Genomic DNA, 57671 nt, shown 5'->3' with positions numbered 1-57671 from the left:
TCCGGCCAGATGCTGCCTCGCGCCACGACGCATCACGCGTGTCTTCCTTAGATTGACCGCGAACCCTTCCTCAATAGCAATCGCCGCCACGCGAATCTCAAGCCGTTCCGCCATCCGCGCGAGATCGTCCCCACCGGAAAACGCCAGATCATCGGCATAGCGCGTGTACGTCGCACCGAGAGACCGCGCGAGTCCAGCCAACCGAAGATCAAGCCGAAAAGCACACAGATTCGCCAGCGCCGGCGAAGTGGGTGCACCCTGCGGCAAATGCCGGTTCCGATACCGCTGCCGTTCCAGCCAATCGATCCTGTCGCGCACATCTGCCGCCAGCAATCTGCCGCTCGGCACGCGATTGGTACACAGCGCGGTCATCGCCCGCGTAGTTTCCATCGGATAACCCAAAGCACGTATCGCGGAGTAAACGCGTCCCGCATGCACAGACGCAAAAAAATCCGTCAGATCGAAGCGAATCACAACAGCCTTACCCGCGTGAGGGGCCGCGAACGTGACCGCATTCCGCCCACGTCGAAAGCCATGCACAGCATCATGAGCAGGAACCCGATCGAGTAAGCCATGAAGCATTTTTCTCTGCAAAGCCCGCAAGCGCGATTTCGGCACTTCGATAATCCGACACCGACCGTCGCGTTTTTCAATCACCTTGTACGAATAGTGATGAAGCGGTGTGCCCGCACTCTGCGCCGGCACACGCCAGCGATCAGCAAACCAGTCCAGTTCGTCCGGCTCGATTTCCAGCCAGGCGGCCAGATCGCCAAGCGTTGGCAACTGCGGTAGCGCCACATCATGCAACCAAGGCGGAGGCAGTCGCTGCAAAGGAGGGCGAGGCAACACACGGACAACCTTCGGTCGGCTCTCGCCCCTCCAAGCCGAGACAAATCCCGTGGTCTCAGCGATAACTTTCGACAATTCTTTACTTTCGACGCTATCCCACCGCGAGCCAAATCGCTTCGCAACCCTGCGCGCCAATCCATTCATCCAATCCGCGCATTCACCCAAAACAAGCGTCATCCGCTCGACCATCGTAGCGGCCTCGGGTGACCCTGCCAGCATGGCATCGGCGATCGTACAGGTGACGAATTGCAGAGAAGATAACGGCATAGAGCAGAGGGGCAGGACGGCCAGTCAACGCGTCTTGTGCTGCGTGAGCTCATTTGCGCAACGCGCAAGTACGGCTCACGCGACGAACTGCGGAGGTCATTCTGATCCACGGGGTAGCCCCGTAGCGCCCGGAACGTATGCTTCCCGTACCTTGGCAAGCTTGACCAGCCGTCCCGCGTGCCGAAGATAAGCGACGGGCCTACGTGCTGTCAACGCAATGGCAGTGCGAATTAAATTTGCGCAAAGGGGTTGCCGAAGCGCCTGCTTGATGCGGAATGGCGCAGTAATTTGCCGTCGACGGTGCACCTCAACTGAATCTGCCATTGGCGAGGATACTACCTACGATCGGGAAGACGATATCCGATAAGCACGACGACGAATTCTGATTTGACTTTGCCGGACCTATTAGCTGTTTTGCAGCACGGCCTTAGGCCGCCCGAAGCTGATCTTCTCCTGCTCCGGTCGCTGATTTCTTGCACAGACGGTTATCGGGCAGATCGTCGGCTTCCGATGTTTCAGCATTCAGTCACCCAGCCAGTCAAAAAATCAGTCGCAGCGAGCACTCGACAGCCGCGAGCGGCGAGCGGCGAATAGCACACCTATTCACCGCAAAATTCGCGGAGAATAATTTGCCTTTGCGGTGAAAATGCCCCATAATCTCCGCATGAATCGCGGAGATTATCTATACATCTGGGAGTCCCCCGAATGGCCCGCATGGCGCTATGACTTGTCACGCCTCGCGGCTCCGCTAGCGGAGGTATCCCGAGTTCAAGGGGTATTGCTCGGGCGTCTTGCCGATGTGGGCCTGACGCTACGCAGCGAGGCCAGTCTTGTCGCGCTTACCGAAGACGTCGTCAAAACCAGCGAGATAGAAGGCGAACAGCTCAATGTCGCTTCGGTGCGTTCGTCGATAGCGCGCAGGCTAGGTGTCGATATTGGTGCGCTCGCGCCAGTCGACCGTCACGTCGAAGGCGTAGTAGAGATGGTGCTGGACGCCACCCTGAATTGCTCGGCCGAGGTCTCGAAAGAGCGCCTATTTGGATGGCACGCTGCACTTTTCCCGACCGGGTTCAGCGGTATGTCCCGGATCAGCGTCGCCAACTGGCGCGACGACGCCAAAGGGCCGATGCAAGTTGTTTCTGGTCCGATTGGGCGTCAGAAAGTCCACTTCGAGGCGCCTCCTGCAGCACGGCTGGAGATGGAGGCGGATCGGTTTCTAGCCTGGCTGAATAGCGATTCGGCCGATCCACCGCTGCTCAAGGCCGGGCTCGCTCACCTCTGGTTCGTTACGCTGCATCCCTTCGACGACGGCAACGGCCGCATCGCACGGGCCATTGGCGATCTGCTTCTGGCGCGCGCTGACGGCAGCCCGGAGCGCTTCTACAGTTTGTCGGCACAGATCCAGCGTGAGCGGAACGACTATTACGACGTTCTCGAGCGCACACAAAAGGGCTCGCTCGATATCACCGAGTGGCTGGCATGGTTCCTCGATGCTTTGCATCGCGCAGTCGATCACGCACAACTCACGCTGAACGTCGTGCTGTCCAAGGCGCGCTTCTGGCAGCGCTGGGCGAGCACGGCGTTCAACGAGCGGCAAGTCAAATTGCTGAGTCGTCTGCTCGACGGCTTTGACGGTAAGTTGACCAGCAGCAAGTGGGCAGCCATTGCCAAGTGTTCACCGGATACCGCGTTGCGCGACATCAGCGAACTCGTCGCATTCGGCGTGTTGAAAAAATCAGCGGCAGGTGGCCGCAGCACGTCGTACGAGTTAGCGGACGAGCGCTAGATAAGTCACTCGACTTATCCACAGCCCCCTCTGGACAACTTTTGTACAAGCCACCTGACTCGTTGTGGGCGAAACTTTGATAAATCCGCGATCCCGCCAGGTCGATCAAAAGTTTTCCCTGGCTCCTCCTCCCTGTTCGCCTACGCTCCGCAGGGTTATCGATTCCGCAGTCCCTTGATCCGCAAACGAAGTTTTAAGTTATCCACAGCCAGGTGCGATGCTTGTTAACTATTACTACGTATACATATACAAAGACTATAAAAACCAGAGAGGCATCCGGAAAGCACGCTGCGTAAACATGCACAACCGCAGCACACGCCCCGAAAAGCCATCAAACCAACGGCAAACAAATCTCGGTTAGAAGATCAGAAGGTGCAGTCTCCTTCGGGCTATTCAGATACTCCTCGAACACCGGCGCGTCCGCCGCTTCACGCCCGGACTGCACGAGCCACGTCCCATACAACCACTCATAAGCCGCGCGCATATCGCTGTACGGTCCCTTGTGCCGCAACACCGCGTACTCACCGCCTTTCACATGCGTCACCGAAACCGGCGGACTCACCGTCACCGAAGCCTGCACCGGATGCGGCAACAGCACCCCAGCCTTCGACCGCAACGCGTTCTCTTCCACCACTCCAGGATCGTCGTAGTAAATCCCAATCATGCGCATCTGCCCAGCCAGTAAATTATGTTTCGCCAACCAGCCGAATAACCCATCGAACGCCTTGCCGATCTGCATATACGGCCCCACGTGATCCACCGACAAAACCTCGATCGGCTCAACGTGACGAATCACCACTTCACGCATCGTCATTTGATCGTCTCCTGAAAGCGCCGGACGAAACCGGCTATGAGTGCCTTGCTTGCGATACTGCGCCGGCGGAATGCCGAACGCCACGCGAAAGGTGCGAGAGAAAGACTGCAAACTGCTATAGCCCGAGCGCTCGGCAATCTCCGCGATCGGCATCGAACCATTCGCCAGATAGCCCGCCGCACGATGCAACCGCAAGCGCCGCACGGTTGTCGCTACGGTCTCACCGTACATCGCCTGATAGATGCGATGCCAGTGATACGGCGACATGCAGGCGATTTCTGCTAAGCGATTGATATCCAGTGGTTCGTCGAGATGATCGTAAATATGGTCCAGCACGCGGCCCAGCCGAGTTTCGTAGCGCGCCCGATTGTCCGATTGGTTCATGAGCAAGTAGCCGAGCAGAAAATTGCCGAAGGAATGCGAACAAAAGTACCACGTCGCCATTTACCAAATCCTGCGAATTTCGCCTGAACACGCGTGAACGGAGTTAAGCATCCACTGACACAACCACCTCCGAACTTTGCCGAATTTTGATAACGCCTCGAATATTGGCTCACTACCATCGGCTGAAGCCTGTCCGCTCATGCACCGCAAAGCCTTGCGGCGTCGAGCAAGCGGCCACATCAGGAGCGCCCGATGAAATCAGAGTCCAAAAGTCAGCACGTCGGTAAAGTCACGCATCACGAGTTGAAGCAGACGCTCGGCACGTGGCAACTGTGGGGAATCGCGGTTGGTCTGGTTATTTCAGGCGAGTATTTCGGCTGGAGCTACGGTTGGGCGAGCGCCGGCACGCTGGGCTTCGTCATCACGGCGGTCTTTATTGCCGCGATGTACACCACCTTCATTTTTAGCTTCACTGAACTCACCACGTCGATTCCGCATGCGGGCGGCCCGTTCGCCTACGCGCGTCACGCGTTCGGCCCGACCGGCGGTTATCTGGCGGGCGCGGCGACCTTAGTCGAATTCGTCTTTGCGCCGCCCGCCATTGCGCTCGCGATCGGCGCCTATTTGCACGTGCAGTTTCCGGGTCTTGAACCCAAACACGCGGCGATGGGCGCGTATCTCGTCTTCATGGCGCTGAATATCGTCGGCGTGCAAATCGCCGCGACCTTCGAGCTATGCGTGACGCTGCTCGCGATCTTCGAGTTGCTGGTATTCATGGGTGTCGTGTCGCCAGGCTTCCAGTGGTCGAACTTCACCAAGGGCGGCTGGTCCGGCGCGGATACCTTCAGCATGGGCTCGTTCCACGGCATGTTCGCCGCGATTCCGTTCGCGATCTGGTTTTTCCTCGCGATCGAAGGCGTCGCCATGGCCGCCGAAGAAGCGAAGAACCCGAAGCGTTCGATTCCGATCGCCTACATCACCGGTATTCTGACGTTGGTCGTGCTCGCAATCGGCGTGATGGTGTTCGCAGGTGCCGCTGGCGACTGGACCAAGCTGTCGAACATCAACGATCCGCTGCCGCAAGCGATGAAGTACATCGTCGGCGAACATAGCGGCTGGATGCATATGCTCGTGTGGCTGGGCCTGTTTGGATTGGTCGCGTCGTTTCACGGCATCATCCTCGGATACTCACGGCAAATCTTCGCGCTGGCTCGCGCGGGTTATCTGCCGGAGTGGCTTTCGAAAGTGCATCCGCGCTTCAAGACACCGCATCGCGCGATCATCGCCGGCGGTGTGGTCGGCATCGCCGCGATCTATAGCGACGAGCTGATCCAGTTCGGCGGTCAGACGCTGACGGCGAACATCGTGACGATGTCCGTATTTGGCGCTATCGTGATGTATATCATCAGCATGTTGTCGCTGTTCAAGCTGCGCCGCTCGGACCCGAACATGGAGCGCCCGTTCCGTGCGCCGCTGTTTCCGTTCTTTCCGGCGTTCGCGCTGGGGGCCGCGGTGATTTGTCTGGGCACGATGGTGTACTTCAATTTTCTGGTGGCGATCGTGTTCGCGATCTTCCTCGCGCTGGGCTACGTCTACTTCCTGTTGACGCGCCGTCAACGCGAAGTGGCGCCGTCGGACACTTTGCTCGAAGAATGATGGATCGAGCCGCTGCGCAGGCAGGGGCGATGGAGTCGTAGAGATGAGCTTTACCGAGACAATCGGCAGCCGCACTTATCGCTTCGCCGATCTGAAGACGTTGATGGCCAAAGCGAGTCCGCAGCGTTCGGGCGACCAGCTCGCGGGTGTCGCGGCGGCGAGCGAAGAGGAGCGCGTTGCGGCCAAGATGGCGTTGGCGCAGGTGCCGTTGCGCACCTTTCTCAACGAGGCATTGATCCCGTACGAAAGCGACGAGGTCACGCGCCTCGTGATCGACGATCACTCGCCACAAGCGTTCGCTGAGATATCGCATCTCACGGTGGGCGATTTCCGCAACTGGCTGTTGAGCACCACGACCGATGCCGACGCGCTCACGCGTATCACCGCCGGCCTCACGCCGGAGATGGTGGCGGCGGTCTCGAAGCTGATGCGCAATCAGGATCTGATCTTGGCGGCGCGCAAGCGTCCGGTGATTACGCGGTTTCGCAATACGGTCGGCTTGCCGGGGCACATGTCGGTGCGTCTGCAACCGAATCATCCAACCGATGATGTCAAAGGCATCGCCGCATCGATGCTCGACGGCCTGATGTACGGCTGTGGCGACGCGATGATCGGCATCAACCCCGCCAGCGACAATCTTGCCGCGATCACCAAGCTGTTGCTGATGATCGACGACTTCCGCCAGCGCTATCAGGTGCCGACGCAATCGTGCGTACTGACTCACGTCACCAACACAATCGCCGCGATTGAAAAAGGCGCGCCGGTCGATCTGGTGTTTCAGTCGATTGCCGGAACGGAGAAAGCGAACGCGGGTTTCGGCATTTCGCTTGCGCTGTTGCAGGAGGCGTATGAAGCGGGGTTGTCGCTGAAACGCGGCACCGTCGGCAATAACCTGATGTATTTCGAAACCGGCCAGGGCAGTGCATTGTCAGCCGATGCACATTTCGGTGTCGATCAACAGACCTGTGAAGTGCGCGCCTACGCAGTCGCACGCAAGTTCAATCCGTTTCTGGTGAACACGGTGGTCGGCTTCATCGGACCGGAGTATCTCTACGACGGCAAGCAGATCACACGCGCGGGCCTTGAGGACCACTTCTGCGGCAAACTGCTCGGCGTGCCGATGGGTTGCGATATCTGCTACACGAATCACGCCGAAGCCGATCAGGACGATATGGATAACCTGCTCACGCTACTTGGCGTCGCGGGCATCAACTTCATCATGGGCATCCCGGGCGCGGACGATGTGATGCTCAACTACCAAAGCACCTCATTCCATGACGCGTTGTATGTGCGCGACGTGCTCGGCCTGCGCCGCGCACCGGAATTCGAAGAATGGCTGGAGTCGATGCAGATTACCGACTCTCGCGGCGCGTTGCTGAGTGCATCGACACATCAACCGCTGCTGGAAGGCGCACACGACTGGATGGGCATCGAATGAGCGACTTCCTCGAAAAGAATCCATGGAACGCGCTGCGGCAGTTCACCAACGCGCGCATCGCGTTGGGCCGTGCGGGCAACAGTTTGCCGACCGCACCGTTGCTTGCGTTCAACCTGTCGCATGCGCAAGCGCGCGATGCCGTGCATCATCCGCTCGATACGGACGTGCTGCACGAACAGCTTCGCGCACAAAGTTTCAATACGCTGGATGTGCATAGTGCAGCGCCCGATCGCGAGCATTATTTGCGGCGTCCGGATCTCGGCAGGCGGTTAAGCGATGAGAGCCGCGCAGCGCTCAAGCAACTGAAGGTTGATTCACCAGAGGTCGTTTTCGTCATCGCCGACGGCCTCTCTGCATTCGCTGCATCGAAGCAATCGATTCCGCTGCTGCAAGCCGTTTGCGCAAAACTCACGGACTGGAAGATCGGCCCGGTCGTAGTCGCGCGTCAGGCACGCGTCGCGCTCGGTGACGAGATCGGTGAACTGCTCAATGCCAAACTGGTTGTGATGTTGATTGGCGAGCGTCCAGGTTTGAGTTCGCCGGATAGCCTCGGCATCTATCTGACGTACGCGCCTAAGGTCGGCTGTAGCGATGCGCAACGTAACTGCATTTCCAACGTGCGCCCTGAAGGTCTTAACTACGAATCCGCCGCACATAAGTTGCACTATCTGCTGACGCACGCAAGGCGCTTGGGTCTCACGGGCGTTGGTTTGAAAGACGATAGCGACGCGCTGCTAGCGGGTACACCGACAGCACCCGCGGTCGGCGACGATTCAAATTAGACGCGCGCGGCTGGCGAGAGAGCGCGCCGGGAACGCCAGCAGTCGGCAGCGATTCAAATTGCCGACTCGTGGCTAACGAGCACACCCGCAGTCAGCAACAATTCGAACTCAGGCGCGACGTAGAAACGCTATTTAAGCGTCCGCCCGTTCCACTGGATGCGCTTCGAGCCAAGCGTTTTCATCGTCGGCGAACAGTCGCGAGCGCGTGAGAAAACGCAACCCGCTGGGCCGTTCCAAAGAAAACATCCCTCCATTACCCGGCACCACATCGATAATCAACTGCGTGTGCTGCCAGTACTCGAACTGCGATTCGCTCATGTAGAACGGCACGCCGGCAATCGTGCCGAGTTTCACATCGGACGAGCCGACCATGAACTCGCTCTGAGGGAACATCATCGGCGCACTGCCGTCGCAGCATCCGCCGGATTGGTGAAACAGCACAGCTCCGTGTTCGGCGCTTAGCTTATCGATCAAATCGACCGCAGCAGGCGTGGCGATCACGCGGGCTACTTGCTTCTCGTCAGCCATCACATGCCCTCGCTGAAAAAAGAGCGAGCCGCGCAATGCGGCCCGCTCGAACAGGTTCGTTAGGCTCAGAAGAAGCCGAGCGGCTTATCGCTATAGCTCACGAGCAGGTTCTTGGTCTGCTGATAGTGGTCGAGCATCATCTTGTGATTTTCGCGGCCAATGCCCGATTGCTTGTAGCCACCAAACGCAGCATGTGCCGGATACGCGTGATAGCAGTTGGTCCACACGCGGCCCGCCTGGATTTGCCGGCCGAAGCGATAGGCGCGCGTACCGTCGCGTGTCCAGACACCGGCGCCGAGACCGTAGAGCGTATCGTTGGCGATCTCGAGTGCTTCGTCTTCGTTCTTGAACGTCGTCACGGAAACAACCGGTCCGAAGATTTCTTCCTGGAAGATGCGCATCTTGTTGTGGCCGCGGAACACGGTCGGCTTCACGTAGTAGCCCTTGTTCAGTTCGCCTTCGAGCATGTTGCGCTCACCGCCGATGAGGCACTCGGCGCCTTCCTGCTTGCCGAGGTCCACATACGAGAGGATTTTTTCCAGCTGTTCCTGCGAGGCCTGCGCACCGATCATCGTCTTCGTATCGAGCGGATGGCCTTGCGTGATCGCAGCCACACGCTTCAACGCGCGCTCCATGAAGCGGTCGTAAATCTTCTCGTCGATCAGCACACGCGACGGACACGTGCACACTTCGCCCTGATTCAGCGCGAACATCGTGAAGCCTTCGAGCGCCTTGTCGAAGTAGCTGTCGTCTTCGTTCATCACGTCGGCGAAGAAAATGTTCGGGCTCTTGCCGCCGAGTTCGAGCGTCACGGGAATGATGTTCTGGCTCGCGTACTGCATGATCAAACGGCCCGTGGTCGTCTCGCCGGTGAAAGCGATCTTCGCGATGCGCTTGCTCGATGCGAGCGGTTTGCCCGCTTCGAGGCCGAAACCGTTCACCACGTTTAGCACGCCCGGCGGCAGCAAATCGTGGATCAGTTCGAGCAGCACGAGAATCGACGCAGGCGTTTGCTCGGCCGGCTTCAGCACGACGCAATTGCCGGCAGCCAATGCAGGCGCGAGCTTCCACACCGCCATCAGGATCGGGAAATTCCACGGAATGATCTGGCCGACCACGCCGAGTGGTTCGTGAAAGTGATAGGCGACGGTGTCGTGATCGATCTCGGAGAGCGAGCCTTCCTGCGCGCGTACGGCGCCGGCGAAATAGCGGAAATGATCGATGGCCAGCGGGATGTCGGCGGCCATTGTTTCGCGCAGCGGCTTGCCGTTGTCGATTGTTTCGGCTACGGCGATGCGTTGCAGATTCGCTTCCATCCGGTCGGCGATGCGGTTCAGGATATTCGCGCGATCGGTGGTCGACGTCTTGCCCCACGCTGCTTTCGCACGATGCGCGGCGTCGAGCGCGAGTTCGATATCGGCTTCGCGCGAGCGCGGGATCGACGTGAACGGCTCACCGGTGATCGGCGACACGTTGTCGAAATACTCGCCACCCACAGGCTTCACCCATTCGCCGCCGATAAAATTTCCATATTGCTTTTTGTACGGGAATTCGGTGGTCAGAAACTGCATTTCTGCGTGATTCATCTGTCTGCTCCTCACATGTTTTGAATGGGCTATATTCGGCGCGATATTTCGCTTGGCCGCGAAAGGCTACAGCCAGAACTGTGCCAATGCACCGCGCTGGTGAGCCATGCACGTGTAGCAGGCACGTCTGCAAAAGCAGGGCGCACCGCGGTGTTTAATCAGTCGAGAGATGAACGCAGCATTTTTGATCAGTGTGCGCAGTGCCGTTCAGGAATTGAACAAGACGTGTGCACTCGGCGTCGCAGTCCAACCAAAAAGGCAAGTGGCGGATCCGTTCGGCATGGGAATTGCCTTCCTTTGCACTTCAATACTTCATTCGCGGATCGGTATGACGATTGAATCCTGCAGCGACACCCAGACAGCACCGACGCCACCGACACATGCGCAACAGCCGAGCTTTTGCGTGCAGACCCGCGTCGCCTACGACGCCGACGAGCAGGCGCGCAACCTTCACGGATGGAATCAGACCTACGATCAATTGACCGCAGGCCGCTTCGTCGGCGGTTTGACGGAGTTGTGTCTCGATCATATGCAGGTGTTCGTCGAAACGACCAGCCACACGCTGCGGCAAACCTGCGAGGTGCAGGAGGACGCCTACTGGTTCGGCATTCCGACTTGCCCCGAGGGTTCCGGTCGTATCGACGCACAGGTGATCGCGGCCGATGCGCTCGCATTCCGTCCGGGTGGGATCGAATTCGAATTGCTGACTTCGGCGCGCTACGAGATTTTCGGCGTGGTGGTGAAGGGTGAAGTGCTGCGGCGGTATGCGGCCGAAGTGGAGCGAGTTGGTCTTGCCGACCATCTGCCGAACACGCAAGTCGTGTCGATCGGCACGGCTCGCAAGGCGCGTTTGTGCGCCTCGCTGCGCCAGCTTCTCGATGACGGCGCGGCGAGCGGCGAGCCTTTGTCCTCGTTCGCACGCAACAATTTGCAGGCGTCGGTGTTGGCGTCGCTATTCGATGTCGGCGCGTTGCCGGCCGACGGGCAAGTTGACATGCCCGCGCGTCCCCGGCGTCAGTCGATCGTGTCGGAGGCGCGCGAGTATGTGCTGGCTAACCGCGACCGCGCGATCAATGTGCCGGAGTTGTGCGAGCGCTTGCATGTGAGCCGTCGCACGTTGCAATACTGCTTTCAGGACGTGCTCGGTATGGCGCCCGCCACATATCTGCGCGCGATCCGGCTGAACGGCGCGCGACGCGATCTGTGCAATGCGTCGCGTGAGACGCGCTCGGTTCAGGACGTCGCGGCCGCGTGGGGCTTCTGGCATCTGAGCCAGTTTGCGACCGATTACCGGAAGTTGTTCGGCATGAGGCCTTCGGATACTTTAAAGGCCGCAGTCGGCACTCGCCAGGCGACGGGGAATCGTTCGTTCGCGCACTAGGATCACGCTGCGCGCTGCGGATAAATCGCACGCGGTTGGCAGCGCGATGCGACCATGCTTAGCAGGCAGCAGGCAGCAGGCAGCAGGCAGCAGGCAGCAGGCAGCAGGCAGCAGGCAGCAGGCAGCAGGCAACAGGCAACAGGCTCCGCGAATGCATGACATAACGCGGATCGGTGCACACTTATTTGCGCAACAGCCGCAAGCCATTCCCCACCACCAGCAGGCTCGCGCCCACATCCGCGAACACGGCCATCCACATCGTGCCCAGGCCCATCACCGTGAGCACAAGGAAGACGCTCTTGATGCCCAGCGCCAACGTGATGTTCTGCACCAACACCGAATGGGTCGCCTTCGACAGACGAATGAATAGCGGAATCTTGCGCAGATCGTCATCCATCAAGGCGACGTCGGCGGTTTCGATCGCGGTATCGGTGCCCATCGCGCCCATCGCGAAGCCGATGTCCGCGCGCGCCAAGGCGGGGGCGTCGTTGATGCCGTCGCCGACCATGCCGACGGTCGCGCCTTCCTGCGACCACTGCGCCACCGCGTTCAGCTTGTCTTCGGGCAACTGATTGCCGCGTGCTTCATCGATGCCGACTTGCTGCGCGATGGCGGCGGCCGTGTGCGGGTTGTCGCCGGTGAGCATGGCGGCACGCACACCGAGACGCTGCAATTCGGCGATGGCGGCGCGGCTCGTGTCCTTCACCGTATCGGCGACGGCGAACAGCGCGAGCACGCGTTCGGCATCCACCAGCATTACGACGGTTTTGCCTTGCCGTTCGAGCGCATCCAGCCGCGTTTCGAGCGACGCTGAACAGCGCCCGAGCTCCTCGACCAGCCGATGATTGCCCAGCCAATACGGCACGCCGTCGATTTCGCCGCGCACGCCGCGGCCTGCCAGGGCCTCGAACGCATCGACTGAGGCACTGGCAACGCCTGCGCTTTTCGCCGCAGCCGCAATCGCCATCGACACCGGATGATCCGAGCGACCCGCAAGGCTCGCCGCCAGTGTCCGGCAACGAACGACATTGACATCGACATCGACCTCGGCCAGCATCTCGAACTCGGTTTGCACTGGCTTGCCGTGCGTGATCGTGCCGGTCTTGTCGAGCGCGAGCCAGCTGAGCTCGCGACCCTGCTCGAGATAGGCGCCGCCTTTAATCAGGATGCCCTTGCGGGCGGCGGCAGCGAGGCCGCTGACGATCGTCACCGGCGTCGAGATCACCAGCGCGCAAGGACAGGCGATCACGAGCATCACCAGCGCCTTATAGACCCATTCGTGCCACTGTCCGCCGAACAGCAACGGCGGCAACACCGCGACGGCGAGTGCGGCAGCGAACACGATCGGCGTGTAGACGCGCGCGAACTGATCGACGAAGCGCTGAGTCGGCGCTTTGGTGCCTTGCGCTTCCTCGACCGCGTGAATGATGCGCGCGAGCGTCGTGTTGCTGGCTGCGGCCGTGACGCGATAGTCGAACGAACCGGCCTGGTTGATCGTGCCGGCGAACACCGCGTCGCCCACGGTCTTGTCGACCGGCAGGCTTTCGCCGGTGATCGGCGCCTGATCGACGCTCGAGCGGCCCGCGACGATTTCTCCGTCGAGCGCGATCCGCTCGCCCGGCTTCACGCGCACCACTGCGCCGAGCGCGATCGCCTTGAGATCCATGGGCCGCCAGCTGCCGTCGGTTTGCTGCACGCTGGCTTGTTCGGGCGTGAGTTGCATCAGCCCTTGAATGGCATTGCGGGCGCGGTCGAGCGACTTCGCTTCGATCAGTTCGGCGATCGTGAAGAGCACCATCACCATCGCGGCTTCGGGCCACTGCTGCAGGATCAGCGCGCCGGTCACCGCGATGCTCATCAGCGCGTTGATGTTCAGGTTGCCGTTGCGGATCGCGAGCCAGCCCTTCTTGTACGTCGTGAGGCCGCAGGAGGCGATCGCGAGAATCGCCAGACCCGCCGCCAGCCAGACCGGGGCGCCAAGCCAGCTGGCGGCCTCTGAGGCCGCCGCGGCGATGCCTGCGAGCGCCAGCGGCCACCACGGCTTGGGCGGCGCGCTGGGTGCGCGCGTGGACGTCGCGCCGCTGACGGCGTCCGCCAGCTCAGGCGTGAAGTCGAGCGAACGGATCGCGGCGAGGATTGAGTCGAGCGCGTCCGGTGCGTGCACGACGGTCAACACGCGCTGCATCAGGTTGAAGTCCATGCTGCGCACGTAGGGCATGCGGCTGAATTTTTTGCGGATCAGCGCTTCTTCAGTTGGGCAATCCATCTGCATGATGCGGATCGCGGTGCGCACGTCGCTGCCGACGACTTCGGATTGCGGGAGCTTGATCGGCCTGGGCGTGATGGGCGTCGTCGCGCAGCAGTCCGTGTCGGCGTGGCTGTGGCTGTGGCCGTGGGCGCAACTGTCGCCGCGAGCATGCGAATGTGCGCGAGCCGGTTCCTTGGCGTGCACCTGGTGGCCATGGTTGCAGCTTTCGCCGTGCTCATGAGCGTGTCCGTGGTCCCGTTCCTGAGCATGCGCTGCATGGCCGGGGCCCCCGGATTTGCTCTGGCCGTGGCACTCTGCGTCATCCTCCGCATGCTCATGAGTATGCCCTTCGTGCCCGTGGGCACAGGCTTTGGCCTGTTCCGGGCGGTCTGTTTCGGCGTGGTTCGCATGAGGCATGGGTGGCTTCCTGGTTCGATTTGTGGTCTAGTAAACACCTTGAAGCCACTACAAGGTCAAGGCCGCAATCCGGAGGGTCCATGAAAATCGGCGAACTGGCGAAAATCGCCCATTGCACGACCGAAACCATCCGTTTCTACGAAAAAGAGGGCCTGTTGCCCGAAGCGGAGCGCACCGAGGCCAATTACCGCAGCTATACGGCGAGGCACGTCGAACGCCTGCGCTTCATCCGCAACTGCCGTGCGCTGGATATGACCCACGACGAGATCCGTGAGTTGCTGCGTCTCACAGACGCACCGGCGGACGGCTGCGGCGGCATCAATGCCTTGATTGACGAGCACATTGCGCACGTCGACGCACGCATCGAAGAATTGAAGCAACTGAAAGTGCAACTGACCACGCTGCGCGAGCAATGCCATGGCGAACAGGCCGTTGAAGACTGCGGCATCGTCCAGGGCCTTACCGAAATGGACGTGAGCGCAACGCGCGCGCGCCATACGCATCTGGGCTGAGCGCTTCGCCGTACTGACGGCGGCAATGACGGCGGCACCGACGGTGGCAATGACCGCGGTAACGATCGCGGCACCGGTCGCGTCAATAACAGCATTCACGGCTGTGCCCTTCATCCGGCCAGCCCAATAAACAATCGAATCCAGTTGGAGAATCAACGTGTTTACCTGTAGAAACCAGCCCTGCGGCGAGCAGTGGGAATTGTCGGATGTCGTCATCAAGAATGAAGGGCAGGGGCTGCTGTTCCGTTGTCCGATGTGCGGTGCGCGCAATTACGTCGAACGTTTCGACGGGGAAGATGGCTCGGTGCTGTACGAGCAGATCGAAGGCCGTCCCGCCACCGGCCCCGTGGCCGAATAATAACTAGCCTTCAGCCTCTTCAGTCGATAGCGAGCCCCCTCCTATGAACAGTCCCATTCAAGCCGGCGCGCCGTTTAGCCAGTTACCGCTACCGCCCGCGACGCTCGCCAATCTGACGCAGCTCGGCTATGTCGAGATGACGCCGATTCAGGCCGCGAGCCTGCCGATCGCGCTGGCCGGCAACGATCTGATCGCCCAGGCGAAAACCGGCAGCGGCAAGACCGCGGCGTTTTCGCTGGCGCTGCTCAACCGCCTCGACGTGCGCAACTTCGCCGTGCAGGCGATGGTGCTATGCCCGACGCGCGAACTCGCCGATCAGGTCACGCAGGAAATCCGCCGTCTGGCGCGCGCCGAGGAAAACATCAAGGTGCTGACGCTGTGCGGCGGCACGCCCATGCGTCCGCAAACCGCGAGCCTCGAACACGGTGCGCACATCGTGGTCGGTACGCCGGGCCGGATCATGGACCACCTCGAGCGCGGCAGCCTGCCGTTGCAGTCGCTCAACACGCTGGTGCTCGACGAAGCTGACCGCATGCTCGACATGGGTTTCTTCGACGATATCGCCACCGTCGTGAAGCAATGCCCGAAAGAGCGCCAAACGCTGCTGTTCTCCGCTACGTACCCCGAAGGCATCGTCAAGCTGAGCCAACAATTCCTGCGTAATCCAAAGGAAGTGAAGCTCGCCGAGCGGCACGACAATACCAAGATTCGTCAGCGCTTCTATGAAGTGACCGAAGACCAGCGCCTGCATGCAGTCGGTCTGTTGCTGAACCACTATCGTCCGGTGAGCACACTGGCGTTCTGCAATACCAAACAGCAGTGCCGCGATCTGCTCGACGTGCTGCGCGCGCAGGGTTTTCATGCGCTCGCGCTGCACGGCGAACTCGATCAACGTGAGCGCGATCAGGTGCTGATTCAGTTCGCGAACCGCAGTTGTTCGGTGCTGGTCGCGACAGACGTCGCCTCGCGCGGTCTGGACATCGCGGAACTCGAAGCGGTGATCAACGTCGACGTGACGCCGGACCCGGAAGTGCACGTGCACCGTATCGGCCGCACGGGTCGCGCCGATCAGGAAGGCTGGGCGCTCAGTCTCGCCAGCATGAACGAGATGGGCCGCGTGGGCAGTCTCGAACAGGCGCAGAAGCGTGAAGTCGAGTGGCACAAACTGGCCGATCTCAAACCGGCGAGCAACGAGCGGCTGCTGCCGCCAATGGAAACGTTGCAGATTCTCGGCGGCCGCAAGGAAAAGATCCGTCCGGGCGACGTGCTCGGCGCGCTGACCGGCGAAGCAGGTTTCGCCGGTTCACAGATCGGCAAAATCAACGTGACCGAAATGTCGACCTATGTGGCCGTGGAGCGCAGCGTCGCGCGCGACGCATTGCGCAAGCTGAGCGCCGGCAAGGTGAAGGGCAAGAAGGTCAAAGTCCGCATGATGGACGACGCTTGATCGTCGACTAGTTTGCTTTTGCCGTGGCGTTTGCTCGAGAATGCGGCCGTGCGAGGACCATCGCATTGGCGCTGGATTCGCGGGGTAGACGGCAAACGGTTGACGAGAAAAAACGGCTGCGACCGCCTGGTCGCGGCCGAGTGGTCTGCATCATCGCTGCGCGCCAACGCGCCAACGCGCCAACGCGCCAACGCGCCAACGCGCCAACGCGCCAACGCGCCAACGCGCCAACGCGCCAACGCGCCATCACACCATCACACCATCACACCATCACACCAAATCGCACCTTCGCATCGCCGCCGCGCATCACATTACGTCATACCTCGGCTGTTTCACGCGTTCCCCGCGCGCCTGTATTTCTCCCGCTAAACCCCCGATTCCATTGCCTTAGCCTGCCCCAGCGCGGCGTTGCGCGAGCCATGACGTAAACGCATGCCGCGCATGACAAAGTTTCGTTTGTGACCGTTCTTTGGCTGATGCCTAATCATCGAACCGGATAGGACCGCCGCGCAAACGGCGATCCGCGAATCCGCTGCCGGATGGAGAAAGGGAGAAAGCCTTATGCAGAGCGCCATGCAAGCCCGCTCGAAACTGCCTGACGTAGGCACGACGATTTTTACCGTGATCGGCCAACTGGCCGCGCAACACGATGCGCTGAACCTGTCGCAAGGCGCGCCGAATTTCGCGCCGGACGCGAAACTGATCGACGGTGTCGCGCAAGCCATGCGCGCCGGTCATAACCAGTACGCGCCGATGGCCGGCATCGCTACGCTGCGCGAAGCGCTCGCCGACAAGGTCGAGACGCTATACGGCGTGCGCTACGATCCGTCGAGCGAAGTCACCGTGATCGCCAGCGCCAGCGAAGGTCTGTATTCGACGATCAGCGCCTTGGTGCATCCGGGCGATGAAGTGATTTATTTCGAGCCTTCATTCGATAGCTACGGCCCGATCGTTCGCCTGCAAGGCGCGACGCCGATCCCGATCAAACTGTCTTTGAGCGATTTCCGCGTGGACTGGGACCAGGTCGCCGCCGCGATCACGCCGAAGACGCGCATGATCATTATCAACACGCCGCACAATCCCACCGCGACCGTGTTCAGCGAGGCCGACATCGCGCGTCTGAAGGCAGTGACGCGCAACACCGACATCGTGATTCTTGCCGACGAAGTCTACGAACACGTGGTGTTCGACGGCGCTAAACATCAGAGCATGGCGTGTGACGCCGAACTCGCGGAGCGCAGCGTGATCGTGTCGTCGTTCGGCAAGTCGTATCACGTGACCGGCTGGCGCGTCGGCTATTGCCTCGCGCCCGCCGCGCTGATGGACGAGATTCGCAAAGTCCATCAGTTCATGGTGTTTTCTGCCGATACACCGATGCAGTACGCGTTCGTCGATGCGTTGGCCAATCGCGAGAGCTATCTCGGCCTGTCCGCGTTCTATCAGAAGAAGCGCGATCTGCTCACGCATGCACTGCGCGATTCGCGCTTTGAGTTGTTGCCGAGCGAAGGCAGCTTCTTCATGCTCGCGCGTTTCCGGGGTTTTTCCGAGGAAAGCGATAGCGATTTCGTGCTGCGCCTGATTCGCGATGCGCGGGTCGCAACGATCCCGCTGTCGGCGTTTTATACCGACGGCACGGATTCCGGCTTGATCCGCCTGAGCTTCTCGAAGGACGACGCGACCTTGGTCGAAGGCGCGCGGCGTTTGTGCGAAATCTGACGGGCCGGTTGTGCGAAGTTTTCGCGGCGAGCGCATGAAGAGCTGACCTGATCGCAGAAGGCCGCGATCAGCTTGGCGCAAGCGCGAACCGGCAGTATTTTTGACCGCAGTATGATCGTCGCGCCATGGCGTCGTTAAGCATCAGCGCGTTGCATGCCGCGTTACAACAATATCGAAGGAAAAGGGACACGTTATGAAATTGCTCAAGCCTCTCCTGGCGTTGGCCTGCGCATTCACGTCGATTGCCGCGTCGTCAGCCGCGTTCGCCGCCGATACGTCGACGCTGCGTTTCGGACTCGAGGCGCAGTATCCGCCGTTCGAATCGAAAGGGCCGAACGGTGAACTGCAAGGTCTCGACATCGACGTCGGCAATGCCGTGTGCGTCGCCGCGCATATGACGTGCAAATGGGTCGAAACCTCGTTCGACGGTTTGATTCCCGCGCTGCAGGGCCGCAAGTTCGACGCGATCAATTCGGCGATGAATGCCACCGAACAGCGCCGTCAGGCGATCGATTTCACAACCGTTGTGTATCGCGTGCCGTCGCAGTTGATCGCGAAGCGCGACAGCGGTTTGCTGCCGACGCCGGCATCGTTGAAGGGCAAACGCGTCGGCGTGTTGCAGGCGTCGATTCAGGAAACCTTCGCGAAGGCGCATTGGGAAGCGGCTGGCGTCACCATCGTGCCGTATCAGGATCAGAACCAGGTGTATACGGATCTCGTGGCGGGCCGACTTGATGCGACGCTCGTTCTCGCGCCCGCTGGACAGACGGGTTTTCTGTCGAAGCCTAACGGCAAGGACTACGCGTTCGTCGGTCAGCCGGTGCGCGACGACAAGATTCTCGGCAGCGGTATTGCTTACGGGATTCGCAAGGGCGACACCGCGCTGCGTGATCAGCTGAACGCGGCGATCGCGAAGGTCCAGGCTGATGGGACGGTGAAGACGCTGGCCGCGAAGTATCTCGGCAATATCGACGTGTCGGCGAAGTAACCTACTGACCGTGCGCGGCGATCCCATGTGCGCCGGCGCTCAGCGCGACGACGTCGACCGGGCCGGGGGAAATCGACGAGGCCAACGCAAGGGTGGCCATGGAAAGAAGACGGTCATCGGATGCTTCGATACGTGAGTTCGCAGGATTTGCGATGTTCAACGATATCGGGCAGAGGGGCGGGGTGTATTGAAGGAAATTGCTTTCCCGAGCGATGCAGTGATGCGGGAGCGGGGTCCAGTAGTCGGCGCTTACGCAGGAGCCGTGACGATCATGGCTCCTGCCGCCCGAAAGTGGACGTCCACGCTTACGTAATGAGACTTCAGTGAAGCGTCGCTGCAGCGCCGCAGCATTTCTTGAATTTCTTGCCACTGCCGCAAGGACACGGATCGTTGCGGCCGACTTTGGGTTCGGTGCGCTGGACCGTGGCGGCTAACGTGCGCTCGTAGACGGCCTGGCGGTGGGGAAGCCAGAAACGATAGATCGCGGCGACGCTGGCGGGAATCTGTTTGGTGAGGGCTTCGTCCAGTTGCGGCGTGCCGATCAATTCCTCGTCTTCCGGCGTGAGATCCAGTCCGCTCATCAGTCGAATCGGCTCTAGCCATTGCCGGCCCTGCTCGCTGTCGAACAGCGCTTGCCAGTCCTGTTCGACGAGCATGAGGCCTTGCATGAAGCCCATTGCCCAAGCTTCGCCGTCAATGTATTCGCTGCCGCTGTCGTCAATGCGGTGGACACCAAACACCGGCACGAACCCATCCGGGTCGTGCTCCAGATCGTCGATGATGCCGTTCATGTGCCGCAAGATCAGCCCGAGAATATGCTGTGCCTGACCCGCTGATTCGAACGCAGGCGTGTCATCCTCGCTGGGGCCCCACACACCTGGCAGCCAGTAACCGGGCGATACGGTAGTCGGCCCGATGGCCATCGCGGTCAGATATCCGTCCAGGCCCATGATCGTCAGCGTCTGCTCCGACGTCAGATCGGAAATCAGAAACTCATCGAGTTCGTCGAACTCTTCTTCGGAGAGAGGGGAGGCCAGATCGGCGGGCTTGAGTTTTGATTTGGACATGGCGAGGCTCCGGCGCTGCAAATCGTGGATCCCGATAGCCTATCGGGGGAATGCGGAGTCGGTTTGCTCACACGGCACCGGCGCCACAAAGCAAAAAGCCCAGTCACAAGGACCGGGCTTTTTGTTGAATCTTTGGTGGGGCGTGAGTGACTCGAACACTCGACCTACGGATTAAGAGTCCGCTGCTCTACCAACTGAGCTAACGCCCCCAACAGAAGCGAAATTATGCCGAAACTTTCCGAGATTGCCAAGCCCCTTTAGCAGATTTCCTAAAAAAATCTGAGAGGAGTAGTGGCGCGGCACCAGCGCTGCGAGCAGTCACGCGTCGGAAGGGCGCACGGTTCGCCGTCCCGGTATTATGTCGCGACAACTTGCCGCACGAAGCCTCGCGCGGCTTTCGACCGGGGACCGCCATGGATGACAAAGAGATTATCGCGTTGCTCGACCGCATCCTCGCGCCGTGGGTCCGTGCGCTTACGCTGACCCCGGTCAAGGTCGACGAAGAAAGTGCCACGCTGCGCCTGCCGTTTTCCGGCGGCCTGCGCCATGCAGGCGGCGTGATCTGCGGCCAGGTCTTCATGGCGGCCGCCGACACGGCCATGATCGTCGCCATCTCCGCTGCGCTCGGCGGGTTCAAACCCATGAGCACGGTGTCGCTCAACATCAGTTTCATGCGCGCGGTTCGCAAGGGCGATGTGTTGATCACCGCGCGCGTGCTGCGCATGGGCCGCAATCTCGTGTTCGGCGAAGTCGAATTATTCGACGAAGCGGGCAACATGGCCGTCCACGCCACCACTACGTACGCGCTGCTCGACTGAAACCCGAAATCTGAAAAAGACGGGCTCGCACGTCGCATTAGAGGGGAAAAGCCAAGATGTTCGATCAGGTCGTTTTCGCCGGCGGCGGCAATCGCTGCTGGTGGCAGGCGGGATTCTGGGACGTGGTGCAGCCGGAGTTGGCTATCCGTCCGCGCGTCATCACCGGCATTTCGGCCGGTGCCGCCACCGCGTGCATGTTGTACACGCGCGATTCCGACTGGGTCATGCGCTATTACGAAGACGCGCTGCGCCACAACACGCGCAACGCGTACTGGGGCAATTTGCTGCGCGGCGAATCGGTGTTTCCGCATTACCGGATCTACCGCCAGGCGCTGCTCGACATCTACGGCGCCAAGTTCGCTACCTTGGCGCAAGCGCCCGAGATCCGCATCGGCGTGTCGCATCTGCCGCGTTGGCTCGGCGCGCGTAGCGCGGTGGCCGCGGGCCTGATTGCGTACAACATCGAGAAATACGTGCGTAAGACGCTGCATCCGACGCTCGGTCAGACGCTCGGCTTTCATCCGGAATTCGTGCGCGCGCAGGATTGCGCGACGGTCGAAGACCTCGCGGATCTGATTCTGCAGTCGTCGAGTACGCCGCCCTTCACGCCGGTTCTGCGGCGCAACGGCCGGCCGGTTCTGGACGGCGGGATGGTCGACAACGTGCCGGTCGGTGCGCTCGATGCCGACGCACCGGGCAATGTGCTGGTGATGGTGACACGTCTTTATCCGCGGCCGCAGATGTTCGTCGTGCCGCATGGTGTGCAGCAACGGCTCTACGTGCAACCGTCGCGCAAGGTGCCGATTTCGAGTTGGGATTACACGAGTCCATCGCAGATGGTGCACGCGTACAACCTCGGCCGCGCCGACGGCGAAGTCTTTCTGGAGCGCGTGCCCGATCTGCTGGAAGCCGGCGCGCGCGAAACGCGCTGAGGCGAGGCGGGCGAGAGCCGCGGTGGCGGCCACCGGCGCGGCTTCGCTAGACAACGCACTGCGGCGCGGACGGATAAACCGCTCGCGTCGAACAGCGCGGCCTACCGCTTGCTACCGACGCCGCCCGCCCTGCAACGCTTCCGGATTCGCCACGCTGGCCGTATCGCCGGCGTCGAAAGCCAGAATGTTCTGGAATGCCGCAGTGAAATACAACTCGTAGCTCTCGCGCTCCACATAGCCAATGTGCGGCGTGCAGATCACATTCTCCATGCGCAGCAGGCTGTAGCCCTGCAGAATCGGCTCGCTCTCGTAGACATCGATCGCGACCATTCCGGGACGGTTGTGCGACAGCGCAGTCGCCAGCGCGTTTTCTTCGAGCAATTCAGCCCGGCTGGTGTTGACGAGCAGCGCGGTCGGCTTCATCCGCATCAGGTCTTCCTGCGTGACGATGCCGCGCGTGTCGTCATGCAGACGCAGGTGCAACGACAGCACATCGCTCTGCTCGAACAGCGCCTCACGGCTTTCGGCCACGCTATATCCGTCCGCGCGCGCCGCTTCGCGCGAATGCTCGCGGCCCCAGATCAGCACGTTCATGCCAAAGGCCTTGCCGTATCCGGCAAGCAGCCGGCCGATCTTGCCGTAACCCCAAATCCCCAGCGTCTGACCGCGCAATACCTGGCCCAAGCCGAAGTTCGGCGGCAACGCCGACGTCTTCAAACCGGACTGCTGCCAGGCTCCTTGCTTAAGGTTTGCTACGTATTGCGGAATCCGCCGCTGAGCCGCCATGATGAGAGCCCACGTCAGTTCGGCCGGTGCGATCGGCGAGCCGCTGCCTTCCAGCACGGCGATGCCGCGCTCAGTACAGGCCGCCAGATCGATATGGCTCGAAACCTTGCCCGTCTGACTGATCATGCGCAGACGTGGCAACTTGTCGAGCAGTTGCGAGCTGATGCGGGTGCGTTCGCGAATCAGGACGAGTGCGTCGACTTCGGAAAGACGGCTTGCCAGTTGGCCGAGACCGCGAACGGTGTTGTTGAAAACCTTGACCTCATGGTCGGCCAGCAGTTGAAAGCAGTCGAGCTTGCGGACGGCGTCCTGGTAATCGTCGAGGATGGCAATCTTCATGGTATGTGTCTTGCGACGCACCAAAGCGGTGCGGAACGGAGTGTTATGCTGACTGTCCCACCATGTGACCCAGGTCACATGCCGGTCTGGCTGAATGCCTTACTGTAGAAGCTGCCGCTTAGAACGGCAGCGCCACGGCAAGGAAGATTGACATCGTTTTTAACAGTTTGTTGCGTGTTGAGGCAAGCCGCTTTACAGACGGTTGCAGACAGCCCTCGGCAAATACCTCCGCGCAACGTGCTGTGTAGCCCATGATGACCTGCACATTTTGCGCGTCGGCTTGCAGGAACGTCGACGTGATGAATTGAACGCTTCTCGCATGCAGCGTCCTTGGGCTTGTACCGTTTTTCTATTGCTTTCAAAACGGAGACAGGTCGATGAATCATCCCTCATTCGAAGGAAAGCCCACCATTGAGGCGTCCACAGGGGCGCCCGCGTGGGTCAAACACCAAAAACTGATCGACTGGGTCCAGCGCGTTGCCGCCATGACCAAGCCTGATCGAATCGTCTGGTGCGACGGTTCACAGGAAGAGTACGACCGCCTATGCGCCCAGATGGTCGAAGCCGGCACCCTCAAGAAGCTCGATCCCGCCAAACGTCCCAATTCCTATCTGGCATGGTCCGATCCGTCGGACGTGGCGCGTGTCGAAGACCGCACCTATATCTGCTCGCAGCGTCGTGAAGACGCCGGGCCCACCAACAACTGGATCGAACCGGCTGAGATGCGCTCGACGCTCGACGGTCTGTTCGACGGCGCCATGCGCGGCCGCACCCTGTACGTGGTGCCGTTTTCGATGGGGCCGCTGGGTTCGCCGATTGCGCATATCGGTGTCGAGTTGAGCGACAGCCCGTACGTGGTGACCAACATGCGCATCATGACGCGCATGGGCCGCAAGGTGTACGAGGTGCTGGGCGAAGACGGCGAGTTCGTGCCGTGCGTGCATTCGGTCGGCGCGCCGCTCGCGGCCGGCGCGAAAGACGTACCGTGGCCATGCAACGAGACCAAATACATCGTCCATTTTCCCGAATCGCGCGAGATCTGGAGCTACGGCTCGGGCTACGGCGGCAATGCGCTGCTTGGCAAGAAGTGCTTCGCGCTGCGCATCGCCTCGACGATGGGCCGCGACGAAGGCTGGCTCGCCGAACACATGCTGATTCTCGGCGTGACGTCGCCGGAAGGGCGCAAGCATCACGTCGCGGCGGCGTTTCCGTCGGCGTGCGGCAAGACCAACTTCGCGATGCTGATTCCACCGGAAGGCCTGAACGGCTGGAAAATCTCCACGATCGGCGACGATATTGCGTGGATCAAGCCGGGCAAGGACGGCCGTCTGTACGCGATCAACCCGGAGGCGGGCTACTTCGGCGTCGCGCCGGGCACGAGCGAAAAGACCAACTTCAACGCCATGGCCACGTTGAAGGAAAACGTGATCTTCACGAACGTAGCACTGACGGACGACGGCGACGTCTGGTGGGAGGGCATGACCGATGAGCCGCCGGCTCACCTGATCGACTGGCAAGGCAAGGACTGGACGCCGGCGAGCGCGAAGGAGAGTGGCCGCAAAGCCGCGCACCCGAACGCGCGCTTCACGGCGCCGGCCTCGCAATGCCCGTCGATCGATGCCGACTGGGAGAATCCGGCGGGCGTCGCGATCGACGCGTTCATTTTCGGCGGCCGCCGTTCAACCACCGTGCCGCTCGTCACCGAAGCACGCAACTGGGTCGAAGGCGTCTACATGGCCGCGACCATGGGCTCGGAAACGACCGCGGCGGCGGCGGGACAGCAGGGCGTGGTGCGCCGCGATCCGTTCGCCATGCTGCCGTTCTGTGGCTACAACATGAGCGACTACTTCGGGCACTGGCTGAAAACCGGCGAGCGCCTCGAGCAACTGAACGCGAAGCTGCCAAAAATCTTCTGCGTCAACTGGTTCCGCAAGGGCGCGGACGGCAAGTTCGTCTGGCCGGGCTTCGGCGAAAACATGCGTGTCCTGCGCTGGATGGTCGGGCGCATTGAAGGCAACGCGCAAGGTGAAGAACACGCGTTCGGCGTATCGCCGCATTACGAAGACATCGACTGGAGCGGCCTGAATTTCAGCCGCGAGCAATTCAGCCAGGTGATTTCTGTGGATGATGCAGCCTGGCGCGCCGAACTTGCACTTCATACCGAGCTGTTTGACACATTGCAGCAAGGTCTGCCGCCGGCGTTGGCGCAGACCAAACTCACGCTCGAAGGAAAGCTTGCCGCCTGATCAGGTGAGTATTCACTTCGCATGGGAGCCGCCTTCGGGCGGTTTTTCTTTGCCGGTCTGGCCCCGGATTATGGCTTTTTCCGATCTCGCGATGTCGGGCGCGACCTTTGCGCCTGTTCGAACAAAAAAGACGATGCAAGCTGCAGTGCAGCAGATTGTTTCTCCTGGCAGAACAATCGCGGGCCACGCCCCCACACTGGAGAACAGAGTTGGACAAATATCGACAATATTTCCGCTTTGGCGGGCAACTTCTGCACGATTTCGCGAGTCGTAGGAGAATTCCAAGTTCGCTTCACTGGTTTTCACTAATTGTCAGGAAGCTGTAACACGGCAGGAGTTGTCCTATGGATCATTTGCAGTCGATGCGAGTTTTCGTCAGAGTGGCGGATCTCGGCAGTTTTGCCCGCGCTGCGAGCGCGATGGATATTTCCAACGCAGTTGCCACCCGCCACGTTGCCGATCTGGAAGGCCGTCTTGGTACACGGCTGCTCAATCGCACAACCCGCAGCTTGTCTCTGACCGAATCCGGCCAGGTTTATCTCGAGCGCGCGCGCCAGATTCTCGACGAACTGGAAGACGTCGAGCAGATGGTGGTCGCGCGCAATCACGAACCCGTCGGCACGTTGCGAATAGTCGCACCGGTCGTGTTCGGGTTGCATAACCTCGCGCCCGTCCTGCAGACGTACGCGGAGCGCTATCCGAAAGTCATCCCCGATGTCACGCTTGTCGACCGCCAGGTCGATCTGGTCGAAGAAGGTTTCGACGTGGGCGTAGTGGTCACGCGGCAGATGCGCAGCGCGAGCATTGTCACGCGGCGTTTGACCACGGGTTGCATGACGGTGTGCGCGACGCCCGCGTATCTGGAAAAGCACGGCATGCCCACGCGTCCCGAGCATCTGCTCGAGCATCCTTGCCTAAGCTTGCCGTCTGAGTATTGGGGCGACGAGCGCGTATTCACGGGTTCGGAAGGTGAGGTGCGCGTGCGTCCGTCCAACGTCATCGTGGCGAACAATACGGAAATGCTGCGGCAGTTCGCATTGCTCGGCATGGGCATCGCGATTCTGCCGAGCTATCTGATCGGCCGTGACATGACGCGCGGCAGGCTCGTGCGTCTGCTCGGCGATTTCCGCTTGCCGCAGGTCGAGATCAACATCGCGTATCCGAGCCGCCGTCACTTGCCGGCAAAGGTGCGGACGTTCATCGACCATCTGGTCGAGCATTTCAGCCAGACGCCGAATAGCCTGCTCGGCGAGCAGTGGATCAAGGACGGCCTTGAACGGCCCGCCACGTCCTCCGCACTTGATGCAGCGGATCACATGCCGCCGGAAGCCTTCGACGGCGCTGAGCCGCTGTCACGGCTGCTGGATAGCGAGTTGTCGCCAGTGCCGAAGACGTTGGCAAAGACGACGAATCGTCCACGGCCTACCGCCCTGTCGCCGCTGTAACTCTTCAAGCGATACACGGGAAGCACCAGGAGCGCTTGAAGTAAGCGCAGTCTGGTCGACAAATAAAAAAGGCGCAGTCACGTAAGTGAATGCGCCTTTTTTCATGCAAGGCCCGAAAAGGCCCGAAGCGGGCCGGAAAGCTGACTGCCCTTCCGGCCACCTGCCCGAATTACGAACCGGTCTTGCGCGCGGCCGTCTTCTTAGCCGGGGCTTTCTTGGCCGCTGCTGTCTTTGTAGCCGCGGCCTTGGTCGCGGGTGCTTTTTTCGCTGCTACTTTTTTGGCGGCTGGCACTGCCTTCACGGCAACGGCTGTATCTTCGTCATCCGACTCCGGCGCTGCCTTGGCTGCCGTCTTAGCCGCCGCAGTCTTCGCAGCCGTCTTGGCCGACGGCTCTTTCTTCTCGAATTCGAAGCCGATCTTGCCGTCGTTCTGCTTGACGAGGAATGCCTTGAAGTTGCGGCCGGTGCGCGACGACTTGAAGTTCGTCAGCAGGTCGGTGCGCCCTTCTTCGAGCAGTTTCGCCATCTGCTCACGCGCGATTTCCTGCTGCAGAATCACCTTGCCCGAGCGGAAGTCGCAAGTCTTCGGATTCGCAACCGAGTTCTCGCAGACGTAGCTCATGCCGTGCTCGAATACGCGACCTTTGCACTTCGGGCACGCGCCCACCGGCTGTTGATCGGAGAAATCAGGCGGTTCGCCGTCTTCACCGCCCGAATCCTGACCGAAGTCGAACTCGAGCTTGTAGTTCTTGATCTCGTTGTCGAGCGAGAGCTTCAGGATCGCCGAGAACGGGCGGCCCATCTTGCTGCGGAAACCCGATAGCGGTCCGATCGTTTTGTTCTGCAGCAGATCTTCGACTTCCGGAATTTCGAACTGACGGCCGCCCGGAATCTTCGAAATCGAGAACTCGCACTTCGAGCACGCGAAGCGCCGGTAGTTTTCCTTCACCTGACCGCCGCAATTCGGACACGGCGTCTGCAACGTCGCGTAATCGCCCGGGATCGTGTCGGAATCGTATTCCTTCGCGCGCTTGACGATGGTCTGCGTCATGCGGGCGATTTCCTGCATGAACGCGTCACGCGGCAGGTTGCCACGCTCCATCTGCGAAAGCTTGTATTCCCACTCGCCGGTCAATTCCGGTGCGGTCAACTCCTTCACGCCGAGGCCGCGCAGCAGCGTCATTAGCTGGAATGCCTTGGCGGTTGGAATCAGATCGCGGCCTTCGCGGATCAGATACTTTTCGCCGAGCAGCCCTTCGATGATGGCGGCGCGCGTGGCCGGCGTGCCAAGACCCTTGGCTGCCATCGCTTCGCGCAATTCGTCGTCTTCGACCAGCTTGCCCGCGCCTTCCATGGCCGACAGCAGCGTTGCTTCGTTGTAGCGTGCGGGCGGTTTCGTCACCAGTTGCTGGGCGGCGATCTTGTCGGTCTTGACCTTCTCGTCCTTCTGCACCGGCACGAGGTTGGCGTCTTCACCGCTGATTTCGCGGCCATAGACCTGCAGCCAGCCCGGTTCGACCAGCACCTTGCCTTCGGTCTTGAAGTGATGGCCGACCACTTCCGTGATCCGCGTGGTCAGTTTGTATTCGGCCGCCGGGAAGAACACGGACAGGAAGCGCTTGACGACCAGGTCGTACAGCTTCTGTTCCGGCTCGGACAGATTCTTCGGCGCTTGCGCTGTCGGGATGATTGCGAAGTGGTCGCTGATCTTCGAGTTGTCGAAGATGCGCTTGTTCGGCTTCACCCAGCCCTTGTCGAGCACCTGCTTGGCATACGGGAGATAGTTGTTGCTCTCCTTGAGCATGCCCAGCGTCTCTTTGACCGTATCCATATAGTCTTCCGGCAACGCGCGCGCGTCGGTCCGGGGATAGGTCAGCACCTTGTGCTTTTCGTACAGCGCCTGAGCGAGGCCGAGCGTGTTCTTGGCCGAGAAGCCGAAGCGGCCGTTGGCTTCACGCTGCAAGCTGGTCAGATCGAACAGCGCCGGCGACAGTTGCGTGGACGGCTTCGATTCTTCCGTTACCGTGCCGATCTGGCCACGGCAAGCCGCGACGATCGTCTCAGCCGCGGGCAGCGCCCATAGACGCGAGTCACGCTTTTCCGGATCGAACTCGTCGCGCTTGAATTTCGGATCGAACCAGCGGCCTTCGTAAAAACCGGCCGAACAGACGAACTCCGCCTTCACTTCCCAGTAATCACGCGGCACGAAGCGGCGGATCTTTTCTTCGCGTTCGACGACGATCGACAGCGTCGGCGTTTGCACCCGCCCGACCGTGGTCAGGAAGAAGCCGCCGCCCTTGCTGTTGAACGCGGTCATGGCCCGCGTGCCGTTGATGCCGACCAGCCAGTCCGCTTCCGAGCGGCAGCGCGCCGCATCGGCGAGCGGCTGCATTTCCTCGTCGCTACGCAAACGGGCAAAGCCGTCGCGGATCGAACCGGCTGTCATGGATTGCAGCCACAGGCGCTGCACCGGTTGCTTCGCTTTCGCGTGCTGCGCGATCAGGCGGAAAATCAGCTCGCCCTCGCGCCCCGCGTCACATGCGTTGATCAGCCGGTCGACATCTTTGCGCTTGAGCAGCTTGGTCAGCACCTTCAGGCGCGACTCGCTCTTTGCAATCGGATTGAGGTCGAAATGCGGGGGGATGACGGGCAGATTGGCGAAACTCCACTTGCCGCGCTTGACTTCATAGTCTTCGGGCGCAGCGATTTCCAGCAGATGGCCGACTGCCGAGGAAAGGACGTAGTCGTCGCTTTCGTAGTATTCGTCATGCTTGGTAAAGCCGCCCAAAGCCTTCGCGATGTCGTTCGCGACGGAAGGCTTTTCGGCGATGATCAGTGCTTTGGACATGACTCGATGTGAGGTTGGTAGATCCGGGTTGATGGCCTTGAGTGCGCTTAAATTAGCGCGACCCTCGTTTGCGACCTTTGCGACCCAATAACGACCGCTTTATAGCACACGGCGCAACAGCGGCGTGTCAAGTGCCATAAAAAGCGCGCCATGATAATTGCGCGCTCAGTAACTGAGCAAGCTGTTGCAAACGCGCCGTGTTCCGCTTGCAACGCCCGTGCCGCAAGGTTCAGCGGCCGCCGGCCCACTTCACGCGACGGTCAGCGCGGGGCGCAATTTGGGCGCGCCGCTGACGCCGGGCACCGCCGTCAGGTCGGACAACATCCGCTCCACAATCGCCGCCTGCGGCAAAACCGTGCCGAAAAAACGTGTTGTTACCGAGTCTTCGATCAGGATAGTCGGGAAATTCTCGACATCCAGATCGTCGAAGCGGTCCGCATGGGTTTCGATGTCGATCCATGCGAAACACATATCCGGATGCTTATCCGCTAGCCGGTCGAACGCTTCCCGATATTCACGGCAGGTCCCGCACCACTCCGCGCACAGGCAGGCAATGAACAGCGTGTCGGGTTCGTTGACGCGCTCGGCGATCCGGTCCTGGTCGGTGTCGAGATTCAGCGCGGGCATGATGGTTCCTTGCGTACTTTTGTCAGGTGCTTTGGCGCGAATGTAGCATGGCCGATCGCGAATCGTGGTCAACCCTGGTCAACGCGGGGTCAGCTGTGGGTCGCTCGCGTGAAGCGGCCGCCGGGCAGCGCCGTTACTTGGCCGGCGAGTTCGAGTTGCAGCAGTGTGTTTTGTAATGCCGCGTCCCCCATCTCGGTGCGGGTGGCAAGAATTTCAAGCGTGGCGGGGGCGTGGCCGAGGGCGTCGAGGAGTTGCAGCGCTTCGGCGTTCAGGGGCGGTGGCGCTGGGGATGCTGGCGCCGCAGCCAATTCGGCCTGAACCGATGCCGACTTATGCGACGCAGCGAAATCTGGCCGAACCGTTGTTGCTTCACACGCCGCAGCGAAGTCTGCCTGAACTGTCGCCACAGCATGCGCCTCCGCCGAACCCAACTGAATTCCTGTTTCAGCCGACGCAGGCGCCCTTTGCGAATCCCGCACCCTCGCGCCCTCCCAAAGCACCGCGTGCTTGCTGGCGGCCTTCGCTGTCACGAGCTTGGCAAAGCCCAGCTCCTCCAGCACCTCGTCGGGCGTTTCCACCAACTTGGCGCCCTGCTTGATGATCCGATGACAACCGCGCGACAACGGCGCGTGGATCGAGCCGGGCAATGCGAATATATCGCGCCCCATTTCATTGGCGAGCCGAGCCGTGATCAGCGAGCCCGAACGCATCGCGGCCTCGACGATCACCACCCCGCTGACAAGGCCCGCGATCAAGCGGTTACGCTGCGGAAAATTGGCGGCGCGCGCCGGCGTGCCGAGCGGCCATTCCGACAGAATCGCGCCTTGCGCCGCAATCTGCCGCGCCAGGGCGTGATGCGCGGCCGGATACACGAGGTCCGCGCCAGTGCCGATCACGGCCACCGTGCCGCCGATGCCTTCCAGTCCGCCCCGATGCGCGGCGCCGTCGATCCCCAGCGCCAGCCCCGACACGATAGTCACGCCCGCTTGCGAAAGCTCGCGCGAAAAGCGCTCGGCGTCTTCAACGCCTTGTGGTGTCGCGCTGCGACTGCCCACCAGCGCGACCGCCCGCGTGTGCAACAGATCCAGCCGACCCTTTATATATAGTAGGGGCGGCGGATCGGGCATTGTCAGTAGCGCGGGCGGGTAGGCGGGGTCGTCGAGCGTCACCACGTGGTTGCCAGGCAGCGCGCCCCATGCAATCACCGCGTCGAGCTGCGCATCGAAGCCTGGGCCGGCAGGTGCCAGCACGGCGCGCGCTGCAGCCTCGCCGGCGATCTCGGCAAGTGCTTCGATTGACTGATCGAAAATCGCTTCCGGCAATCCAAAAGCGCTCAGCAATAAACGCAGGGCGGCGGGTTTCAGCCCCGGCGCGAGCGAAAGCCGCAGCCAGGCAGCGAGTTCAATATCGGTTGCGGGCAAGGTGTGCATTGACAGTGGATCCTCCTACAGGGCCAGCGGGCAGGCAGGCGCCATGCTAAAATTTTCATCATCCGAAATAACTGCAGCGCCGCGCCCACCCGCGCGGGCTCGTCGTTAGCGCACGTGGCGCGTTGAATCGAACCGGTTCGACACCATCTATCCTCTGCGTAACGCGATGCGCCCACAACCTGGCCAAACGGCCAACGCTAGCCTTCCACCGGTCAGCGGCGCCTATAAAACACACTCAAGATCATGGCTTTACTGAACATCCTCAATTACCCGGACAAGCGGCTGCACAAGATTGCGAAGCCGGTCGAAGTGGTCAACGACCGCATTCGCCGCCTTGTCGCCGACATGGCCGAAACAATGTACGCCGCGCCCGGCGTCGGCCTCGCGGCGACCCAGGTGGACGTGCATGAACGCGTGATCGTGATCGACGTGTCGGAAACGCACGACGAACTACTCGCCTTCATCAACCCGGAAATCATCTGGTCGAGCGACGAGCGAAAGCTGTCGGAAGAGGGCTGCCTCTCGGTGCCGGGAATCTACGACAACGTCGAGCGCGCGGAAAAAGTGCGCGTGCGGGCACTGAACCAGAAGGGCGAAACCTTCGAGCTGGATTGCGAAGGGTTGCTCGCGGTTTGCATCCAGCACGAAATGGATCACCTGATGGGCCGCGTGTTCGTCGAGTACCTGTCGTCGCTGAAGCAGACGCGCATCAAGAGCAAGATGAAGAAGCTCGCCCACGCGATGTAATGCGCGTCCACCTCGCCTACTGTCCCTGTTCATGAGTCATTCGTTGCGCGTTATCTTTGCCGGTACGCCGGAGTTCGCCGCGGCCGCGCTGGCCGCGATTCATCGCGCCGGTTTTCCGGTGCCGCTCGTGCTGACCCGGCAAGATCAACCTGCTGGGCGCGGGATGAAATTGCAGGCGAGTCCCGTCAAGCGTTACGCGCAGGAACATGGAATTGGTGTGGCGCAGCCGCCTTCGTTGCGCCGCACCGGCAAATATCCGGTGGAAGCCGCAGCCGCTATCGACCAGTTGCGCGCTACACCGCACGACGTCATGGTGGTGGCCGCCTACGGTTTGATCCTGCCGCAGGAAGTGCTCGATATTCCGCCGCTGGGCTGCATCAACATTCACGCGTCGTTGTTGCCGCGCTGGCGCGGCGCCGCGCCGATCCACCGCGCGATCGAGGCGGGCGATGCTGAAACCGGCATCACGCTGATGCAGATGGACGCCGGCCTCGACACCGGCGCGATGATTTCCGAAGCGCGTACACCAATTTCTGACAATGACACTACGGCCAGTTTGCACGATCGCCTGGCACAAGACGGCGCGAACCTGATCGTCGAAGCGCTGATCGAACTCGAGCGCAGCGGCAAGCTGGCGACAACGCCGCAACCCGCGGACGGCGTGACCTATGCGGAAAAGATCGGCAAGCACGAGGCCGCGCTCGACTGGCGTAAGCCGGCCGCGGTCCTCGCGCGTCAGGTGCGTGCGTTCGACCCATTCCCCGGCGGCCTGGGCACGCTGGAAGACGGCACGTCGATCAAGATCTGGGCAGCGGTCCCGGTCGAGGCGCACGGCAACAACGCGCCTTGCACGATCGTCGACGTCTCTGCCGAAGGCGTGGTGGTTGCCTGCGGCGAAGGTGCGTTGCGTCTCACGCAATTGCAAAAACCCGGCGGCAAGCGCTTGCCGGTGCGCGAGTTCCTGGCCGGCGCAACGCTAGCCGCGGGTCAGCGGTTCCAGCTTCCCGAAGCAAAATAACAGTCTTGCCCATATCTTGAACATCGACCGTTCGGCCGATGTTCAAGGCCCCGCCTGCAAGCTCGCGGCGCGTTAGAATCCTCTAAGCAACGACCCGCGTTTCGAGGATTTCCATGTTTGGCATTACCCATTTCGAGTTTTTCGTCGCCGCAGTCTTTCTGCTGAATGTGACGCCCGGTCCCGATACGGCTTACATCGTCGGGCGCAGCGTCGCTCAGGGCCGTGGCGCGGGTCTGATGTCAGCGCTCGGCATCTCCGCCGGTTGCTGCGTTCATTCGCTTGCCTGCGCGTTCGGCTTGACGGCATTGCTGGCCGCTTCAGCCACCGCGTTCACTATCATCAAGTTTGTCGGCGCTATTTATCTGATCTATCTCGGCGTGCGCCTCGTTTTCGCCAAGCCGGCGGCAGACCAGGCGGCCGGCGAAGCGCGTGGCGCCGGCGCGCCGAAATCGCTGCGTCAGCTTTTCCTGCAAGGCTTCTGGACCAATGTGCTGAACCCCAAGGTGGTGCTGTTCTTCGTCTCGTTCTTTCCGCAATTCGTCACGGCGGGCAGCGATCACAAGGCGCTGGCGTTCCTCACGCTCGGCGGGGTGTTCGTCGTGATGAGCATGATCTGGAACAGTTTCGTCGCGTGGATTGCGGGCAGTGTCACCCGGCGCTTCTCCGGCAAGCCGTCGGTGAAGAAGTGGCTGGATCGCGGCGTCGGCAGCGCATTCGTCGGCTTGGGCATCAAGCTCGCCACTGCATCAAGATGATTGAATTTTCCTCACGCGCCCATATCTAACATTTCGCTTACAATCAGTCGCCGCGATCATGCGGCGCGGATATGAACCCCGCGTTAGGGCAAGGAGTTGCAGACATGTTCAATTGGGTCAAAACCGCGATGTTGATGGCCGCGATCACGGCCCTTTTCATCGTGATCGGCGGGATGATTGGCGGGTCGCGCGGCATGATGATCGCGCTCGTGATCGCCCTTGGGATGAATTTCTTTTCGTACTGGTTCTCGGACAAGATGGTCCTGCGCATGTACAACGCGCAGGAAGTCGACGAAAACAGTGCGCCGCAGTTCTATCGGATGGTGCGCGAACTCTCCACACGCGCGGGCTTGCCCATGCCGCGTGTCTACCTGATCAACGAAGACGCGCCGAATGCGTTTGCCACCGGCCGTAATCCGGAGCATGCGGCCGTCGCCGCGACCACCGGCATCTTGCGCGTGCTGTCCGAGCGCGAAATGCGCGGCGTGATGGCGCACGAACTTGCGCACGTGAAGCACCGTGACATTCTGATCTCAACCGTCTCGGCCACCATGGCGGGCGCCATTTCCGCACTGGCGAACTTCGCGATGTTCTTCGGTGGCCGCGATGAAAACGGCCGTCCGTCGAATCCGATCGCAAGTATTGCCGTAGCGTTGCTCGCGCCGATCGCCGGTGCGCTGATCCAGATGGCAATTTCGCGTGCGCGTGAATTCGAAGCGGACCGTGGCGGCGCGCAGATTTCCGGCGACCCGCAGGCGCTCGCCTCGGCGCTCGACAAGATCCATCGTTATGCGAGCGGTATTCCGTTCCCTACGGCCGAGCAGCATCCGGCCACCGCGCAGATGATGATCATGAATCCGCTTGCGGGCGGCGGCATTGCGAATCTCTTCTCAACGCACCCGGCCACCGAGGAACGCATCGCGCGTTTGATGGAAATGGCACGTACGGGGCGCTTCGAGTAACGGTGCTCTGATTGGCGTGACGAGAGAGGCGAGCCCGCGTGGCTCGCCTTTTTTGTTCGCGTGCAGACAAAGCCCAGTCCGATGCAGCTTGGCTTATGCCCCGCTTCGGGTGTTTGCCCAACTGCTCGCGCTCCGCTTGCCGTCGCTACGGTAGTCGGCTGTCGCCGCCCTCAGCGGCCCTCGCGCCGCGCCACGCTACAATGTGTGCTGTTTGCGCCGCGCGCACCGCGCGGCCTGCCTTTGCCTCTTTCATGACTCCAAAGCCTTCTTCGCGTTCTGCTTCCCCATCGGCACGTCCGCGCGAATCCCGTCTGTCGATGCTGCATCTCGCGCCCGAATCGCTCGGTTTCGTGCTCGACTGCGCGGGCCAGGCCGTCGGCGCCGTGCGCCTCGGCGCGGCTTTGCCGGCCGCGCTGCAATCCGTGTTCGTTTCCGCGCCTGAAGGCAGCGTCGCCGCTGCACGCGGCGCAGTGCAGGACATCGCGTACCGCACCATGCGGCGTCTGGCGACGGCCGAATGGTTGATCGCGAAACTGGTGAAGAAGGCGCCCCCGCCGCACGTCGGCCATGTGCTCGCTTGCGCACTGGCTTTGCTCATCGACGATGAAGCGAACGCCGCCTACGCACCGTTCACGGTGGTCGATCAGGCAGTGAGCGCAATCGCCGCGCGTCGTGAATTCTCGTTCGCAAAGGGCCTCGTCAACGCCGTGCTGCGCAATTTCCTGCGCGAGCGCGAGGCGCTGCTGAACGCGGCGCAAGCCGATGAAGTTGCGCGCTGGAACTATCCGGCGTGGTGGATCGAGGCGGTGCAGCGGGCGTGGCCCGACGCATGGCAAGCGGTGCTCGCTTCCGGTAACACGCAAGGTCCGTTGACGCTGCGGGTCAACGCGCGCCGCTCGACCGTCGACGCCTATCTGCAAGTACTGCAAGACCATCACATCCCCGCAAGCAGAGCCGGCGAATACGCCGTCAAGCTCGCCACGCCGATGCCGGTGGACCGCATTCCCGGCTTCAACGACGGCGTCGTCTCCGTGCAGGACGCCGGCGCGCAACTCGCCGCGCAACTGCTCGGCGTGCGCGACGGCATGCGCGTGCTCGACGCGTGCGCGGCGCCTGGCGGGAAGACCGGCCATCTGCTCGAACTCGCCAATCTGCAACTTGTGGCGCTCGAAAGCGATGCGTTGCGCGCGCGCCGCATCGGTGAAAACTTGCAGCGGCTCAAGCTCGAAGCGGAAGTGCGCATTGGCGACGCAGGCCAGCCGTCAAAATGGCACGACGACATCGACCAGCCGTTCGACCGCATTCTGGCCGACGTGCCGTGTTCGGCCTCGGGCATCGTGCGGCGTCATCCGGATATTCGCTGGCTGCGTCGTGCGTCGGATATCCCCGCGCTGGTTGCCGAGCAGCGCCGCATTCTCGACGCGTTATGGCCGCTCGTGAAGCCAGGCGGCGAATTGCTCTACGTTACGTGTTCAATCTTTCCCGAAGAAGGCGAGTTGCAGGCGCAGTGGTTTGGAAACAAGTATCAGGATGCGGTACGATTGGACGCGCCGGGGCAACTGTTACCCTCAGTTGCCCGCGCGCCCGCCGACACATCGGCCGGTTCCCATGCCGGACACGTCGCTGAACACAGCGCCGACTCGAACTCAGACCACGACGGATTTTTCTACGCGCGCTTCCAGAAACGGTGACCATCAAACGCTTCTTTCCGCTTCGGCTCGCTGCCGTGCTCTGGTTCGTGCTGGTCGTATGGCTCGCCGCACCGGGAGCGGCGCACGCCGATTCGATCGCGGTGCAGCGCGCCTCGCTGCAATCGGACAACACCGGCTGGAACCTCGACGCGCGTTTCGACTTCGATCTGAACAGCAATCTCGAAGACGCCGTCAACAAAGGCATTCCGCTGTACTTCACGACCGACTTCGAACTGAGCCGGCCGCGCTGGTACTGGTTCGACGAACAGCCGGTGAGCGTGTCGCAGAGCATCCGCCTGTCGTTCCAGCCGCTCACGCGTGAGTACCGCGTGTCGAGCGTGTCGTCGGGCGGATTGCAGCTTGGCTTCACGACACTGAAGGATGCGCTCGCCGTGATCAAGCACATTACCTCGTGGCATGTAATCGACCGCACTCAGGTGAATGTCGGGGAGACGTACAACGCGTCGGTGCGCATGCAGCTCGACATCGCGCTGATGCCCAAGCCGTTCCAGATCGACGCGGTGAACAACCGCGACTGGAGCCTATCGTCGGATTGGAAGCGCTTTACCTTCACGGTGACCGAACGTGCTAAATAGAGTGCGCCGCGCCACCAGTGTCAGCAGCATCGTCGTGCGCGTGCTGGTGACCACGGTCGCCGTGACGGCCGTGCTGCTGCTCGTGCTGCTTGCAGCGGCGAGCGCGAATACCGAATTCTTCGACCGCTATTACCAGTGGCTGTATGCGGCCAACCTCGTGGTCGCGATGATCTTTTTGCTGGTGGTGACGACGCTCGTCATCATCATCGCTGTGCGGCTTCGAAAAGGTAAGTTCGGCACACGGCTGTTAGCGAAACTCGCGTTCTTCATGGCGCTGGTTGGCGTGGTGCCGGGCGGCATCATCTACGTCGTCTCGTATCAGTTCGTGTCGCGCAGTATTGAGTCGTGGTTCGACGTGAACGTCGAAACCGCATTGACTTCAGGACTGAATCTCGGCCGTGGCATGCTCGACGCGTCGCTGTCCGATCTGCAGACCAAGGGCCGCCTGATGTCCGAGCAGCTGGCGAGCGCGGATGCCGCTGGCACGACGCTAACGCTTTTGCGGCTGCGCGATCAGTTCGGCGTGCAGGACGCGACGATCGTCGAACCCACGCGCAGCATGTCGGGCGCGACGCCGGATATGCACGTGGTCGCCCAGGCGTCCGGCAATTACGCGACGCTCGTGCCGAACGACCTGCCCACGCCGATGATGATCGACCAGGCGCGTGGCCGCGGCTACGCGGCGATCGAGGGCGAAGTCGACGGCGATCCTGCCGCGCATGGCAGCAAGGGCGCGCTGCGACTGCGCATCGTGCAGCGCATTCCGGATTCGAACGCGTCGCTGCTGCAGCCCACCGAGCGCTTCCTGCAACTCACGCAGCCGGTCTCGCCTTCGCTCGCACGCAATGCCGACGCGGTGCAGCGGGCCTATCGCGAGTATCAGGAGAAGGCGCTGGGCCGCACCGGCCTGCGCAAGATGTACATCGGCACGCTCACGCTGGCGCTGTTCCTCGCCACCTTCATCGCAATGATGCTGGCGCTCGCGCTCGGCAATCAGCTGGCGCGGCCGTTGTTCCTGCTCGCGCAGGGCACGAAGGAAATTACCGAGGGCGATTACACGCCGAAGCGCGAAATCAAATCGCGCGACGAACTGGGCTTCCTCACGCAGTCGTTCAACGCGATGACGCGGCAGTTATCCGAAGCGCGCGCGGCGGTCGAGAACAACCGCGTGGCGCTCGAACACTCGAAGGCTTATCTGGAAAGCATTCTCGCGAACCTGACTGCGGGTGTGTTCGTATTCGACCGGCAGTTCCGTCTCACCACGGCGAACCGCGGCGCGGAACGCATCTTCCGTCAGCCGTTCCAGGAGGTGCTGGGTTCGTCGCTCGATCAGATCAGCGTGTTGAGCGAATTCGGCGGGATGGTGCGCAAGGCGTTTGCCGATCGCGAAGCCGCGAGCGGCGACGGTCACGACGATCGCGGCCACTGGCAGCAGCAGTTCTCGGTGCAGGTGCCGGGCGAAACCGAGCCGCTCACCTTGCTCGTGCGCGGCGCGCGCCTTGTGTCCGCCACTGACCGCGACGCGGAAGACATGCAGACTTCCGGCTACGTCGTCGTGTTCGACGATATTTCGGATGTGATCTCCGCGCAGCGTTCGATCGCCTGGGGCGAAGTGGCGCGACGTCTCGCGCATGAGATCAAGAATCCGCTCACGCCGATTCAGCTTTCCGCCGAGCGTTTGCAGATGAAGCTGGCCGACAAGCTGTCGCCATCGGATGCCGATGTGTTGAAGCGTGGCGCGACCACCATCGTCAATCAGGTCGCTGCGATGAAGCAGATGGTCGACAATTTCCGCGACTATGCGCGCACGCCGCCGGCGGTGCTTGCGCATCTGCAACTGAATGAACTGGTCAGCGAAGTGCTCACGCTGTACGGTATCGAGGAAGGCAAGGGCGCGATTCAGGTGGAACTCGCGGATTTACCGGCGATTCGCGGCGATGCGACGCAATTGCGTCAGGTGATTCACAACCTGCTGCAAAATGCGCAGGACGCCGTGGCCGATGTCCAGCATCCGCGTGTGTTGCTCGAGACGAGGACAGTAGAATACGGAGACCCCGACGCGGAAGGCAAAGTACACGTCGCGGTGCGTCTGACAGTGTCGGATAACGGACCGGGCTTCCCCGCGCGTATCCTCACACGTGCATTCGAACCTTACGTGACGACCAAGGCCAAAGGAACGGGCCTCGGTCTTGCGATGGTCAAGAAGATCGTCGACGAACACGGCGCGCGCATCGACGTTCGCAACCGCATGAAAGCGGGCGATGTGATCGAAGGCGCGCAGATTTCGATCCTTTTCCTTCAACTGGCAGACGATGCCGCGACACCCGGAGCAGGGCCGCGGCCGGCGCATGGCAACGCGTCGCAGGGAACGACAAAAGCAACAGTGCAGACAAGGGCAGCGTAAATGGCAACCATCCTGGTGGTAGATGATGAAATGGGCATCCGGGAATTGCTCTCGGAGATCCTGAGCGACGAAGGGCATGTCGTGGAGGCCGCGGAAAACGCGCAGGAAGCGCGCGAGTTCCGCTTGCGTCAGGCGCCGGATCTGGTGCTGCTCGACATCTGGATGCCCGATACGGACGGCGTGACCTTGCTCAAGGAATGGGCCGCGCAAGGGCAACTGACCATGCCGGTGATCATGATGTCCGGTCACGCCACCATCGATACGGCGGTCGAAGCGACCAAGATCGGCGCGCTCAATTTCCTCGAGAAGCCGATTGCATTGCAGAAGCTGCTGAAGGCAGTTGAGCAAGGCCTCGCCCGCGGCACTGCGGCGGCGGGTGCGCCGGGCGGCGCGGCGGCGAAGCCGGCGTTGCCGGTTAGCACTTCGGCGGTGGCATCGGCGGCTGCGTTGCCGATGCTGTCATCGGACGGCATGGGCAGCGGCGCGTTGGCCGCGCAAACGGCGTCGATTTCGTTCGACATTCCGTTGCGCGATGCGCGCGATGCGTTCGAGCGTGCGTACTTTGAATATCACCTCGCGCGTGAGAATGGCAGCATGACGCGCGTCGCGGAGAAGACGGGTCTGGAGCGCACGCACTTGTATCGCAAGCTCAAGCAACTTGGCGTGGATCTCGGCAAGAACAAAGGGGAGTGAACGCCGCGCAAGGCCCGCAGGTTCGGGCGCGGCAGATTTTTTCGAGAGGGGGCTTGTCGTACTGCTGACCCTTTGATATGATTTCGTTCTTCGTTGGCCCGGTAGCTCAGTTGGTAGAGCAGCGGATTGAAAATCCGCGTGTCGATGGTTCGATTCCGTCCCAGGCCACCAGGATTCAGCCCCAGGAAATCGCAAGATTCCTGGGGCTTTTCCTTTTCAGGCGGGCATTCGTGGCGACATGGCTTGCTTGCCGCTGTAATGGAGCATGCTCGGCGGCATTAGGCATCGCGTGATAAAATCGCGCCAGTTCAAGGACTTGCATGCGAGTGCGTGGCCGACGTCCGGCTGGCGCGTCACCGCACCGAACACGTCTTTTCGTATCCTGAAGCTGGGCCTTTTGCGCACTCTGCCGCAACGCGGCAAGGCCGCAACAGGTGCCGAACCCTTCGCCCGACGATTAACGGTATAAGCGCCCAGCGACTCTGCGTGCAGAAGGCGCGGCCTATACTGCATTGGGCCGGCAGCAGTGCCGGCACGCGTCGCGCCGCGTTGCTTGCATGGCGCACCTCGCGCAGCGCGACGTGGCACTCATCATTCACGGAGTTTCACGGTGATCCGCAAAGACGCTAAACGTAGCGCTCTGGTGCTGTTTTCCGGCGGCCAGGATTCCGCCACGTGCCTCGCCTGGGCGCTCGAACGTTATGAAACGGTCGAGACGCTGGGCTTCGATTACGGTCAGCGGCACCGCGTCGAACTCGAATGCCGCGAAGGGTTTCGTAACGCTGTTGTGCACGCTTTTCCGGCGTGGGCCGATCGCCTCGGCGAAGATCACATGATCGACCTCTCGGTGCTGGGTTCGATCAGCGATACGGCAATGACGCGCGAGATCGAGATCCAGGCCACCGCGAACGGCTTGCCGAATACGTTCGTGCCCGGCCGCAATCTGATGTTCATGACAATTGCCGCCGCCATCGCATATCGGCGTGGTTTGCAGGTGCTGGTGGGCGGCATGTGCGAGACGGATTTCTCGGGCTACCCCGATTGCCGCGACGACACCATGAAGGCATTGCAGGTCGCGCTGAACCTCGGCATGGACACGCGTTCCCTGCTCGAAACACCGCTGATGTGGCTCGACAAGGCCGACACGTGGCGTCTCGCGCACGAGCTGGGCGGCGACGAACTGGTCGAACTGGTGCGCGTCGAAACGCACACCTGCTATGTTGGTGAGCGCGCCGAATTGCATGCATGGGGCTTCGGCTGCGGCGAATGTCCGGCGTGCCGTTTGCGCAAGCGCGGCTATGAAGCGTATCTGGCCGGCGAGAAGGTGACCGAGCCGGTTTGACGGTTTAAGGACCGTCGGGCGGTGGTCTAGCGGAAGTGCAGAGGGTCTGGCGGAAGCACAGACGGCAGACGCATCGTGCGAACGGCGCGCAGCGCAGGCAACTATTTTCAGGAACAAGGCAGAAAGCAGCATGACTTACGCGGTCAAGGAAATCTTCTACACATTGCAGGGCGAGGGCGCGAATGCCGGGCGTCCGGCCGTGTTCTGCCGGTTCGCCGGCTGCAATCTGTGGTCGGGCCGCGAAGAAGATCGTGCGGAGGCTGTGTGCCGTTTCTGCGATACGGACTTCGTCGGCACTGACGGCGAGAACGGCGGCAAGTACCGCACGGCTGAAGAGCTGGTGCGGATGATCGCGTCGCAATGGCCGGAAGGCGAGGGCGAGCGCTTCGTGGTGTGCACGGGCGGTGAACCGATGCTGCAGATCGATCAACCCTTGGTCGACGCACTGCATGCCGCCGGCTTTGAAATCGCCATCGAGACCAACGGCTCGCTGCCGGTGCTCGAAACGATCGACTGGATCTGCGTGAGCCCGAAGGCCGACGCGCCGCTCGTCGTCACCAAGGGCAACGAATTGAAGGTCGTGATTCCGCAGGACAACCAGCGCTTGTCCGAGTATGCGAAGCTCGACTTCGAGTATTTCCTCGTCCAGCCGATGGACGGCCCGTCGCGCGATCTCAACACCAAGCTCGCGATCGACTGGTGCAAACGCCATCCGCAATGGCGCCTGTCGATGCAGACCCACAAGTATCTGAACATTCCCTGATTTGCCGTGCTGACGATTACACGAAAACTCGAATTCGACGCGGGCCACCGCATCCCCGATCACCGCAGCCAGTGCCGTAATCTGCACGGCCATCGCTATGTGCTCGAAATCACGCTGCAAGGCGACCTGGTCGACACCGAAGGTGCGCCCGATCGTGGCATGGTGATGGACTTCGCCGACGTGAAGTCGCTCGCGGTCGAGCATCTGGTCGACAAGTGGGACCATGCGTTTCTCGTCTATGAAGGCGACACGCAGGTGCGCGGCTTTCTCGAAACGATGGCGGGCCACAAGACGGTCGTGCTCGATCGCATTCCGACCGTTGAAAATCTCGCCGCCGTCGCGTTCGACATCCTCGCGAACGTCTATGACGCGCATTACGGCGTGAATCTGCGGTTGCATAAAGTGCGTCTGTTCGAGACGCCGAACTGCTGGGCCGACGTCGTTCGCGATTAGCAGCCGCCAATTGCGCAGACGGCGCGGCGCGTCCTAAGTGGCTTAGCTGCGGCACCGTTTGCGCGACGTCCTCCGCGGCTTAGCTGCTGCACCATCCACGCGATGTCCTACGCGGTTTAACTGCTGCATCATCCACGCGACGTCCTTGCACGGCCCAACCCCCGCGTTATTGTCACGGTATGATCGCTCCGATAACCACACGGAGCGAGACATGCCGGTCACCGCAGTGCGTCGCAGCAGGCAAGCAGGCCGTCACCGTTATGGCCTTGGCGTCGGCCTGTTCAGCCACGCCAGCATCCTCAACCTCAAGCGTATTTCAGGCGATGTATCCCATCGCCAGGGAGCGCGGCCATGAGCACCTTCACGAATCCCCTCAAGCAACGTCTGAAAGAAGCCGATCCGCTGTTCGGTCTGTGGCTTTCGCTCGGCAGCGATTCTGCTGCCGAGGCGCTCGCGCACGCCGGATTCGACTGGCTGCTGATCGACATGGAGCACGCGCCGAACGATAGCGGCGACGTTACCGGACAATTGCGCGCGATCGCCGCCGCGCATCTGCCGAGCGAGCCGGTCGTGCGCGTGCCCGCCAGCGAGGCGTGGCTCGTCAAGCGCGTGCTGGACGCCGGCGCCCGCACACTGATGTTCCCGAACATCGAAACCGCGGAAGAGACAGCACACGCCGTGCGTCTGACCCAATACCCGACTGCCGAGGCGCTCGACGGTCAGCGCGGCGTCGCCGGCGCGGTGCGGGCGGCTGCGTACGGCATGCGGCGCGACTACGTGCAGACGGCCAACGCACAGATTTCGACCATCGTGCAGATCGAGTCGGCGCGCGGCTTGCAGGAAGTCGAGAAGATCGCGGCGACGCCGGGTGTCGATTGCCTGTTCGTCGGACCGGCCGATCTCGCCGCGAGCCTCGGTCATCTCGGCGATTCGAAGCACGCCGACGTGCAGGCCGCGATGGCACGTATAGTCAGCGCCGCCGACAAGGCCGGTATCGCCGCAGGAATTTTTGCCATGGACGTCGCGAGCGCAAAGCAGCATCGCGATGCCGGTTTTCGTTTTATCGCCCTGGCCGCCGACGTCATGTGGATGTTGCGCGCGACCCGCCAGGCGTTGCAGGAGGTGAGGACATGAAGGGGATGGTGCAGTGCGTCGTGATGCGTCTGGCGGTCACAGCGGCGTTGATGGCAACCTTGACGGCATACGCGCAGGACAACCGCGTCGCGAAGTCGGACGATCCGGAGACGCAAACCGCGGTCGCCGATTACAACGCTGGCAATCTGGGCGCGGCGCTGGCCGAATTCCGTAAAGCGGCCGAGCACGGCAGCCGGCTTGCCGAGTTCAACTACGCGATGATGCTGCTCAACGGCGAAGGCACCCCAGCCAATGTCGACGAAGGCAAGAAGTGGCTGCGCAAAGCCGCCGACGCCAACATGTCACACGCGCAGTATGTCTACGGCAAGATGTACGACGACGGTGAGTTCGTTGGGCGCGATCCGGTGGAGGCACATCGGTGGTTCCTGAAGGCCGCGCAACAGGGGCACGTACAGGCGGAGCTCGCACTTGCCAACCAGTTCCTCGATGGCCGTGGCACGGCGCGTGATAACAGGCAGGCGTTCGTCTGGTACAAGAAGGCCGCGCAAGGTGGCGACATGACCGCGCAGTACGTGACCGGCTCGTTCTACGAGCGCGGTGGCGACGGTGTCGACAAGAACCTGAACGTGGCGCGCGCGTATTACGCGGCGGCGGCGGTGCAGGGCGATCCGGCGGCGAAACTCAAGTATCAGCAACTGAGCGCGCAATTGCGGGATCAGAAGGAAGTGAAACCGCAGTAAATGGCGCAGTAAATGAACAAGGGGCGCTCCCGGCGGTGCGCCCCTTTTTGCATGTCCGGCCTACTGTCTGCGCCTGCTTTCGCGGGTCGAGTACGGCAGTGTCGAAGAAGTCGGCGCGTCGTTTCCGTTGCGGATGACCGAGGGACTTTCTCCTGCCGAAGGGTTTTGTGCTGCGTTTAGCACCGCAGCCTGAGCCCGGTGCCCCGCTAACTCTGCATCAACCGCTTCTGACGCGCGACGTTCATGATGAGACCGATGGCGACCCCCAGCGTAGTCAGCGCGGTGCCGCCGTAACTCATGAATGGCAACGGCACGCCCACCACCGGCAAGATCCCGCTCACCATGCCGATGTTGACGAACGCATAGGTGAAGAACGCCATCGTCAGCGATCCGGCCAGTAGCCGCCCAAACAGCGTCGCCCCATTGGCCGCGATATACAAACCGCGCGCAATCAGCAGCATATAAAGCGTGAGCAGCACGATCCCGCCAGCCAGCCCGAACTCCTCGGAAAACACCGCGAAAATGAAGTCGGTGTGCTTCTCGGGGATGAACTCCAGATGCGCCTGAGTACCCTTGAGCCAGCCCTTGCCGAGCGGGCCGCCCGAGCCGATCGCAATCACGGCCTGAATGGTGTGGAAGCCCTTGCCGAGCGGGTCTGACGTCGGATCGAGCAGCGTACAGATACGATGCTTCTGATAGTCGTGCATCAGCGGCCACTGCACTTGCGGCTGACAGATCTTGTCCTGGAATGCCGCGATCGAGCCGACCGCGATCACGCCGGCAATCAGCACCGGCACGATCAGCTTGAAACTCAGCCCCGCGAAGTAGATCACGAAGAAGCCGGCCGCGAACACCAGCACGGCAGTGCCAAGGTCAGGCTGCTTGGCGATCAAACCGACCGGCACAATCAGGATCAGAAAGCCGACCAGAAAGTCGTACCAGCGCATCACGCCTTCGCGGCGCTGGTAGTACCAGGCGAGCATCAGCGGTGTGGCGATCTTCAGAATTTCCGACGGCTGGATCACCACGCCGACGTTGATCCAGCGCTTCGCGCCCTTGCGCGTGAGGCCGAACACAGCCACCGCAATCAGTAACGCGATCCCGAACGTATAGAGCGGGACCGCGAAGCGCATTAGCGTGGTGGGCGGCACGTTGGCCAGCGCCCACATCAGGACGAACGTCAGCATGATGTTGCGCAATTGGTCTTCCACCCGGCCGGGCATGTCCAGCGTCGCGCTGTATAGCGTGACGATGCCGACGCACAGCAGCAGAAATACGATCAGGGCGAGGGGACGATCGAAGCCCAGGAACATCCGCTTGATGCGGTCGAGCCAGGCGCGCTTGTCGAATTGCATGCCTTTCTCCTTACTCGTCGATGCCGCCGGAAACCGGCTGGCGTGGCGACGTAGGCTGAATGCTGTCATCCCGCGACGGGGCGGCGGCGGCGGTCGGTGCCGGTTCGCTGCTCGGGCGGGGTTTGTGCGGGACGCCGGATTTACGCGGCGTCAGATTCTTTGCCGCGGCGGACGCGGATGCGGATGCGGAGACGGCCGCCGACGCGCCGGAGGCGGGCGCAGCAGTAGCCGGCGCACGGGTCGATGGAGCGGCCGGCGGCGTCGATGCAGCGGCCGGCGCCGACGCAGCCGCAGCAGCGGACGCTGCCGCTGCGGCTGAGGCGGCGCCCGGTATCGGCAGTGCCGTGAAGCCCGCCGCGATCTTGACCGGCTGAGCCGCGTCTTGCGGCGCCGGTGCGCTGCCTACTACGGGCGCGGATGCGTCCTGCGTCGCCGAGGCGGCCGCCGCGACCGCTGCCGCTTCAGCGCCCGGCTTGTTCTTGCCGACCAGGTAGTAATCGAGCACGCGACGCGCGATCGGGCCCGCCGCTTCAGCACCCCAGCCGCCGTTTTCGACGATCAGTGCAATCGCGATCTTTGGCTGTTCGGCAGGCGCAAACGCGATGAACAGCGCATGGTCGCGCAGATGTTCGGCGATCGCGTGGCCTTTGTAGTTTGCGCCTTGCAACGAATACACCTGTGCCGTACCGGTCTTGGCGGCCGCCTGATACGGCGCCCCGATGAACACCTTCGCCGCCGTGCCGTTGGTCACGACGCCTTCCATCGCGCGCTTGATGATGTCGATGTCCGATTGCTTCACGGCGATCTTGTCGCTCGGATCGCGCACGACCGGGCGCGTCTCCTTCGTGATCGGATTTTCGATGTCGCGCACGAGGTGCGGCTTCATCACGACGCCGTTGTTCGCGAGCGTGGCCGTGGCGTGGGCGAGTTGCAGAATGGTGTATGAGTTATAGCCCTGGCCGATACCCAGACTGATCGTTTCGCCTTCATACCAGCGCTGCTGCTCGGGCTTGCGGTACGCCTTGCGCTTCCATTCCGTCGACGGCAGGATGCCGCGCGCCTCACCCGAGATGTCGATGCCGGTGATCTGGCCGAAGCCCCACGGCTTCATGAAGTTGGCGATCGCGTTGACGCCGAGATCGTGCGCGAGCATGTAGAAATACGTGTCGTTTGAGACAACGATCGCGCGGTTCATGTCGACCCAGCCCTGGCCCGAGCGCACGTCGTTGCGGAACGTATGGCCGCCGAATGTGTACGAGCCCGGATCCTGGAAGCCCCAGCCCGGCGTGCGCTTATGCAGCGTCAGCGCGGCGAGCGCCATGAACGGCTTGTAGGTCGAACCTGGCGGATAGGTGCCGTGCAGCGGGCGGTTCAGGAGCGGATGGTCGGGCGAGTTGTTGAGATCGTCCCAGGTCTGCTGATCGATGCCGTCGACAAACGAATTCGGATCGAAGCTCGGTGCCGACACGAACGCGAGCACGTCGCCGGTTGCCGGTTCGATTGCGACCAGCGCCCCGCGGCGGCCGGCAAAGGCCTGCTCGGCGACCTGCTGCAGGCCGATGTCGATCGACAGTTCGAGGTTATTGCCCGGCGTTGCCTGGGTGCGCGACAGCGTGCGCACCGGCCGGCCACCGGCGGTTACTTCGACCTCCTCAAAACCGGTCTGGCCGTGCAGTTCCGTCTCGTAGCTCTGCTCGACGCCGATCTTGCCGATGTAGTCGGTGCCTTTGTAGTTGTTCGCGTCGAGGCGCGGATCGTAGTGATCCGGATCGCTGTCGTTCTGATCGCTGGCGTCGTCGATACGGTCCTGATCGCGCTGCGAAATCCGGCCGATGTAGCCGATCACGTGCGCCGCGGTCGGTCCGAGCGGATATTGGCGGAACAGGCGCGCGCGCACTTCCACGCCCGGAAAGCGGAAGCGTTGCGCGGTGAAGCGTGCGACCTCGTCGTCGGTGAGGCGGGTGCGGATCGGCAGGCTCTCAAAGTTCTTTGAGTCTTCCTGCAGCTTCTTGAAGCGGCGGCGGTCGCGGGCGTCGATCGAGACGACGGTGGCCAGATTGTCGATCACGTTTTCGAGCGTGTCGTTCAGCTTCGACGGCGTGATTTCGAGCGTGTACGCCGAGTAGTTCTTGGCCAGCACCACACCGTTGCGGTCGGTGATGATGCCGCGGTTCGGCACGATCGGCGCAACGGAAATGCGGTTTTCGTCCGCTTGCAGCGAGTACTTGCTGTAGTGCCAGACCTGCAGGACCAGGAAACGGAAGCCGATCAGCCCGAAGCAGACGAACACGAACAGGCCCGCCGCCGCGACGCGCAGGCGGAACTTCGAGAGCTGTTGCTGAGTGTCCTTGAATTCGGTCATGCGATTCTGCAAAAGGCCGCGTGACGGCCATCATGAGTGTGCGCCCAAACCGGCCGGAACCGGGAGGCATGAGCAGCGATGCGCGTCGAGCGGGCCGGGCGCCTCAGTTCCAACGGAACGGCCGGCGGGCTCGAATGCGTGTCTAAATCGGCCGCGTATCGTCCGGATCGGCCGGGCGGCGCTGCGGCATCAACAGCAGCAGGCTGGCGACCGGCCACAGCGCGGCTTCGACGAAGCCGTCAATCAGATAACCCCAGCCTGGAAACGCCGCGCCCGTCAGCAGACGGATCACGAACGGCACCAGTTGCGCGACGACCAGCAGTGGCATCACCGCGAAAGTCTGCACGCCGAGCGACATCCACAGCACCCGGCGATGGATCGTAATCGCGCCGTACGACAACAACGTATACGCCAGCGCATGCTCGCCGAGCAGACTGGCGTTGTGCACATCCATCAGCAAGCCGAGAAAGAAGGCGATGCCCATGCCGACTTTGCGCGGCTGGTGCACGTTCCAGAACAGCAGCACGAGCGCCACGAAGTCCGGCACGCCGGCGAGGCGCCCCCACGGCATCAGGTTCAGCAGAAACGCCGCGGCGAGGCTGAACGCGATGAAGTACGGATTGACCGGCTGCAGGATGTATTGCGGACGGTTCATGGCTGGGCCCCCGGCGTGGCTTGTGGCTTCGCGGTCTTGTCAGCGGCCGGTTTCTTTTCGGCGGCGGCTTTCTTCTCAGTGGTGGCTTTCTTTTCCGTGGCAGGGGCTTTGGCTGACGGCTTTTCAGCGGGCTTGGCGGCGGGCTGATCAGCCGGCTTTGCACCAGCGGCGGGTTTTTCAGCGGCTCTGGCGGGGGACTTATCCGCCGCGGCCTTGCTGTCGGCGGGCTTGCCGCCCTTCTTCGTTTTCGCGTCCTTGGCGGTCGTGGCCGCATCGGGCTCTTCCGCTGGACGCGGCGGCACGTTGTTCAGATAGTGCAGCACCAGCAACTGACGCGCGCCGCGCACGGGAGCAACCGGCAGGCAGATCACGCGTGCGAATGCCGTATCGGCCTGTTTGTCGACCCGCACGACCTTGGCGACCGGCAGCCCCGGCGGATAAACGCCGTCGAGTCCGCTGGTGACCAGTTCGTCGCCGGTTTGCACGTCGGCGCTGATCGGCACGAAGCGCAGATCGAGCGTATCGCCCTTCGGCGTGCCGTAAATCACGCTGCGCAAGCCGGTGCGCACGATTTGCACCGGCACGGCCTGGTCCTTGTCGGTGAGCAGCGTCACTTCGGATTGCAGCGGGAACACGCGCGTGACCTGGCCGATCACGCCGTCTTCATTGACCACCGGCGAACCGTTCTGCACGCCTTGCTGGGCGCCGCGGCCGATCACGACCTTCTGTGTGAACGGATCGCGCGTGTCGTACTGGATTTCAGCCGGCAGCGATTGCGTGGTCGAGCGCTGCGAGAGTTGCAGCAGCGCGCGCAAATGGGTGTTTTCGGCAGCCAGTTCGGCGGCCGTATTGGCTTGCTGCGAGAGCTGGAGATCTTTGGTGCGCAGCTTGTCGTTCTCGCTACGCAGCGTGGCGCTGGTCACGGCCAGGTCAGCGGCGCCCATGAAGATGTCGCGCGGCACGAGGGCTGCGCGTTGCAACGGATAAAGACCCGCGCCGAGCACGCCGCGAACGATTTCGAGCGTATTGAAGCGTGCATCGGAGATCAGCAGGGCGAGCGCCAGCACGACGAAAAACACCAGTCGTGCGAGGGCGGACGGGCCTTGCTTGAACAGGGGCGGCGGACTGTATTCCATGGTCGGCGCCGGGGGCGTGAGCGGTTGGGTGAGACGGCGGCGCGAAGGACGCGCGTTCAGCGCGCGGAGGCTGGCAGGCCCAGCCAACGGCAAACCGGCCCGCTAGGGGCCGTTTGCCTGATCCGCGCTACTGACATGGAGACGGGCTCGCTTACTCGTACGAGAAGATGCTGCCCAGCTTGTCCATGCGTTCGAGCGCCATGCCCGAGCCGCGCACAACGCAGGTCAGCGGGTCTTCGGCGACGAGCACCGGCAGGCCGGTTTCTTCGGCGAGCAGGCGGTCCAGGTCGCGCAGCAGTGCGCCACCGCCCGTGAGCATCATGCCGCGCTCGGCGATGTCGGCGCCCAGTTCCGGCGGCGTTTGTTCGAGCGCGATCTTTACCGACGACACGATCTGGTTCAGCGGATCGGTGAGGGCTTCGAGAATTTCGTTGCTGGAGATCGTGAAGCTGCGCGGAATGCCTTCCGACAGATTGCGGCCCTTCACTTCCATTTCCTTGACCTCGGAACCCGGGAAGGCGGAACCGATTTCCTTCTTGATGGCTTCGGCGGTTTGCTCGCCGATCAGCATGCCGTAGTTGCGGCGGATGTAGTTGACGATAGCTTCGTCGAACTTGTCGCCGCCTACGCGCACCGAACCCTTGTACACGATGCCGCCCAGCGAGATCACGCCGACTTCGGTCGTGCCGCCGCCGATGTCGACGACCATCGAGCCGGTTGCTTCCGACACCGGCAGGCCTGCGCCGATTGCCGCTGCCATGGGTTCTTCGATGAGATAAACCTGCGACGCACCCGCGCCGTGAGCCGCTTCCTTGATCGCACGACGCTCGACCTGGGTCGAACCGCACGGCACGCAGATGATGATGCGCGGCGACGGCGAGAACATACGCGATTCGTGAGCCGTTTTGATGAACTGCTTGATCATCTGTTCGGTGACGGTGAAGTCGGCGATCACGCCGTCTTTCATCGGGCGGATCGCCTCGATGTTGCCCGGCACCTTGCCAAGCATCTGCTTGGCTTCCTTGCCGACTGCCTGAATGGTTTTCTTACCGTTGGGACCGCCTTCCTGGCGGATCGAGACCACCGACGGTTCGTCAAGAACAATACCTTTGCCACGCATATAGATGAGCGTGTTCGCGGTGCCGAGGTCAATCGCCAGATCGTTGGAGAAGTAGCTGCGCAGAAAACCGAACATTCAAAATCCTGTCTCGCTTGGGGCCGGCCCTCGCAACGTTTGCGCAGAGCGGCAGCGGAAAAAATAACAGCTTCAACCGGGCGGAAGCGGCGCCACAGGAACTTGAAGCTGCGAGGGAGTCTACCGGAGGCCGGTGCAAGGCCAGGTCAGAAAAATCCGAACGATCTTTAGGAATAGTTCAGAAAGGCCTTGGTAAGTCGGTCCGGGTTTGGGTCGAACGCGTAATGATACCTTATAATTTTGGTTGTTTTGAAGGAAACGGACGGCACTTTTTGCCACCGCTGGCCCTTTTTCGAGGCATTCCTCCAGTGTCGTAACCCGCTGTCGCAGCATCGTTTTTCTCGCGCTGCGGCGGTCCACCACATTTTCCGGTGACTGCATGGCTCTGACCCTGACCGATGTTAAACGCATCGCGCATCTCGCGCGGCTCGAACTGGCTGATGCCGAGGCTGAACACACGCTTGTCCAGCTCAATGATTTCTTCGGCCTCGTCGAGCAGATGCAGGCGGTCGATACCACCGGCATCGCCCCGCTTGCCCATCCGATCGAGCAGATCGAAGACGTCGCGCTGCGTCTGCGCGACGACGCGGTGACCGAAACGGTCGAACGCGAAGCCTTCCAGCGCCCGGCGCCGGCCGTGCAAGACGGCCTGTACCTCGTGCCGAAGGTGATCGAGTAAGAACCGCGAATAAAGCCCAGGATAAAACGCAATGCATGAAAAAAGCTTGACCGAACTGCGTGCCGCACTGGCGGCCAAGGAATGCTCCGCAGTCGAACTGGCGCAGCTGTATCTGAAGCGGATCGACGCGGCCAACAGCCTGAACGCCTTCATTCAGGTCGACGCCGACCTGACGCTCGCGCAGGCCAAAGCTGCCGACGCGCTGCTTCACACCGGCCACGCCGGCCCGCTGGTCGGCCTGCCGATCGCGCACAAGGACGTATTCGTCACCAAGGGGTGGCGCTCCACGGCCGGTTCGAAGATGCTGTCGAACTACGAAAGTCCGTTCGATGCGACGGTGGTCGCGCGTCTGCAGAACGCCGGCATGGTGTGCGTGGGCAAGACCAACATGGACGAGTTCGCAATGGGCTCGTCCAACGAGAATTCGTACTTTGGTCCCGTGCAGAATCCGTGGGATCGTCAGGCTGTGCCGGGCGGTTCGTCGGGTGGCTCGGCGGCGGCCGTGGCCGCTCGTCTTGCGCCCGCTGCAACCGGCACGGATACCGGTGGCTCGATCCGTCAGCCGGCATCGTTCTCCGGCATCACCGGCATCAAGCCGACGTATGGCCGTGTCTCGCGTTACGGGATGATCGCGTTTGCTTCGTCGCTGGATCAGGGCGGCCCGATGGCGCAAAGCGCCGCGGATTGCGCAACGCTGCTCAACGCCATGGCCGGTTTCGACGTGCGCGATTCGACCAGTCTCACGCGCGACGACGAAGACTTCACGCGCTACATCGGCAAGACGTGGAAAGAAGATGGCGCGGATAAACCGCTCGCGGGCTTGCGCATCGGCCTGCCGAAGGAATACTTCGGCGCGGGCCTTGCCGACGACGTGCGGGCCTCGATCGACGCCGCCTTGAAGCAATACGAGGCACTCGGCGCGACGCTGGTCGAAGTGTCGTTGCCGAAAACCGAACTGTCGATCCCGGTGTACTACGTGATCGCGCCGGCGGAAGCTTCGTCGAACCTGTCGCGTTTCGACGGTGTGCGCTTCGGCCATCGCGCCGCGGAATACCGCGATCTGCTCGACATGTACAAGAAGTCGCGGGCGGAAGGCTTCGGTCCGGAAGTGAAGCGCCGCATTCTGGTGGGCGCGTACGTGCTGTCGCATGGCTATTACGACGCGTACTACCTGCAGGCGCAGAAGATCCGCCGCATCATCGCGCAGGACTTCCAGGAAGCGTTCAAGCAGTGCGACGTGATCATGGGGCCGGTCGCGCCGTCGGTGGCATGGGACCTCGGCGCGAAGGGCGACGATCCGGTGCAGATGTATCTGGCCGACATCTACACGCTGTCGGTGAGCCTCGCCGGTTTGCCGGGCATGAGCGTGCCGTGCGGCTTCGGCGCGGGCGCGAATGCGCAGCGTCCGGTGGGTCTGCAGATCATCGGCAACTATTTCAATGAAGCCCGGATGCTGCAAGTGGCCGACGCGTTCCAGCGCGCGACCGACTGGCATCGCAAAGCACCGGCAGGAGTGTGAGCACCATGGCCAAGCAATGGGAAGTCGTGATCGGTCTGGAGACCCACACGCAACTGTCGACTCAATCGAAGATTTTCTCGGGCGCCGCCACGCAATTCGGCGCGGCACCGAACACGCAGGCCTGCCCCGTCGATCTGGCGTTGCCGGGTACGCTGCCGGTGATGAACCGCGGCGCTGTTCAGCGCGCCATCGAGTTCGGGCTCGCGATTGGCGCAACGATCGCGCCGCGCAGCATCTTCGCGCGTAAGAATTATTTCTATCCCGATCTGCCGAAGGGTTATCAGATCAGCCAGTACGAAATCCCCGTCGTGCAGGGCGGCCAGGTCACGATTCAAGTGCCGGCCAATGAAAAGGCGGGCAGTCCAGCGTACGAGAAGGTCGTCAATCTGACGCGCGCTCACCTCGAAGAAGACGCGGGCAAGTCGTTGCACGAAGACTTCGCGGGCATGACCGGCATCGATTTGAATCGTGCCGGTACGCCGCTGCTCGAAATCGTCACCGAGCCGGAAATGCGCAGCGCGGCTGAAGCTGTTGCATATGCGAAGACGCTGCACACGCTGGTCACCTGGCTCGGCATCTGCGACGGCAACATGCAGGAAGGCTCGTTCCGTTGCGACGCGAACGTGTCGGTGCGCCCGGTCGGTCAGGCGGAATTCGGCACGCGTGCCGAGATCAAGAACCTGAACTCGTTCCGCTTTCTCGAAGAGGCGATCCAGTACGAAGTGCGTCGTCAGATCGAATTGATCGAAGACGGCGGCACGGTGGTGCAGGAAACGCGTCTGTACGATCCGGACAAGCGCGAAACGCGTTCGATGCGCAGCAAGGAAGACGCGCACGATTACCGCTATTTCCCCGATCCCGATCTGATGCCGCTCGTAATCGACGCGGCGTGGGTCGAGCGCGTGAAGAGCGAAATGCCTGAGCTGCCGGTGGCGATTCAACAGCGCTTCGTCACGCAATACGGTTTGACGCCGTACGACGCGAACGTGCTGACGTCGAGCAAGGCCATGGCTGCGTACTACGAAGCGGTCGTTCTCAAGGTCGGCCCGTCGAATGCGAAGGTCGCGGCCAACTGGCTGATGGGCGAGGTGTCGTCGCAACTGAATCGCGAGGGCCTGGACATCGCTGACAGTCCGGTGTCCTCGGCGCAACTCGCGCTGCTGCTGCAACGTATCGCAGACGGCACGATCTCCAACAAGATCGCCAAGGAAATTTTCGTCGCGATCTGGGAAGAGAAGGCCAGCGACGAAGCCGCTGCCGATCGCATCATCGAAGCGAAGGGCCTGAAGCAGATTTCGGACACCGGCGCGCTGGAAGCGATCATCGACGAAGTGCTCGCCGCGAACCAGAAATCGGTCGAGGAATTCCGCGCCGGTAAGGAAAAGGCGTTCAACGCACTGATCGGCCAGGCCATGAAAGCGACCAAGGGCAAGGCCAATCCGGCGCAGGTGAACGAACTGCTGAAGAAGAAGCTGTCCTGAGTTGAAAGCTGGGTTGGAGCTGGGTTGAGACTAAGTGGACCCGCAGTTGAAGCGCGATTGGAAAGCCAGCGCTGAAGCGTGAGCTTTAGCCATCACGGGCTGTTGCCGGAAACGAAAGTGGGGCAACGGCCCGTTTTATTTTGGGGGCGACGTTTTAACGCAGATCACGGAGTGAGCAAATGGCGAAGCAACCCGACCTCGACGACTTCCGCGTGCCGTATTTCGACGAAGGCAAGAAGAACAGCAAATTTTCGCTCGACGCTTTCGACCCGGCCGCGAAGCCTTTTTCGACCGGTTCGAAAGATTCCGACCGGGCGCGCTTGTCGGAGATCGGCGCGGTGCTCGACGCACAGCAGGAGTGTCTGCACGCGCAGCAGAAGCGCCGGGTGTTGCTGGTGCTTCAGGGCATGGACACGAGCGGCAAGGACGGCACGATCCGCGCGGTGTTTCATGAAGTCGATCCGCTTGGTTTGCGCATCGTGCCGTTCAAGGCGCCCACGCCCATCGAACTGGCCCATGATTTCCTCTGGCGCGTGCATGCACAGGCGCCCGCCGCGGGCGAGCTGACCATCTTCAACCGCAGTCACTACGAGGATCTGCTGGTGCCGACCGTGCTCGGCGATCTGGACGCTAAAGCATTCGAGCAGCGTTGTTGCCACATCCGTCAATTCGAAGAACTGCTGGCCTATAGCGGCACGACCATCATCAAGTGCATGCTGCACATTTCGAAAGACGAGCAACGCGCGCGTTTGCAGGCGCGCATCGACGATCCGACCAAGCATTGGAAGTTCGACGTCGCCGATCTCGACGCCCGTAAGCAGTGGGACAAATATCAGGCGGCGTACCGTGACGCGCTGGCCGCGACTTCGACGGATTACGCGCCGTGGTACGTGATTCCGGCCGATTCGAAGACTCATCGCAATGTGATGGTCGCCGAGTTGCTGCTACGCACGTTCGAAACGCTGAAGCTCGAATATCCGGCGGCTAAAGAATCGCTGAAGGGTATCAAGGTCGAATGACCCTGTGCTTTTTGCCCTTTGCTCCACAAACGAATTGAACACAAAAGGAACCACATGTTGCGTGTGATTACCGCCAACCTGAACGGCATCCGCTCCGCGGCGAAGAAGGGTTTTTTCGAATGGTTCGGCGAACAGAAAGCCGACGTGCTGTGCGTGCAGGAAATCAAATGCTCGCAGGACGATATGACGCCCGAGTTCCTGGCGCCGCACGATTTCACCGGCTATTTTCAGCACGCGGTGAAGAAGGGCTACAGCGGCGCGGGTGTCTACACGCGTCACGAGCCGGATGAAGTGGTAATCGGTTTCGGCAGCGAGGAATTCGACCCGGAAGGGCGCTACGTTGAACTGCGCTTCGGCAAGCTGTCGGTGGTTTCGGTGTACGTGCCGTCTGGGTCGAGCGGTGATGAACGCCAGCAGGCCAAGTTCCGCTTCATGGACGAGTTCATGCCGCATCTCGCGGAATTGGCCCAGGAACGCGAAGTGATCGTTTGCGGCGACGTGAACATCGTCCACAAAGAGATCGACATCAAGAACTGGAAGAGCAACCAGAAGAATTCAGGCTGCCTGCCGGAAGAGCGCGAGTGGCTCACCAAGCTGTTCGACGAAGTCGGTTACGTCGACGTGTTTCGCACGCTCGATCAGCGGCCGGAACAGTACACGTGGTGGAGTAATCGCGGTCAGGCGTATGCGAAGAACGTGGGGTGGCGGATCGACTATCAGATCGCGACGCCCGGCATCGCCAGCAAGGCGAAACGTACGGACGTGTTTCGCGATATCAAGTTCAGCGACCATGCGCCGCTGACGGTCGATTACGATCACAGCGTAGCGAGCTAGGAACACAGGTACATCGGGACAAAAGCGCGCAGGCGATGTCGCGCTCGCCCGATGTGCCAATAGGGGCCCTTCCTCGCAATTCGTCCGGGCCCTGCTTAGGCGATCGACGCGGCGTTGCTGTCAACGTCCTGCGAGTGTGCATAGTACTTTTTTCCGTCGCAGTACACGCCGCGTGGGTCGTGCAGTGCGCACGGCCAGGAGGTGAATGCGGCGACCGAGTCGTGCACGTACTCGGCCAGCAGGCTATCGACCGCGGAGGGCATCGCGCTCGAATCATCCCACGACGAGAGAATCAATTTTTCATAGTCGGTCAACGGACGCGGCGGTGGTGGCGGCCAGTCGCGATCGGCGCGACGGGACTCGACGGGATTGCGCAGAAACGCGATCTGCTGCACGAGTCGCCGTTGTTCTGCCAGCAACTGTTTTGCTTGCGCTTCGGGTTGGGCAGGTATGTCGTAGACCCATGTGCTGGGTGCACAAGG

Annotated in this window: 49 protein-coding genes, 2 tRNA genes and 1 pseudogene (2 of these 52 cut by a window edge); 33 read left to right on the top strand and 19 right to left on the bottom strand. The window is 61.7% G+C overall.

The genetic code is table 11. The annotated features are described in order from the left end of the window. On the bottom strand, positions 1 to 783 hold the 5' portion of the coding sequence (locus P0D84_RS20270) for a reverse transcriptase family protein (RefSeq protein ID WP_408339299.1). Its footprint begins 225 nt before the window's first position; 783 of the gene's 1008 nt are visible here — the first part of the coding sequence; the start codon lies at positions 781 to 783; the stop codon falls past the left edge of the window. Positions 784 to 1780: 997 nt separating this feature from the next. Here P0D84_RS20270 and P0D84_RS20265 point away from each other — a divergent pair. Beyond that, complete coding sequence (locus tag P0D84_RS20265) at positions 1781 to 2902, top strand: Fic family protein (protein WP_408339297.1); 1122 nt, start codon at positions 1781 to 1783, stop codon at positions 2900 to 2902. Between the two features lie 331 nt (positions 2903 to 3233). Here P0D84_RS20265 and P0D84_RS20260 read toward each other — a convergent pair whose 3' ends face one another. Continuing rightward, positions 3234 to 4100: an AraC family transcriptional regulator gene (locus P0D84_RS20260; protein WP_408339295.1), complete on the bottom strand. Its 867-nt coding sequence runs from the start codon at positions 4098 to 4100 to the stop codon at positions 3234 to 3236. 252 nt (positions 4101 to 4352) lie between these two features. Here P0D84_RS20260 and eat point away from each other — a divergent pair, with 252 nt between their 5' ends. From eat to eutC, 3 genes are read left to right on the top strand one after another with little or no spacing between them, the layout of a single operon-like run. Next, positions 4353 to 5756: an ethanolamine permease gene (gene eat, locus P0D84_RS20255; RefSeq protein ID WP_408339293.1), complete on the top strand. Its 1404-nt coding sequence runs from the start codon at positions 4353 to 4355 to the stop codon at positions 5754 to 5756. A gap of 43 nt (positions 5757 to 5799) precedes the next feature. Beyond that, complete coding sequence (locus tag P0D84_RS20250) at positions 5800 to 7194, top strand: ethanolamine ammonia-lyase subunit EutB (protein ID WP_408339291.1); 1395 nt, start codon at positions 5800 to 5802, stop codon at positions 7192 to 7194. Further along, a complete protein-coding gene (gene eutC / locus P0D84_RS20245) occupies positions 7191 to 7976 on the top strand; it encodes an ethanolamine ammonia-lyase subunit EutC (protein ID WP_408339289.1) in 786 nt (261 codons plus the stop codon). Before P0D84_RS20250 ends, eutC begins: the two co-directional genes overlap by 4 nt. A 132-nt stretch (positions 7977 to 8108) precedes the next feature. Here the strand turns inward: eutC and P0D84_RS20240 are convergent, their stop codons facing one another. Both P0D84_RS20240 and adh read right to left on the bottom strand, forming a co-directional pair. Beyond that, complete coding sequence (locus tag P0D84_RS20240; RefSeq protein ID WP_408339287.1) at positions 8109 to 8504, bottom strand: DUF779 domain-containing protein; 396 nt, start codon at positions 8502 to 8504, stop codon at positions 8109 to 8111. 65 nt (positions 8505 to 8569) lie between these two features. Continuing rightward, positions 8570 to 10090 (bottom strand): aldehyde dehydrogenase, encoded by a 1521-nt coding sequence (gene adh, locus P0D84_RS20235; RefSeq protein ID WP_408339285.1) that lies wholly within the window; start codon positions 10088 to 10090, stop codon positions 8570 to 8572. A gap of 328 nt (positions 10091 to 10418) precedes the next feature. On the opposite strand from adh, the gene P0D84_RS20230 reads away from it, so the two are divergent. Continuing rightward, on the top strand, positions 10419 to 11471 hold the full coding sequence (locus tag P0D84_RS20230; RefSeq protein WP_408339283.1) for a helix-turn-helix domain-containing protein: 1053 nt from the start codon (positions 10419 to 10421) through the stop codon (positions 11469 to 11471). A gap of 181 nt (positions 11472 to 11652) precedes the next feature. On the opposite strand, the gene P0D84_RS20225 is transcribed toward P0D84_RS20230, so the two are convergent. Further along, on the bottom strand, positions 11653 to 14136 hold the full coding sequence (locus P0D84_RS20225) for a heavy metal translocating P-type ATPase (RefSeq protein ID WP_408339281.1): 2484 nt from the start codon (positions 14134 to 14136) through the stop codon (positions 11653 to 11655). Between the two features lie 80 nt (positions 14137 to 14216). Here P0D84_RS20225 and cadR point away from each other — a divergent pair, with 80 nt between their 5' ends. The 5 genes from cadR to P0D84_RS20200 all read left to right on the top strand — a co-directional run bounded on the left by cadR (position 14217) and on the right by P0D84_RS20200 (position 19157). Then, entirely contained in the window at positions 14217 to 14648 is a 432-nt protein-coding gene (cadR, locus tag P0D84_RS20220) for a Cd(II)/Pb(II)-responsive transcriptional regulator (RefSeq protein WP_408339279.1), read from the top strand. A gap of 157 nt (positions 14649 to 14805) precedes the next feature. Continuing rightward, positions 14806 to 15006: a hypothetical protein gene (locus tag P0D84_RS20215; RefSeq protein WP_179735412.1), complete on the top strand. Its 201-nt coding sequence runs from the start codon at positions 14806 to 14808 to the stop codon at positions 15004 to 15006. Positions 15007 to 15049: 43 nt separating this feature from the next. Next, on the top strand, positions 15050 to 16453 hold the full coding sequence (gene dbpA, locus P0D84_RS20210; protein WP_408339276.1) for an ATP-dependent RNA helicase DbpA: 1404 nt from the start codon (positions 15050 to 15052) through the stop codon (positions 16451 to 16453). Positions 16454 to 17014: 561 nt separating this feature from the next. Further along, positions 17015 to 18169, top strand: coding sequence for a pyridoxal phosphate-dependent aminotransferase (locus P0D84_RS20205; RefSeq protein ID WP_408339274.1), 1155 nt, complete (start codon positions 17015 to 17017; stop codon positions 18167 to 18169). A 193-nt stretch (positions 18170 to 18362) separates the two neighbouring features. Further along, positions 18363 to 19157 (top strand): ABC transporter substrate-binding protein, encoded by a 795-nt coding sequence (locus P0D84_RS20200; protein WP_408339272.1) that lies wholly within the window; start codon positions 18363 to 18365, stop codon positions 19155 to 19157. Between the two features lie 13 nt (positions 19158 to 19170). On the opposite strand, the pseudogene P0D84_RS20195 reads toward P0D84_RS20200, so the two are convergent. The 3 genes and pseudogenes from P0D84_RS20195 to P0D84_RS20185 all read right to left on the bottom strand — a co-directional run. Continuing rightward, positions 19171 to 19257: pseudogene (locus tag P0D84_RS20195) on the bottom strand (LysE family translocator); the annotation flags it as partial. Between the two features lie 220 nt (positions 19258 to 19477). Beyond that, the gene (locus P0D84_RS20190) at positions 19478 to 20224 is read right to left on the bottom strand and encodes a UPF0149 family protein (protein ID WP_408339270.1); all 747 of its coding nucleotides are present in this window, start codon (positions 20222 to 20224) and stop codon (positions 19478 to 19480) included. Between the two features lie 133 nt (positions 20225 to 20357). Continuing rightward, positions 20358 to 20433, bottom strand: a tRNA-Lys gene (locus P0D84_RS20185). A gap of 204 nt (positions 20434 to 20637) precedes the next feature. On the opposite strand from P0D84_RS20185, the gene P0D84_RS20180 reads away from it, so the two are divergent. Both P0D84_RS20180 and P0D84_RS20175 read left to right on the top strand, forming a co-directional pair. Continuing rightward, positions 20638 to 21042, top strand: a complete 405-nt coding sequence (locus P0D84_RS20180; RefSeq protein WP_408339268.1) for a PaaI family thioesterase — start codon at positions 20638 to 20640, stop codon at positions 21040 to 21042. Positions 21043 to 21098: 56 nt separating this feature from the next. Next, positions 21099 to 21974: a patatin-like phospholipase family protein gene (locus P0D84_RS20175; protein WP_408339266.1), complete on the top strand. Its 876-nt coding sequence runs from the start codon at positions 21099 to 21101 to the stop codon at positions 21972 to 21974. Positions 21975 to 22085: 111 nt separating this feature from the next. Here the strand turns inward: P0D84_RS20175 and P0D84_RS20170 are convergent, their stop codons facing one another. Then, a complete protein-coding gene (locus P0D84_RS20170; RefSeq protein ID WP_408339264.1) occupies positions 22086 to 23099 on the bottom strand; it encodes a D-2-hydroxyacid dehydrogenase family protein in 1014 nt (337 codons plus the stop codon). A gap of 377 nt (positions 23100 to 23476) precedes the next feature. Here P0D84_RS20170 and P0D84_RS20165 point away from each other — a divergent pair, with 377 nt between their 5' ends. Continuing rightward, entirely contained in the window at positions 23477 to 25345 is a 1869-nt protein-coding gene (locus P0D84_RS20165; RefSeq protein ID WP_408339262.1) for a phosphoenolpyruvate carboxykinase (GTP), read from the top strand. Between the two features lie 12 nt (positions 25346 to 25357). On the opposite strand, the gene P0D84_RS20160 is transcribed toward P0D84_RS20165, so the two are convergent. Further along, a complete protein-coding gene (locus P0D84_RS20160) occupies positions 25358 to 25651 on the bottom strand; it encodes a hypothetical protein (RefSeq protein ID WP_408339260.1) in 294 nt (97 codons plus the stop codon). 38 nt (positions 25652 to 25689) lie between these two features. Here P0D84_RS20160 and gvmR point away from each other — a divergent pair, with 38 nt between their 5' ends. Further along, a complete protein-coding gene (gene gvmR / locus P0D84_RS20155) occupies positions 25690 to 26790 on the top strand; it encodes a transcriptional regulator GvmR (protein WP_408339258.1) in 1101 nt (366 codons plus the stop codon). Positions 26791 to 26959: 169 nt separating this feature from the next. On the opposite strand, the gene P0D84_RS20150 is transcribed toward gvmR, so the two are convergent. The 3 genes from P0D84_RS20150 to dprA all read right to left on the bottom strand — a co-directional run bounded on the left by P0D84_RS20150 (position 26960) and on the right by dprA (position 31695). Beyond that, complete coding sequence (locus tag P0D84_RS20150) at positions 26960 to 29638, bottom strand: DNA topoisomerase III (RefSeq protein ID WP_408339256.1); 2679 nt, start codon at positions 29636 to 29638, stop codon at positions 26960 to 26962. Between the two features lie 249 nt (positions 29639 to 29887). Next, complete coding sequence (locus tag P0D84_RS20145) at positions 29888 to 30265, bottom strand: thioredoxin family protein (protein ID WP_408339254.1); 378 nt, start codon at positions 30263 to 30265, stop codon at positions 29888 to 29890. Between the two features lie 89 nt (positions 30266 to 30354). Continuing rightward, on the bottom strand, positions 30355 to 31695 hold the full coding sequence (gene dprA, locus P0D84_RS20140; RefSeq protein WP_408339252.1) for a DNA-processing protein DprA: 1341 nt from the start codon (positions 31693 to 31695) through the stop codon (positions 30355 to 30357). Positions 31696 to 31938: 243 nt separating this feature from the next. Between dprA and def the strand changes: the two genes are divergently transcribed. The 14 genes from def to P0D84_RS20070 all read left to right on the top strand — a co-directional run bounded on the left by def (position 31939) and on the right by P0D84_RS20070 (position 44954). Further along, positions 31939 to 32442 (top strand): peptide deformylase, encoded by a 504-nt coding sequence (def, locus tag P0D84_RS20135; RefSeq protein WP_408339250.1) that lies wholly within the window; start codon positions 31939 to 31941, stop codon positions 32440 to 32442. Positions 32443 to 32473: 31 nt separating this feature from the next. Next, positions 32474 to 33460 carry a methionyl-tRNA formyltransferase gene (fmt, locus tag P0D84_RS20130; RefSeq protein WP_408339248.1) on the top strand — a complete coding sequence of 329 codons (987 nt, stop codon included), beginning with the start codon at positions 32474 to 32476 and terminating at the stop codon, positions 33458 to 33460. 113 nt (positions 33461 to 33573) lie between these two features. Then, positions 33574 to 34215, top strand: a complete 642-nt coding sequence (locus P0D84_RS20125; protein ID WP_408339246.1) for a LysE family translocator — start codon at positions 33574 to 33576, stop codon at positions 34213 to 34215. A 104-nt stretch (positions 34216 to 34319) separates the two neighbouring features. Continuing rightward, positions 34320 to 35177 (top strand): zinc metalloprotease HtpX, encoded by an 858-nt coding sequence (gene htpX / locus P0D84_RS20120; protein ID WP_179735444.1) that lies wholly within the window; start codon positions 34320 to 34322, stop codon positions 35175 to 35177. A 251-nt stretch (positions 35178 to 35428) separates the two neighbouring features. Then, a complete protein-coding gene (gene rsmB, locus P0D84_RS20115; protein WP_408339243.1) occupies positions 35429 to 36868 on the top strand; it encodes a 16S rRNA (cytosine(967)-C(5))-methyltransferase RsmB in 1440 nt (479 codons plus the stop codon). Continuing rightward, positions 36865 to 37464 (top strand): DUF4390 domain-containing protein, encoded by a 600-nt coding sequence (locus tag P0D84_RS20110; protein WP_408339241.1) that lies wholly within the window; start codon positions 36865 to 36867, stop codon positions 37462 to 37464. Before rsmB ends, P0D84_RS20110 begins: the two co-directional genes overlap by 4 nt. Continuing rightward, positions 37454 to 39868 carry a sensor histidine kinase gene (locus P0D84_RS20105; protein WP_408339239.1) on the top strand — a complete coding sequence of 805 codons (2415 nt, stop codon included), beginning with the start codon at positions 37454 to 37456 and terminating at the stop codon, positions 39866 to 39868. Before P0D84_RS20110 ends, P0D84_RS20105 begins: the two co-directional genes overlap by 11 nt. Beyond that, on the top strand, positions 39869 to 40561 hold the full coding sequence (gene esaR / locus P0D84_RS20100; protein WP_408339237.1) for a response regulator transcription factor EsaR: 693 nt from the start codon (positions 39869 to 39871) through the stop codon (positions 40559 to 40561). It abuts the gene before it with no gap. 95 nt (positions 40562 to 40656) lie between these two features. Then, a tRNA-Phe gene (locus P0D84_RS20095) sits at positions 40657 to 40732 on the top strand. 439 nt (positions 40733 to 41171) lie between these two features. Beyond that, positions 41172 to 41903, top strand: coding sequence for a 7-cyano-7-deazaguanine synthase QueC (gene queC, locus P0D84_RS20090; protein WP_408339235.1), 732 nt, complete (start codon positions 41172 to 41174; stop codon positions 41901 to 41903). A 130-nt stretch (positions 41904 to 42033) separates the two neighbouring features. Further along, a complete protein-coding gene (gene queE, locus P0D84_RS20085; protein WP_408339233.1) occupies positions 42034 to 42666 on the top strand; it encodes a 7-carboxy-7-deazaguanine synthase in 633 nt (210 codons plus the stop codon). A gap of 9 nt (positions 42667 to 42675) precedes the next feature. Further along, entirely contained in the window at positions 42676 to 43119 is a 444-nt protein-coding gene (gene queD / locus P0D84_RS20080) for a 6-carboxytetrahydropterin synthase QueD (protein ID WP_093634683.1), read from the top strand. 351 nt (positions 43120 to 43470) lie between these two features. Beyond that, positions 43471 to 44253 carry an HpcH/HpaI aldolase family protein gene (locus P0D84_RS20075; RefSeq protein WP_408339231.1) on the top strand — a complete coding sequence of 261 codons (783 nt, stop codon included), beginning with the start codon at positions 43471 to 43473 and terminating at the stop codon, positions 44251 to 44253. Beyond that, positions 44250 to 44954 carry a tetratricopeptide repeat protein gene (locus P0D84_RS20070; protein ID WP_408339229.1) on the top strand — a complete coding sequence of 235 codons (705 nt, stop codon included), beginning with the start codon at positions 44250 to 44252 and terminating at the stop codon, positions 44952 to 44954. Before P0D84_RS20075 ends, P0D84_RS20070 begins: the two co-directional genes overlap by 4 nt. Before the next feature lie 206 nt (positions 44955 to 45160). Here P0D84_RS20070 and rodA read toward each other — a convergent pair whose 3' ends face one another. The 5 genes from rodA to P0D84_RS20045 form a co-directional block, all read right to left on the bottom strand. Then, complete coding sequence (rodA, locus tag P0D84_RS20065) at positions 45161 to 46309, bottom strand: rod shape-determining protein RodA (protein ID WP_408339227.1); 1149 nt, start codon at positions 46307 to 46309, stop codon at positions 45161 to 45163. A 10-nt stretch (positions 46310 to 46319) separates the two neighbouring features. Continuing rightward, a complete protein-coding gene (gene mrdA, locus P0D84_RS20060; RefSeq protein WP_408339225.1) occupies positions 46320 to 48671 on the bottom strand; it encodes a penicillin-binding protein 2 in 2352 nt (783 codons plus the stop codon). 142 nt (positions 48672 to 48813) lie between these two features. Then, complete coding sequence (gene mreD / locus P0D84_RS20055) at positions 48814 to 49326, bottom strand: rod shape-determining protein MreD (protein ID WP_408339223.1); 513 nt, start codon at positions 49324 to 49326, stop codon at positions 48814 to 48816. Next, complete coding sequence (gene mreC / locus P0D84_RS20050) at positions 49323 to 50462, bottom strand: rod shape-determining protein MreC (RefSeq protein ID WP_408339221.1); 1140 nt, start codon at positions 50460 to 50462, stop codon at positions 49323 to 49325. Before mreC ends, mreD begins: the two co-directional genes overlap by 4 nt. Before the next feature lie 151 nt (positions 50463 to 50613). Continuing rightward, a complete protein-coding gene (locus P0D84_RS20045; protein WP_004189550.1) occupies positions 50614 to 51657 on the bottom strand; it encodes a rod shape-determining protein in 1044 nt (347 codons plus the stop codon). Between the two features lie 379 nt (positions 51658 to 52036). Here P0D84_RS20045 and gatC point away from each other — a divergent pair, with 379 nt between their 5' ends. The 5 genes from gatC (at position 52037) to P0D84_RS20020 (ending at position 57189) form a co-directional block, all read left to right on the top strand. Beyond that, a complete protein-coding gene (gatC, locus tag P0D84_RS20040) occupies positions 52037 to 52336 on the top strand; it encodes an Asp-tRNA(Asn)/Glu-tRNA(Gln) amidotransferase subunit GatC (RefSeq protein ID WP_408339219.1) in 300 nt (99 codons plus the stop codon). A 31-nt stretch (positions 52337 to 52367) separates the two neighbouring features. After that, the gene (gatA, locus tag P0D84_RS20035; RefSeq protein ID WP_408339217.1) at positions 52368 to 53855 is read left to right on the top strand and encodes an Asp-tRNA(Asn)/Glu-tRNA(Gln) amidotransferase subunit GatA; all 1488 of its coding nucleotides are present in this window, start codon (positions 52368 to 52370) and stop codon (positions 53853 to 53855) included. 5 nt (positions 53856 to 53860) lie between these two features. Beyond that, positions 53861 to 55336, top strand: coding sequence for an Asp-tRNA(Asn)/Glu-tRNA(Gln) amidotransferase subunit GatB (gene gatB / locus P0D84_RS20030; protein ID WP_408339215.1), 1476 nt, complete (start codon positions 53861 to 53863; stop codon positions 55334 to 55336). A gap of 179 nt (positions 55337 to 55515) precedes the next feature. Continuing rightward, positions 55516 to 56355: a PPK2 family polyphosphate kinase gene (locus P0D84_RS20025; protein WP_408339213.1), complete on the top strand. Its 840-nt coding sequence runs from the start codon at positions 55516 to 55518 to the stop codon at positions 56353 to 56355. A gap of 54 nt (positions 56356 to 56409) precedes the next feature. Next, positions 56410 to 57189, top strand: coding sequence for an exodeoxyribonuclease III (locus tag P0D84_RS20020; protein WP_408339211.1), 780 nt, complete (start codon positions 56410 to 56412; stop codon positions 57187 to 57189). Between the two features lie 95 nt (positions 57190 to 57284). On the opposite strand, the gene P0D84_RS20015 is transcribed toward P0D84_RS20020, so the two are convergent. Then, positions 57285 to 57671, bottom strand: the 3' end of a protein-coding gene (locus P0D84_RS20015; protein WP_408339209.1) for a T6SS phospholipase effector Tle1-like catalytic domain-containing protein. Its footprint extends 1230 nt past the window's final position; only the last 387 of its 1617 coding nucleotides appear in the window; its start codon lies off the right edge, out of view; it ends in the stop codon at positions 57285 to 57287.

Origin of the sequence: Paraburkholderia sp. RL17-337-BIB-A (assembly GCF_046025895.1) — a bacterium.
GTDB lineage: Bacteria > Pseudomonadota > Gammaproteobacteria > Burkholderiales > Burkholderiaceae > Paraburkholderia > Paraburkholderia fungorum_C.
This window is presented reverse-complemented; position numbering and strand designations above follow the sequence as displayed.

Coding starts and splice junctions, on each gene's coding strand:
- P0D84_RS20265 (WP_408339297.1), top strand. CDS start 1,781: ATGAATCGCGGAGATTATCTATACATCTGGGAGTCCCCCGAATGGCCC.
- P0D84_RS20260 (WP_408339295.1), bottom strand. CDS start 4,100: ATGAACCAATCGGACAATCGGGCGCGCTACGAAACTCGGCTGGGCCGC.
- eat (WP_408339293.1), top strand. CDS start 4,353: ATGAAATCAGAGTCCAAAAGTCAGCACGTCGGTAAAGTCACGCATCAC.
- P0D84_RS20250 (WP_408339291.1), top strand. CDS start 5,800: ATGAGCTTTACCGAGACAATCGGCAGCCGCACTTATCGCTTCGCCGAT.
- eutC (WP_408339289.1), top strand. CDS start 7,191: ATGAGCGACTTCCTCGAAAAGAATCCATGGAACGCGCTGCGGCAGTTC.
- P0D84_RS20240 (WP_408339287.1), bottom strand. CDS start 8,504: ATGGCTGACGAGAAGCAAGTAGCCCGCGTGATCGCCACGCCTGCTGCG.
- adh (WP_408339285.1), bottom strand. CDS start 10,090: ATGAATCACGCAGAAATGCAGTTTCTGACCACCGAATTCCCGTACAAA.
- P0D84_RS20230 (WP_408339283.1), top strand. CDS start 10,419: ATGACGATTGAATCCTGCAGCGACACCCAGACAGCACCGACGCCACCG.
- P0D84_RS20225 (WP_408339281.1), bottom strand. CDS start 14,136: ATGCCTCATGCGAACCACGCCGAAACAGACCGCCCGGAACAGGCCAAA.
- cadR (WP_408339279.1), top strand. CDS start 14,217: ATGAAAATCGGCGAACTGGCGAAAATCGCCCATTGCACGACCGAAACC.
- dbpA (WP_408339276.1), top strand. CDS start 15,050: ATGAACAGTCCCATTCAAGCCGGCGCGCCGTTTAGCCAGTTACCGCTA.
- P0D84_RS20205 (WP_408339274.1), top strand. CDS start 17,015: ATGCAGAGCGCCATGCAAGCCCGCTCGAAACTGCCTGACGTAGGCACG.
- P0D84_RS20200 (WP_408339272.1), top strand. CDS start 18,363: ATGAAATTGCTCAAGCCTCTCCTGGCGTTGGCCTGCGCATTCACGTCG.
- P0D84_RS20190 (WP_408339270.1), bottom strand. CDS start 20,224: ATGTCCAAATCAAAACTCAAGCCCGCCGATCTGGCCTCCCCTCTCTCC.
- P0D84_RS20180 (WP_408339268.1), top strand. CDS start 20,638: ATGGATGACAAAGAGATTATCGCGTTGCTCGACCGCATCCTCGCGCCG.
- P0D84_RS20175 (WP_408339266.1), top strand. CDS start 21,099: ATGTTCGATCAGGTCGTTTTCGCCGGCGGCGGCAATCGCTGCTGGTGG.
- P0D84_RS20170 (WP_408339264.1), bottom strand. CDS start 23,099: ATGAAGATTGCCATCCTCGACGATTACCAGGACGCCGTCCGCAAGCTC.
- P0D84_RS20165 (WP_408339262.1), top strand. CDS start 23,477: ATGAATCATCCCTCATTCGAAGGAAAGCCCACCATTGAGGCGTCCACA.
- gvmR (WP_408339258.1), top strand. CDS start 25,690: ATGGATCATTTGCAGTCGATGCGAGTTTTCGTCAGAGTGGCGGATCTC.
- P0D84_RS20150 (WP_408339256.1), bottom strand. CDS start 29,638: ATGTCCAAAGCACTGATCATCGCCGAAAAGCCTTCCGTCGCGAACGAC.
- P0D84_RS20145 (WP_408339254.1), bottom strand. CDS start 30,265: ATGCCCGCGCTGAATCTCGACACCGACCAGGACCGGATCGCCGAGCGC.
- dprA (WP_408339252.1), bottom strand. CDS start 31,695: ATGCACACCTTGCCCGCAACCGATATTGAACTCGCTGCCTGGCTGCGG.
- def (WP_408339250.1), top strand. CDS start 31,939: ATGGCTTTACTGAACATCCTCAATTACCCGGACAAGCGGCTGCACAAG.
- fmt (WP_408339248.1), top strand. CDS start 32,474: ATGAGTCATTCGTTGCGCGTTATCTTTGCCGGTACGCCGGAGTTCGCC.
- P0D84_RS20125 (WP_408339246.1), top strand. CDS start 33,574: ATGTTTGGCATTACCCATTTCGAGTTTTTCGTCGCCGCAGTCTTTCTG.
- htpX (WP_179735444.1), top strand. CDS start 34,320: ATGTTCAATTGGGTCAAAACCGCGATGTTGATGGCCGCGATCACGGCC.
- rsmB (WP_408339243.1), top strand. CDS start 35,429: ATGACTCCAAAGCCTTCTTCGCGTTCTGCTTCCCCATCGGCACGTCCG.
- esaR (WP_408339237.1), top strand. CDS start 39,869: ATGGCAACCATCCTGGTGGTAGATGATGAAATGGGCATCCGGGAATTG.
- queE (WP_408339233.1), top strand. CDS start 42,034: ATGACTTACGCGGTCAAGGAAATCTTCTACACATTGCAGGGCGAGGGC.
- P0D84_RS20075 (WP_408339231.1), top strand. CDS start 43,471: ATGAGCACCTTCACGAATCCCCTCAAGCAACGTCTGAAAGAAGCCGAT.
- P0D84_RS20070 (WP_408339229.1), top strand. CDS start 44,250: ATGAAGGGGATGGTGCAGTGCGTCGTGATGCGTCTGGCGGTCACAGCG.
- rodA (WP_408339227.1), bottom strand. CDS start 46,309: ATGCAATTCGACAAGCGCGCCTGGCTCGACCGCATCAAGCGGATGTTC.
- mrdA (WP_408339225.1), bottom strand. CDS start 48,671: ATGACCGAATTCAAGGACACTCAGCAACAGCTCTCGAAGTTCCGCCTG.
- mreD (WP_408339223.1), bottom strand. CDS start 49,326: ATGAACCGTCCGCAATACATCCTGCAGCCGGTCAATCCGTACTTCATC.
- mreC (WP_408339221.1), bottom strand. CDS start 50,462: ATGGAATACAGTCCGCCGCCCCTGTTCAAGCAAGGCCCGTCCGCCCTC.
- P0D84_RS20045 (WP_004189550.1), bottom strand. CDS start 51,657: ATGTTCGGTTTTCTGCGCAGCTACTTCTCCAACGATCTGGCGATTGAC.
- gatC (WP_408339219.1), top strand. CDS start 52,037: ATGGCTCTGACCCTGACCGATGTTAAACGCATCGCGCATCTCGCGCGG.
- gatA (WP_408339217.1), top strand. CDS start 52,368: ATGCATGAAAAAAGCTTGACCGAACTGCGTGCCGCACTGGCGGCCAAG.
- gatB (WP_408339215.1), top strand. CDS start 53,861: ATGGCCAAGCAATGGGAAGTCGTGATCGGTCTGGAGACCCACACGCAA.
- P0D84_RS20025 (WP_408339213.1), top strand. CDS start 55,516: ATGGCGAAGCAACCCGACCTCGACGACTTCCGCGTGCCGTATTTCGAC.
- P0D84_RS20020 (WP_408339211.1), top strand. CDS start 56,410: ATGTTGCGTGTGATTACCGCCAACCTGAACGGCATCCGCTCCGCGGCG.